This window comes from Kitasatospora phosalacinea, from assembly GCF_000717185.1.
In the GTDB taxonomy this organism is placed as follows: Bacteria; Actinomycetota; Actinomycetes; order Streptomycetales; family Streptomycetaceae; genus Kitasatospora; species Kitasatospora phosalacinea_A.
Window position 1 is genome coordinate 1 of the sequence record NZ_JNYE01000047.1, and the last position, 57,671, is coordinate 57,671.

Below are 57,671 nucleotides of genomic sequence, written 5' to 3' on the forward strand. Positions count from 1 at the left end.
ACTACCCGGTGGAGCGGATGATGCGCGACGCGAAGATCACCCAGATCTACGAGGGCACCAACCAGGTCCAGCGCATCGTCATGGCCCGCAACCTCCCCTGACGGACGGACAGTACGGACGACGGGGGCGGCAGCGGGGGCGCGGGGAGTGGCCCGCGCCCCCGGCGGCGTTCGGGAGCGAGTGGTTCCGGTCACACGCGGGGCGGGTGTGGCTGCGGGGGTGGCGGTGAACTCCTGGGCTGCTCCCGGGAGTTGGCTTGAAATGGCGGGTGCCGGGCACCCGGCGGGGCAGGTTCCCGCGGCGCGGGGTGTCGACCCGGCGTGGCGGGGGACCTAAGGTATGCCTTAGCTTACTGGGCGGCCTCGGGGGGAGCACTCCGCGCGGCCGCCGCATCGGTTCAGACCCCGCGTCCCCCTCGTCCCTGGAGTGAGCATGCCCGCCCGCCGTACGTCCGCCGCCGCGTTCCTCGTCCTCGCCGTGGCGGGTGCCGCGCTGGTGGGGTGCTCCAAGAAGGACGACGGCGCCCCGGCCTCGGCGGACGGCGCGTCCGGGCCGGTGCAGGTCACCGCGACGGACGACAAGTGCGAGCTGTCGAAGACCTCCTTCCCGGCCGGGCACGTCGAGCTGGCGGTGTCGAACAAGGGCGGCAAGGTCACCGAGGTGTACGTCTACGGCGACGGCGACAAGATCGTCACCGAGCGGGAGAACATCGGCCCCGGCACCAAGGTCACCATCAACGCCGAGATCAAGGCCGGCACCTACGAGGTGGCCTGCAAGCCGGGCATGACCGGCGACGGCATCCGGCAGAAGATCACCGTCACGGCGGGCGCCTCGGCCTCCGCCAAGGCGGACGACCGGCTGACCCAGGCGGTCACCGACTACCGCACCTACGCCCAGGAGCAGGCCGACGCGACCATCCCGGTGGTCGAGCAGTTCGCGGCCGCCGTCACCGCGGGCGACGTGGAGAAGGCCAAGTCGCTGTTCGCCGCCTCCCGGATCGGCTGGGAGCGCACCGAGCCGGTGGCCGAGAGCTTCGGCGACATCGACCCGAAGACCGACACCCGCGAGGACGCGCTGGAGGAGGGCCAGGCCTGGACCGGCTGGCACCGGATCGAGAAGTCGCTCTGGGTGGACGGCAGGATCGGCGACGAGGAGAAGGCCCTCGCCACCCAGCTGGTCGCCGACCTGAAGGACTGGCAGCAGCGCATCCCCGCCGCCGAGATCACCCCCACCGGCATGGCCAACGGCGCCAAGGAACTGCTGGACGAGGTCTCCAAGAACAAGATCACCGGCGAGGAGGACCGCTACAGCCACACCGACCTGTCGGACTTCGCCGCCAACGTCGAGGGCGCCCGCCAGGCCTACGAGCTGCTCAAGCCGGTCGCCTCCGAGAACGAGCCGGAGCTGTCCAAGACCCTGGACGCCGAGTTCGAGAAGATCACCGAGCTGCTCGGCAAGTACCGCGCCGCGGACGGCACCTACACCTCGTACGACAAGGTCACCGAGGACGAGCGCAAGGCCTTCTCGGACGCGGTGAACTCGCTGGGCGAGCCGCTGTCCAAGCTGGCCGCCGCGGTCGTCGTCAAGTAGCGGGCACCGCCGGCGGGCCCCGCGGAGGGGCCCCGCCGGCGGGCTCCGCGAGCGCACGGGCGCGGCCGGGCACGGTCAAGCCCAGGTCAAGGGGGACGGGCCGCGCGAACGCCCTGGTAAGGGCAGCGTAAGCTAAGTCTCCGTCAGGGTGCTGCTGCAGCCGCGGCAGCACCCGTACCCGGTTTCACGTCCGAGAGGGAACGCCAGAGATGGACGCCGAGAACGAGCAGCAGGCGGCCCCCGCCGAGGACGGCGGGCAGGCGCAGCGCGCCGGGCTCAGCCGACGGGCCGTCATAGGCTGGGCGGGGGCCGGCGTCGCGCTCGGTGCGGCCGCGGTGGGCACGGTCGCCGCCGCGACCATGTCGGCCGAGGACGGCGGCGGCACCGCGCCGCAGACCCCCGACGTCCCGTTCTACGGCGAGCACCAGTCGGGCATCTCCACCCCCGTCCAGGACCGGCTGCACTTCGCCGCCTTCGACGTGATCACCGACGACCGGGACGCCCTGGTCAAGATGCTCAAGGACTGGACCAAGGCCGCCGCCTCCCTCACCGGCGGCCGCGAGGTCGGCGGCGGCGCCGTCGGCGTCGTCCCCGAGTCGCCGCCGGACGACACCGGCGAGGCGCTCGGCCTGCCCGCCTCCCGGCTGACGCTGACCATCGGGTTCGGACGCACCCTGTTCGACAAGGACGGCGCGGACCGGTTCGGGCTGAAGGCGAAGCTGCCGGAGGCGCTGGTCGACCTGCCCAAGTTCAAGGGCGACCGGCTGGAGGACGGCCGCAGCGGCGGCGACCTGTGCATCCAGGCCTGCGCCGACGACCCGCAGGTCGCCGTGCACGCCATCCGCAACCTGGCGAGGATCGGCATGGGCGTGGTCAACGTCCGCTGGTCGCAGCTCGGCTTCGGCAAGACCTCCTCCACCACGCCGGACAGCCAGACCCCGCGCAACCTGATGGGCTTCAAGGACGGCACCCACAACATCGCCGGGACCGACGCCGACGCCCTCGCCCAGCACGTCTGGGTCGCCCCCGGCGACGGCGCCGACTGGATGACCGGCGGCTCCTACCTGGTCGCCCGCCGGATCCGGATGACCATCGAGACCTGGGACCGCTCCTCGCTCAAGGAGCAGGAGGACACCTTCGGCCGCACCAAGATCGAGGGCGCCCCCTACGGCAAGCAGAAGGAGCGCGACGCCCCCGACCTGTCGGCGATGCCCGTCGACTCGCACGTGCGCCTGTCGCACCCCGACAGCAACGGCGGGCTGACGATCCTGCGCCGAGGCTACTCCTTCACCGACGGCACCGACGGCCTCGGCCGCCTGGACGCCGGACTGTTCTTCCTGGCGTACCAGCGCGACACCCGCAAGGCGTTCGTCCCGCTGCAGACCAAGCTCGCGGCCAACGACAAGCTGAACGAGTACATCACCCACGTCGGATCCGCCCACTTCGCCTGCCCGCCCGGTGTCCGCAAGCCCGGCGAGTGGTGGGGCCAGACCCTCTTCGGCTGACCCCCCGCCCCCACTCTTCTGAAGTCCCGAAGGAGGAGAACCGCCGTGTTCGCCAACTACCTGATCGGCCTGCGCGAGGGCCTCGAAGCCAGCCTGGTGGTCTGCATCCTGATCGCCTACCTGGTCAAGACCGGGCGCAAGGACCGCCTCGGCCCGGTGTGGACCGGCGTCGGATCCGCCGTCGCCCTGGCCATGGCCTTCGGCGCGGTGCTGCAGTTCGGCTCCAACGAGCTCTCCTTCAAGGCCCAGGAGGCCCTCGGCGGCAGCCTGTCGATCATCGCCGTCGGCCTGGTCACCTGGATGGTCTTCTGGATGCGCCGCACCGCGCGCCACCTGAGGAGCGAGCTCCAGGGCAAGCTCGACGCCGCGCTCGCCATGGGCACCGGCGCCCTCGTCCTCACCGCCTTCCTGGCGGTCGGCCGCGAGGGCCTGGAGACGTCCCTGTTCATCTGGACCGCCGTCCAGGCCACCGGCGACGGCTGGAACCCGCTGGTCGGCGCCACCCTCGGCCTGCTCACCTCGGTCGTGCTCGGCTGGCTGTTCTACCGCGGCGCCCTGAAGATCAACCTCGCCAAGTTCTTCACCTGGACCGGCGGCATGCTGGTCGTCGTCGCCGCGGGCGTCCTCGCCTACGGCGTGCACGACCTCCAGGAGGCCGACTGGATCCCCGGCGTGCACGCCCACGCGTTCGACATCTCCAGCACCGTCCCCGCCGACAGCTGGTACGGGACGCTGCTGAAGGGCGTGTTCAACTTCCAGCCCGACCCGACCAAGGTCCAGGTCTGGGTCTGGGCGCTCTACCTGGTGCCGACGCTGTACTTCTTCTTCCGCAAGCCCGTCGGCTCCCCGTCCGAGCCCGCCAAGGCCGCCGCCCCGGAGGCCAAGGCCGTCTGAGTCCCCGGACGCACCGACCGCCCGGCAGCCGCGCACCACGCGGCCGCCGGGCGGTTCGCCGTTCCCGGCCCTTTCCGGCTGCTTCCGGCTGTTCCGGGCCGGGCCGGGTCGGGCCGTTCCGGGCCGTTTCCGGCCGGGTCAGTGCGGCCAGTGCTGCAGGGCGTGGGCGGCGATCCGGTGCAGGCGGGCGGCGGGGAGGCCCTCGGTGGCCTGGACGGCCAGGCCGTGGGTGAGGGCGGTCAGGTGGTCGGCGAGCAGGGCGGGGTCGGTGCCCGGGGGGAACTCCCCGGCCCGGGCGGCCCGTTCGAGGCGGGCGCACAGGGCCGCGCGGTGGGCCGCGCGGCGGGCGGCGCTCTCGGCGCGGACCGCCTCCGAGCCGGGGCCGGTGGCGAGGGCGCCGTGCACCAGGAGGCAGCCGGGGCCCTCCTCGCGGGTCACCACCGCGACGGTGCCGTGCAGCAGGCGCTCGGCGACGGCGCGGGCGGTGGGTTCGGCCAGGGACTCCCCGACGTGCCGGGCCGGGCCCTGGTGGTAGCGGTCCAGGCACTGGCGGAACAGCGCCTCCTTGTTGCCGTACGCCGCGTACAGGCTGGGTCGGTTGATGCCCATCGCGGCGGTGAGGTCGGAGAGCGCGGTGCCTTCGTAGCCGTGCCGCCAGAAGACCCGCACGGCGCGGTCGAGCGCCTCGTCGCGGTCGAACGCGCGCGGACGGCCCGTCATGTCGTCCTGCCTTCCGGGGGGTCGGGGAGTCGGCCGGTGATTCTGTACCGATCGATATGGTAGCGTCCCCGATGTGTACCGAGCGGTACACATCTCGGAGGGGAACCCGACATGACGCACCCGACCACCACCGCCGTCTTCGCACCCGACGCCCTGGCCGGCCGTACCGCCCTGGTCACCGGCGGCTCCCGCGGCATCGGCGCCGCCACCGCCCTCGCCCTGGCCGCCGCCGGGGCGGACGTCGCCCTCAGCCACAGCGGCTCCGCCCCGCGCGCCGCGGAGGTCGTGCGGCGGATCGAGGCGCTCGGGCGGCGGGCCGCCGCGTACCGGGCCGACCAGGGCGACGCCGACCAGGTCGCGGCCCTGGTCGCCGCCGTCGCGGCGGACTTCGGACGGCTCGACATCCTGGTCAACAACGCGGGCGTCATCGCCCCCGGCCCGATCACCGGCGAGGTGGACGCGCAGGCCCTGGCCCGCCAGCACGCGGTCAACGTGGGCGGGGTGGGCGCCGCGATCCGGGCCGCCGCCGGCCTGCTCCCCGACGGCGGACGCATCGTCACCATCGGCTCCAACCTCGCCGCCCGCCCCGGCCGCCCCGGCCTCGCCGACTACGCCGCCACCAAGGCCGCCGTCGTCGCCTACAGCCGCGCCGCCGCCCAGGAACTCGCCGACCGCGGCATCACCGTCAACGTGGTGCAGCCCGGCTCCACCCACACCGAGATGAACCCCGAGGACGGCCCGCACGCCGACTTCCAGCGCGCCGCCAACGCGCTCGGCCGCTACGGCCGCCCCGAGGAGGTCGCCGCCGCCGTGGTCTTCCTCGCCACACCCGCCGCCGCGTTCGTCACCGGCAGCGTGCTGGCCGTCGACGGCGGCTACTTCGTCTGAGCAGGGGGCGCGGGGCGCCACCCGCGAGGCCGTCGGTGGCGGCGTCGAGGTCCGCGGCCCGGCAGTCGTCCCCCGTGGGGCTCAGGCAGCGGGGTCGGCGGGCAGGCGCGGGGGGAGGTTCCAGAGGGGGAAGAGGCGGTCGACGTCCATGTGGTTGGTCATGGTGGCGATCCGGCCGTCGACGATCTCCAGGGTGGTGATGCCCCAGGGCGTCCAGCCGTTGCCGTCCTCGGCGGGGCGGTACTGGGCGAAGGCGGGGCTGCCGTTGGCGGCGACGGGCAGCAGGCGGGAGCCCGCGCAGCCGCAGCCCGCGCCCTGCCACCACTCGCCGAGTTCGACGACGCCCCGCACCCACATCTGGAACGGCGGCATGTTCAGCACCGCGTCCTCGTGCAGGAGGCGCTGGAGGCCCGCGATGTCGAAGGACTCGAAGGCCCGGACGTAGCGGGCGAGCAGCGCGCGCTGGGTCTCGTCCAGCGGGTCGAGGACGTCTCCGGCGGGGCCCTGGGCGGACATGGTGGCCCGGGCGCGCTGCAGGGCGCTGTTCACCGAGGCGACCGTGCTCTCCAGCAGTTCCGCCGTCTCGGCGGCGGACCAGGCCAGCACCTCGCGCAGGATCAGGACGGCGCGCTGCCGGGCCGGGAGCTTCTGCAGGGCGGAGACGAACGCCAGCCGGATCGACTCCCGGCCGACCGCGACCTCCGCCGGGTCCCCGGAGAGGACCCGCTCGTCCGGCACCGGGCCGACCCAGACGTTCTCCTGGAGCTGGGCCAGGTCCGGCGCGTTCGCCGGGCAGGGGGAGGTGAGGTCCATCGGGCGGGCCCGGCGCTGGGCGGCCGGGGCCATGTCCAGGCAGACGTTGGTGGCGATCCGGTACAGCCACGTCCGCAGGGCGGAGCGGCCCTGGAAGCCGTCGAACTTCGCCCAGGCGCGCAGCAGGGTCTCCTGCACCGCGTCCTCCGCCTCGAAGGCGGAGCCCAGCATCCGGTAGCAGTACGCCGTCAACTCCCGCCGGAACGGCTCCAGTCGATCGGTGACCCCGTCGTGATCCATGATCATTGGCACGGGGTCAGCCTAGTACGCAGGTCCGACACGGGCGGGGCGACGGATCCCGGACCGGGATCCGTCGCCCCGCGGTCAGGCGCTGCTCGCCGCGGCCGGCTCCGGCTGCGGGTCGGCGCTGTGCAGCGCCGGCCGCTTCTCGGCGGCCCTGGCGAGCGGGCCGACCAGCGCCCCGGCGAGCAGGAAGACGACGCCGAGCACCCCCCAGCCCGCGGTGCCGCTGCCGATCACCCCGACGGTGACGATGGTGGGGCCGAGCACGAACTGGGCGCTCGTCCCCAGGTTGAAGGTGGCCAGGTACTCGGCCCGGGAGTGGTCCGGAGCCAGGGCGTACGACAGCCCCCAGCCGCCCGCGGACTGGTAGAGCTCGCCCGCGGTCAGCAGGACCAGCCCGAGCAGCAGGACGGCGACGACCGCGGCGACCGGCAGGTCGGAGCCCGCGAGGGCGAACAGCGCGCAGGCGCCGACCAGGGCCGCCGCCGCCCGGTGCATCGCCCGGACGCCGCCCGCGACGTTCTCGGTGCCGGCCGAGGCCCGGACCTGGAAGAGGACGGCGAGCACGGTGTTGACCACCAGCAGCAGTCCGACCAGGGCCTTGGGCGCGTCGGTGTGCTCGCTGACCCACAGCGGCACGCCGATGCCGAGCAGGGCGATGTGCAGGACCAGCACGCCGTTGACCGCGGCGACGGCCAGGTAGCGCAGGTCGCGCAGGGCGACCAGGCGCAGCGGCGACTTCTTGGCCTTCTGCCCGGCCTGCTGCCCGGCCGGGGCGGCCGGGTTGCGCAGCCGGAGCCGGCTCAGCAGCAGGGCGGCGGCGACGAACGACGCCGCGTTGCCCAGCACGATCGCGCTGAACGCCTCGCGGGTGCCCACCGCGATGGCGATGCTGGCGAGCAGGCCGCCGAGGGTGAAGCCCACGTTGAACACGACGCGCATGCGCGCCATCATCGCGACGCGCCCGTCCGCGCCCGCCAACTGCTCGGCGAGGGCCTGGTAGATCGGGAACACCGCCTGCTCGCCGACGCCCAGGAAGGCCGCGATGAGCAGGAAGCTGAGGAAGTCGTCGGCGAACACGTAGGCGATGAAGCCGCAGGCCCGGTAGAGGTTGAGCAGCAGCAGGAGCTTGCGCGGCGTCCAGCGGTCCGCCAGCCAGCCGATCACCGGCTGGGCGGCGAGCCCGAGCACACCGGCGACCGAGAGGCCGATGCCCACCTGGGACGCCGTCAGCCCCACCACCTTGGTGAAGAACAGGGCCGAGCCCGCCAGGTACATGCCCGTGCCGATGGCGTCGATCAGCCCGATCGCGAGGAAGGCGACGCCCCCGCCGGTGACGGCCGGGCCCAGCAGCTTCTCCCGCAGGCGGGCCGTACGACCACCGGCCTGCGCCTGCCCGCCGTCCTCCGGCTGCGCGCCGTCCTCCGGCTGCCCGGCGCTCACGGCGCGACCTCGGCGTCCACCGCGATGCGGACGGCGGCGGCCGCGTCCTCGGCGGCGGCGCGGGCCTGGGCCGGGCCCGCGGCGAGCACCATGACCTCGCCGATCCGGTCCCACGAGGAGCGCAGTTCCGCGACCCGGTCGCCGGGGGCCACCGTGACGGCGGCGCGCAGCACGCCGGTCCGCTGCTGCACCTCCTCGACGCCCGTCACCTCCCGCACCGTGCCCGCGGGCGCGGTCAGGAAGCGGATCGCGGCGCCCATCGGTGCGCCGCCGGGCAGCTTCGGGCTGCCGCCGGCCAGCAGCTCGACGAGGGTGCGGATGACGTTGCCGCCGTACGCCGCGTCGAGCAGGAAGGTGATCGAGTCGCCGGGCACCCGGCCCGCGCACTCGATGAGGACCGGGCCCTGCTCGTCGAGCATCCACTCGGCGTGCAGGATGCCGGTGTCGTACCCGATGGCCCGGACGAAGCGCGCCATGGCCTCCTCGAAGCCCCGCCGCACGTCGTCCGGGAGGTCGGCCGGGACGACGTGGCCCAGCTCGACCGGGTAGCGGCCGCCCGCGGTGAGCTTGTCCGTGACGTTCAGGAACAGGACCTCCCCGCCGCGGACCAGGGCCTCGACGCTGTACTCGTGGCCGTACAGGCGGCGCTCGGCCATGTAGCGCCAGGCGAGCTCCCGGTCGGGCAGCATCAGGTCGTCCTGGGCGGCCACCGTCAGCTCCCAGGCCGCGGCGATGTCGTCGCCCGGCTCCAGCAGCTGGACGCCCAGCGAGGCGTGCCGGTTCGCGGGCTTGAGGACGACGGGGCCGCCGGCGGCGAACGCCTCGGCGTCCGCGGGCCCGTAGACCTCGGTCCACTCGGGGTTGCGCAGCCCCCCGGCCTGCGCGGCCGCCCGGAGCCGCAGCTTGTCGGTGAGGGCGGCGGCGGCCCCGGCGCCGGCACCGGGCCGCCCGAACCGCTCGGCCAGGACGGCCGCGCCGTGGACGCCGTACTCCAGGCCGGCGATGACGAGCGCGACGGGCCCTCCCGCCAGGTGCTCCTCGACGGCCGCCACCAGGGCGAGGTCCTGGTGGTAGGGGGCGGCGACGACGGAGCCGACGCAGCGCAGGTCGGCCGCGGCGTCGTGCACCGCCCGCTTGCGGATGATGTCGGGGTCCTCGACCACCACCACGCTGTTCTCCGGCAGGAACTGCTCCATCTGGTTCAGCAGCAGTTTGCCGAAGCCGACCATGACCACCCGGCCGGCGGGGAGTTCCATCTGCATTGGCTCTTTTCTTTCGTCGGAGGGCGCGGCGGTCCCGGAGCGACGGCTCCGGGACCACCGGGATCGGACGGGATCGGGCGGGCGGGGATCAGGCCGGGCGCAGGGCGATGTCGAACCGGTCGATCCCGGCGATGAAGTTCGACGGCCTGCGGACCAGACCGGACCGGGCCTCCACCGACTCCACCCGCGTGAGCAGTTCGGTGAAGAGCGAGCGCATCTCCAGCCGGGCCAGGACGGCGCCCAGGCAGAAGTGCGGTCCGATGGTGAAGGACAGGTGGTCGTTGGGCGTGCGGCCGGGTCGGAACTCGTCGGGCGCCTCGAAGACCAGCGGGTCGCGGTTGGCCGCCGAGAGCCAGACGCAGACCGTGTCGCCCTCCTTCAGCTCCGTCCCGCCGAGCACGGCCGGGCGGGTCACCGTGCGGATGAGGTGCATGGCCGGGGTGTCGAAGCGGAGCATCTCCTCGATCATCGCGGGGATCCGCCCGTGGTCCTCGCGCAGCCACTGCCAGGCGCCCGGCGCAGTGGCGAGCCGGAACAGGCCCGCCGCCACGGCGTTCTTCGTGGTCTCGTAGCCGCCGATGGCCAGGTTGAGGCAGTTGAGCAGCACCTCGTCCGTGCTCAGGCGCTCGCCGTCCAGCTCGATGTCCATCAGGCGGCGGACCATGCCGTTCGGGTCCAGCCGGTGCGGTTCGCCCTCGATGATCTCCACGAAGTACATCAGGAGGTCGTTGTTGGCGGCTTCGCTGCAGCGGCGGCGCTCGGCCAGGGTCGGGGCCGCCGCGCCCGCCGCCTCGGTGCCGGTGATGGCGCTGCTGGCCATCGCGGCGACGCCCTCGCGGTCCTCCTCGGGGATGCCGAGGATGGAGCCGATGGCCAGCCGCGGCATCGGGGCGGTCAGCGTGCTCACCGCGTCGACCTCGCCCTGCCGCACGGCGGCCTCGGCCAGCCGCCGGGCGTGCTGCTCGATGACCGGGGTGAGCGAGTGGACGAACTGCGGGGTGAGCGCCCCGGTGACCAGCTTGCGCAGCCGGGCGTGCCGCGGCTTGTCGGTCAGCTCGATCATCAGGCCCGCCGCGGGGTCGCGGACGCCGAGCGTGCTGTCCAGCGTCATGCCCCACTCGGAGCTGTACGTGGCGACGTCGCGCAGGACGGTCCGGGTGTGGTCGTGCCGGGTCACCGAGTAGAAGCCGGGGGCGTCCGGCCGGTCCTGCCAGGGCAGTTCCGGCAGGTCCCGCATGGCGGCCCAGGCCCGGTAGGGCGGCTCCGGGACGAACTGCGCGGGGGAGGCGAGGTCCGGGAAGCCGGTGTGCTGCGCGTCGGCGGTGGTCATCGCTCCGCTCCGTTCGAGGCGGCGGACGGGGACTGCCCGGCGGTGCCGGCGAGCGTCTCCAGGACGATCTCGACGACCTTGGCCGGTCGGGTGCGGGTGAAGTAGTGGCCGCCGCCGGGCACCTCCAGCATCCGCGGGACGCCGGTGAAGGGCTCCCACTCCCGGTAGCTGTCCGCGAAGCCCTTGGTGACCGGGTCGTCGGCCGCGTACACGGCCGTGGTCGGCACCGCCAGCGGCGCGCCGGGGGCCTCCCCGTAGGCGGTCAGGTAGTACGCGTTGGCACTGGTCGAGTCGTGCCGGAAGGTGCGCACCAGCAGGTCCGCGTAGGAGGCGCCGAGCTCGTCGAACCCGGTGAAGCCGGTCTCGACGGTCAGCCAGTGCTTGATCTCCTCGTACGTCATCGAGGAGACGTAGTCGATGGACTCCCGCAGGGCCGCGGCGTCGTACAGCAGCTTGGCGCCGATGAACAGGTGCGCCACGTCGACGCCGCGGGCCCGCAGCAGCCGGGCCACCTCGATGGCCAGCGCGGAGCCCACGCAGTGGCCCCACAGGACGATCCGGCCGCGCTCCTGGGCCAGCAGCTCCTCGACCACCAGGGCCGCGATGTCGGTGACCGGCCGCAGCTCGTCGGCCCCGGACTTGGGGTCGTGGCCGGGCAGTTCGACGCCCAGCACGGCGAAGGAGGCGTCCTTGCGCCGCATCGCGTCGGCGACCGGGCGGAAGTGCACCGCGTGGCCGGCGCCGTAGGGGAAGCAGACCAGGGTCGCCGAGGGCCGGTCGTCGGCGGGCGTGAGCCGCACCAGGACGCCGGAGCCCTCGTCCTGGGTGAGCTTCTCGGCCAGGTCGGCCTGCTCGCCCAGCCGGGAGTTGCGCATCACGTCCTTGATCGTCAGCAGGCCGTTGAGCATCATCACCGCGCGCATCGCCGCCAGCGAGTTGCCGCCGAGCTCGAAGAAGTCGTCGGTGAGCCTGATCGTGGTGGGGTCGATGCCGAGCACCTCGCCCCAGACCGCCGCCACCCGCAGGGCGGCCGAGGACAGCTCGCCGTCGGCCTCCCCGTCGGCCCCGGCCTCCGCCTCCGCGGGCGCCGCCGGCTCGGCCGCGTCCTCGACGGCCTGCTCCAGCACGCCGCCGGGCAGCCAGCGCCCCCGGCCGACGACGGAACGGGTGCCGTCCGCGCCGACCAGGACGACGTCGCCGGTGGCGCCGATCGCCGCGGGCAGGCCCGCCGGGTCGAGGACCAGGACGGACGCGGGGGCCCCGCTGCCGGGCACGCCGGGCAGCGCGCGTGAGCCGAACTCCGCCAGCGCGGCGAGCTCCTCGTCGCCCAGCAGCGGCCCGGACACGTGCGACTGCGCGGGGTCGGCGGTCATCCGGTCGAGCGCGGCGAGGAAGTAGCCGCCGATGCGCACGATGTGGTCGTTGTCGAACGCGTCGGTGTGGTAGTGCAGGCTCAGCTGCACCTCGTCGGTGTAGAAGTGCCGGGAGAACTCCGAACGGAACGGGAACTCCGTGATGGCCACGGCGCGGACGTCCAGCAGCGAGAACTCGGGCAGCTCGCGCAGCTTCTTCAGCGAGTAGAAGTGCGTGAAGTTGAAGACGGTCTCGAACAGCGGCACCTGGGTCTGCAGGTCCTGCTTCATCTTCGCCATCGGGTAGCGGCGGTGCGGCAGGAAGGAGGTCTCGGTGTCGTAGACCTGCCGGACGAGCTCCTCCCAGCTGCCGTCGGCGAGCTCCACCCGCATCGGCACCGAGTTGAGGAACAGGCCGCACGCCTTCTCGGCGTCCGCGGCCTCGGGGCGGCCGCTGTGCTCGTAGCCGGTCATGACGTCGCGCTCGCCGGTCACCACGGCGTGCACCTTCATGTGGGCGGCCAGCAGGACGGTCTTCACCGGCACGCCGAGGCGCCCGGCCAGCGCGACGATCCGGTCGGAGAGCCCGCGCGGCAGCGGCACGTCCTGCAGGACGACGTCGAAGGCCGCCTCCTCGTCCCGCGGCCGCAGCCGCGGGATCACCGTCTGCGGGCGGTCCGCCAGCCGGTCGAGCCAGTACCGGCGGTCCTCCGCCGAGTTGATCGACTGCTGCTCCAGGCCGATGAAGTTGCGCAGGTGGTTGGGGACCGGCTCGCCGGTGTAGACGCCGTCGGTGCACAGGGCGTGGTAGATCTCGAACAGCTTGGTGTGCACCAGGTTGATGCTCCAGCCGTCCAGCGCCGAGTTGTGCTGGCTGATGCTGTAGCGGTACAGGTCGTCGCGCAGGACGTGGACGTGCAGCCGGATCAGGCCCGGGTACTCCCAGTCGAAGGCGTGGGCCTTCTCCTCGCGCTCCCACTGCTCGTACCAGGCGTCCTGGGCCGCGTCGTCCAGGTGGCGGATGTCGGCGATGAACACCGGCGGCGGGTCCACCGACTTGTGGACGAGCTGCAGGTAGTCGCGGAAGCCGCTGAGCCGGTAGCTGGTGCGGAAGATCGGGTTGTGGTCGACCAGGATCCGCACCGCCTCGGTGAAGGCCGCCGCGTCGAAGGAACTGCTGATCAGGTAGCCGATGATGTCGTGGTACTGGGAGCTGCCCCGGGTCATCTCGCTCTGGAAGATGGTGCCCGCGGACAGCATCGACATCGGGTAGGCGTCCTCGACGTCCTCCGGCAGGCGGCCGCGCTCCTCCTCGCTGATCAGCTCGAACGGGGCGAACTCGTGCCGCAGCTCCTCCCGGGTGCCGCCCGCGTCCAGCACGGCCGCCAGGGCGGCGACGGTGGGGTTCGCGAAGAGCTGCTGGAAGGTGAAGGCCAGGCCGAGCTTGCGCGCCTTGGCCAGCACGGTGACGAAATGGATCGAGGTGCCGCCGAGCGTGAAGAAGCTGTCGTGCACGCCGATCCGGTCGAGGCCGAGCACCTCGGCGATCAGGGCCGCCAGCGCCCGCTCGCTGTCGGTGCGGGGCTCCACGTGGCCGACGGCCTCCGTGACGGGCTCCGGCAGGGCGCCCCGGTCGAGCTTGCCGTTCGGCGAGAGCGGGAAGGCGTCCAGCACGACCACGCGGGTCGGGACCATGTACTCGGGCAGCGCCCCGGCGAGGTGCTCGCGCAGCTGCTGCTCCGCGGGCCGCTCACCGGCGCCCCCGGCCGCCACGGCGTAGCCGACCAGGCGCTGGTGCCCGTCCGCGCCGGTGCGCACCACGACCGCGGCGTCGCCCACGCCCGGGTGGTCGAGCAGGCGGCGCTCGACCTCCCCGAGCTCGATGCGGTAGCCGCGGAGCTTGACCTGGGAGTCGTTGCGGCCCAGGTACTCCAGCGAGCCGTCCGGGAGCCGCCGGACGAGGTCGCCGGTGCGGTAGGCGCGGGACTCGCCCGGGAAGGGGTCCGCCACGAACCGCTCGGCGGTCAGCTCCGCCCGGTGCAGGTAGCCGCGGGCCAGGCCGTCACCGGCGATGTACAGCTCGCCCGGCAGGCCCACCGGCCGCTCCCGGCGCCGCTCGTCGAGCACGTACAGCCGGGTGTTGTCGATCGGCAGCCCGATCGGGACCACGGTGTCGTCGGCGCCCGTGCGGTGGTGGCTGACGTCCACGGTCGCCTCGGTGGGACCGTAGAGGTTCACCAGCTCGGCGTGGCCCAGGAGTTCGGCGAAGCGGCGCACGTGGTGCGCGCCCAGCGCCTCGCCGCTGGCGAAGACCCGGCGCAGCGAGGCCAGGCGCCCCTGCGAGCCGGTGGCCGCCACGTAGTCGAGGAACGCGCCGAGCATCGTCGGCACGAAGTGCAGGGTGGTGACCCCGTGCCGCTCCACGGCGGCCACGATGGCCTCCGGCTCGCGCTCGCCGCCCGGCGCCAGCAGGGCGACGCGCGCGCCCTCGATGTGCCACCAGAACAGCTCCCACACCGAGACGTCGAAGGAGACCGGCGTCTTCTGCAGGACCGTGTCGGTGCCGCCGATGGCGTACGCCCGCTGCATCCAGTGCAGCCGGTTGACGACGCTGCGGTGCTCCACCACCACGCCCTTGGGGGCGCCCGTGGACCCGGAGGTGTAGATGACGTACGCGGCGTCGGTCGCCGACCCCGCCTCCAGCGGCTCCCCGGCGTCCCCGGCGTCCGCGGACAGCTCCAGCACGGTCACGGACGGCGGCACCAGGGCGGCCCGGTCGGCCTGCGCCAGGACGACCGCCGCCTTGCTGTCCTCCAGCATGTACGTCATGCGGGCGGGCGGCAGCGAGACGTCCAGCGGCAGGTAGGCGCCCCCGGCCTTCAGGACGGCGACGATCGCGACCAGCATCTCCACCGACCGCTCGGCCAGGACGCCGACCACGGCCTCGCGGCCGACGCCCCGCTCCCGCAGGGTGCGGGCCAGCCGGGTGGTGGCCCGGTCGAGCTCCGCGAAGGTGAGGGAGACGTCGCCGGAGACGACGGCCACCGCGTCGGGGGCGGCCGCCACCGTGCGGGCGAACAGCTCCGGCAGGGTCACGTCGTCGGGGAACGGCGCGGCGGTGTCGTTGGCCGCGGCGACCACGGCCTCGTCCGCCGCGGTGCGCAGGTCCAGCTCGGCGAGCGGGGCGTCCGGGGCCGCCAGGGCCGCGGTGAGCAACTGTGCGTAGTGGGCGGCGAGCCGGGCGGCGCTCTGCGCCGAGAAGCGCTCCGGCTCCGTCCGCACGTCCAGGGTGAAACCGGCCCCGGCGCGCCGGACGTGGAACAGCACGTCGGCGGCGACCGCCTCGACGGCCTCCGCGGCGTGCAGGCCCTCCAGCGCCACGACCACCTCGACCTCGGCACCGGCCAGCTCGACCGGGTAGTCCTGGTGGGCGAGCACGTCCAGGGTGGCCCGGCCCAGGCGGCCCAGCAGGGACTTCAGGGTGTCGTCGGCGAGCAGTTCGAGCCGGGTCGGCAGGATCCGGGCCAGCGGCTGGGGCAGGGTCGGCGGCTGCCCGACGACCAGGTCGCGCTCCCCGGTGTACGCGTTCAGCAGCGCGAGCGCGCCCGCGCCGAGCAGCGTGTGCAGGGCGGTCGCGTCGCCGCGGCTGACGGCGGTCAGCCGCTCGGCCAGCGCGGGGTCGAGGTCGAGCACCGCCGCGGAGGCGGTGCGCCCGGTGCGGGCGGCCGCGGGGCGGTCGGCCGGGAACCCGGTGCCGCGGGACCCGTCGAGGGAGCGGGCCCAGAACGCGGCCGAGGCGGGCCGCTGCGAGGCGGCGATCTTCCGCTGCCCGACGGTCAGGTGAGAACTCATGGAAGGAGGTGCTCCTCGGCGTGTGGATCAGAAGTCGAAGGCGATGCCGGGAAGTTCCGGCGCGGCCGCGGGGCCGGCGTCACCGGCCGGTCGTCCCAGCGCGGCGACCGTCGTGTCCGGGTGCGCGAGCGCCCGGTCGAGGACGCCGAGGAAGGTGTCGCGGAACGCGGCGACCGTGGCCCGGTCGAAGAGCTCCGTCGCGTACTCCCACTCGATGTGCAGGTCGTCCTGCTCCTCGAAGACCTGCATGTTCAGGTCGGCCATGCCCTGCCCGGTGTGACGGGGCCGCAGCAGGACCCGCTCCCCGAGGAGGTCGACGGCCTGCAGCGCGCCCGCCTGCAGGGCGAGCAGGGTGTCGAACAGCGGGTTGCGGCCGGGCACCGGCTCCCCGGCCTCGCGGACCAGCTCGGCGTACGGGAAGTCCTGGTGCGCGAACGCCTCCCGGGCGGTGGCGGCCGCCTCCGCGACGAGCGCGCCGAACGGCTTGTCCCCCGCGGGCCGCAGCCGCAGCGGCACCGTGTTGACGAACATCCCCACCGCCGAGTCGAGGCCCGGCGCGGTGCGGCCGGACGCCGGGATGCCGACGGTGACGTCCTCCTGCCCCGTGACGAGGCCCAGGAAGACCGCGTACGCGGCCGCCAGCGGCGCGAAGGGCGTCACGGAGCGCTGCACCGCGAAGGCCCGCAGCGCGGCGGTCCGGTCGGTGCCCAGCCCGAACGGCAGCAGGTCGCCGCCGTGGTCGCGCAGCGCCGGACGGGGCCGGTCGGTGGGCAGCTCGGCCGCGGCCGGGCGGTCGCGCAGCGCGGCCGTCCAGTACGCCCGCTGCTGCTCCGCGGCCGCCTTGCCCGCCCCCGCGGCCGCCCAGTGGGCGTAGTCCCGGTAGCGGGGCGCCACCGGCGGCAGCTCCAGGCCCCGGTACAGCGCGTCGAGGTCGCCGAAGAGCTGCCGGAGGGAGAGCCCGTCGACCACCAGGTGGTGCAGGTCGACGAAGAGCACGCACCGGTCGCCGGAGCGGTGCAGGGACGCCCGGGCCAGCGGCGCGGCCGCCAGGTCGAAGGGCCGCACGAGCTCCGCGAGCCGCGGCTCCCCGTCGACGGGGCGCAGCTCCGAATCGACGGCGGCGTGCACGACCTGCACCGGCTCGTCCTTCAGCAGGAACGAGGTGCGCAGCACCTCGTGGCGGGCGACCAGGGCCCGCCAGGCGTCCGCCAGCCGCGCCGCGTCCGCGTCGCCCGGCAGCTCCAGCAGCAGCGGCACGTTGTACTGCACCGAGTTCTCGTCCCGGCGCTGCGCCACGAACAGCGGGTACTGCTGGGGCGCGAGCGGGTAGTGGTCGGCGGGCGGCGCGGCGGGCAGCGCCGCGGGCCCCGCGGGCTCGGGCACCCGCTCGCCGAGCAGGACGGCGAGGTCCTCGACGGTCGGGTTGCGGAAGACGTCCGCGACGGTCACCGGGACGCCGAACTCCGCCCCGATGGCGGTCGCGAGACCGGCCGCCACCAGGGAGTCGACGCCGTGGTCGAACGCCGAGTCGAGCACGCCGACGGTCGCGCCGGGCAGCGCGGCCTCCCAGATCGCCACTAGCCGCTCCTCGACGGCGTCCCGCGGCGGCACGTGCTCCACCGGCAGGTCGTACAGGTCGGCCGGGTCGGGCAGCGCCGACCGGTCGACCTTGCCGTGGGCGGTCAGCGGGAGGGCGTCGAGCACGACGAGGTACCCGGGGACGAGGTGGCGGGGGAGTCGCTCCGCCAGGTACTCGCGCACCTCGCGGACGTCGAGCGGCTCGGCCTCGGTGAAGTAGGCGGCCAGGTAGCGGTCCGTGGCGTCCCCGCCCTCGCGCGTGCGCGGCACGACGACGGCCTCCGCGACGCAGGGGTGGCCGCGCAGCGCGGACTCGACCTCGCCCGGCTCGATCCGGTAGCCCCGGATCTTCACCTGGCCGTCGGCGCGGCCGAGGAACTCGACCACCCCGTCCGGCCGCTGCCGCGCCAGGTCGCCCGTGCGGTACATCCGGCCGCCGGGCAGGAACGGGTCGGGCAGGAAGACCTGCGCGGTGAGCTCGGGCCGGCCCAGGTAGCCGAGCGCCACGCCGTCGCCGCCGACGTACAGCTCGCCCTCGGTGCCCGGGGGGACCGGCGCGCCCGCCGGGTCGAGGACGTAGGCGGTGGAGTGGGCGATGGGCCGTCCGATGGGCAGCGGCCCCCCGGTCTCCTCCGGGGCGATCCGGTGGGTGGTGGAGAAGGTGGTGTTCTCGGTGGGGCCGTAGCCGTTGACGACCCGCACCCCGGGGCAGGCGGCCAGCACGGCCGCCACGTGCTCGCCGGCCACCACGTCGCCGCCGACCACCAGGTCGCTCAGCGGGGCGAACGCGGCGGGGTCCTGCCGGGCGAGCCGGTTGAACAGCGGCGAGGTGAGCCACAGCGTGGTGACCCCGTGCTCGCGCAGCGCGGCCCCGAGCCGGCCCGCGTCCAGGACGGCGTCCTCCTCGGGCAGCACGAGCGCGCCGCCGTTCAGGAGGGGCCCCCACAGCTCGAAGGTGCTCGCGTCGAAGGACACCGCACCGGTCTGCAGGACCCGCATCCGGTCGGAGAACGCCACGAAGTCCGTCCCGCGGACCAGCCGGACCACGTTGCGGTGGCACACCATGACGCCCTTGGGCCTGCCGGTGCTGCCCGAGGTGTACATCACGTAGGCGAGGTCCTCGGGCCCGACCGGCTCCCCGTCCTCGCCGCTCCCGGCGGCCGGGCCGCCCAGGATCGCCATCTGTGTCCCGCGGCCGCCGGGCAGCTCGCCCTCGCGGTCGCCCAGCAGCAGGCGCACCCCGCCGTCGTCGAGCAGGTACTCGACCCGGCGCTCCGGCTCGGCGGGGCTGACCGGCAGGTACGCGGCCCCGGCCCGCAGCACGGCCAGGTTGGCGACCACCCATTCGGGGCTGCGCTCGGCCCGGACGGCCACCAGCTCCCCGGGGCGCACCCCGTGGGCGCGGATCCGGGCGGCGAGGGCGGCCGAGCGCTCCGCGAGCTCGCGGTAGGTCAGCGTGCCGTGCGCGCCCACCACCGCGGGGGCGTCGGGCGTGGCCCCGGCCTGCTGGAGGAACAGCCCGTGGATCGTCGCTTCGCGCGGGTAGCCCTGCGTGGCTTGCATCGTTCGTTCCATCTCTCCGTGCTCCTGCCTCAGGCGCCCGCGCTCGCGCCCGCACCGGCGGACGGCGCGAGGACGGGGCGGAAGGTGGCGGTGATCGACTCGGCGACCTTCCGCAGGTCGTCGTGGTCCGGGGCGGAGCCGAAGACCACGCCCAGGTGGCTCTGGGTGCCCTCGCGCCAGTCCACGAACCGCCCCGGCTCCGCGTGCGTCTCGACGTTGCGCACGCCGGGCAGCCCGGCGAGCTCCGCCACCCCGTCGACCGAGGTGAGGGTGCCCGCCACGGCCGGCGGTGTGAGGAAGTACTGGTAGGTGACGCCCCGGTGGCGGGGCGCCGGGATGCGGGGCTCCCCGCCGAGGGCGACCTCCAGCGCGGTCCGCACCAGGTTGATCCCGGTGGCCCGGCGGAGGATCTCCGGGACGTACCCGCCCAGCCGGCCGTTCACCTCGATGATCCGGGGGCCGTCCGCGGTCAGCTTGACCTCGGTGTGGGTGATGCCGTGCCGGATCCCCAGGGCCCGCACCGCGGCGGCCTCCAGGGCCAGCACCTCGGCGGCGGCCTCCTCGCCGAGGGTGGCGGGCAGCAGCATCCCGGTCTCGCGGAAGGGCTCGGCGAGGGCGAACTTCCCGGTGACGCAGACCTGCCGGGAGGCGGTGCCGGTGTGGACGGACTCCACGGAGACGTAGTCCCCCCAGAACTCGCCGGCCACCGACGGGTCGCCCTCCAGCATCTGCTCGGCGACGAACTCGACGCCCGCCGGGCGGGCGGCCGCCACGGCGAGGAACTCCTCCGCCGAGTCCACCCGGCTGGTGTGCAGGCTGCCCGCACCCGTCCGCGGCTTGATCACGGCGGGCACGCCGACGAGGTCGAGCGCCCGCGCCGGGTCGTCGCCGACCACCGCGCAGCGGGTGGCCTGGACCCCGGCCTCGGCCAGGATCCTGCGCTGCACCAGCTTGTCGACCAGCGCCGGGATCAGCTCGGGGGAGTGGTAGGGCAGGCCGAGCGCCTGCGCCAGCCGGGCCGTCCCGGCGAGCTGGTACTCGCTGTAGGTGACGATGCCGTCGACCGCGGCCTCCCGCAGCAGCCGGACCCGCTCCTGCTCGTCCCGCCCGGTGACGTCGAGCACCTCGCCGAGGGCGAGCATGGACTGCCGGTGGGCGGCGGCGCCGGGCCGGTCGAAGTCCGCGACGAAGAGCACCTCGCAGAGCCGGTGGGCGGCGGCCAGGACGTCGTTCGGGGTGGCGGAGCCGAGGTCGTAGACGACCGCGACCCGGGGCACCTTCCGTGCGTGGGCGGTCACGGGCGCTCCGCCCCCGCCCCGGCCGCCTGCCGCGCCGCGAGGTGCTCGGCGAGGCGCGCCGCCGTCGGCTGCAGGTACAGGTCGCGCAGCGGCACGGACTGCAGGCCCGCCCGGCGCAGGGCGGCGGAGAGCCGCACCGCGAGCAGCGAGTTGCCGCCGAGGTCGAAGAAGTCGTCGTCGGGCCCGACCTCCGGCCCGAGGGTGGCCCGCCAGGCCCGCAGGACCACGTCGGCGAGGCTCTCCTCGGCGGGGGCCTGCGCCTGGGCGGGAGCCGCGGCCTCGGCCGCGGGGGCGGCTGCGGGGGCGGCCTCCGCCGCGGGGGGCTGGTCGGGCTTCGGCAGCCTGGCCGCGTCCACCTTGCCGTTGACGGTGAGCGGGATCTCGGACACCGCGGTGACGGTGCCCGGCACCATGTGCTCGGGGAGGACCTCGCGCAGTCGGCGCCTGACCTCGGCCACCGAGCCGGAGGGCCGCAGCACCACGTAGGCGTCCAGGCGGACCCCGGCCGCGTCGCCGTCGCCCTGGTTCAGCACGACGGCGCCCGCCGAGACGGTGGGGTCGTCGAGCAGGACGGACCGGACCTCGCCGAGCTCGATGCGGAAGCCCCGCACCTTGACCTGGTCGTCGATCCGGCCCAGGTGGTCCAGTTGCCCGCCGGGGCGGAGCCGGCCCAGGTCGCCGCTGCGGTAGGCGCGTTCGCCGGTCAGCGGGTCGTCGACGAAGCGCTCGGCGGTGAGCTCCGGGCGGTTCAGGTAGCGGTCGGCCACGCCCGCGCCGCCCACGTAGATCTCGCCGGGGACGCCCAGGGGCTGGACGCGGCCCCGGGCGTCGCGCACGGACAGCGACCAGCCGGGCAGCGCCGTCCCCACCGAGCGGGAGCCGGCGGCCACCTCGACGGGCGTGACCGTCGCGGTGGTGACGTGCACGGTGGTCTCGGTGATGCCGAACATGTTCACCAGCCGGCACCGGTCGTGCGGCTCGCGCCGGAACCACAGCTCCAGGGAGCGCACGTCCAGCGGCTCGCCGCCGAAGACCACCAGCCGCAGGGCGAGCGGGCGCTCCTGGCCCAGGTGGACGTCGCGCAGCGACGCGAAGGCGGAGGGGGTCTGGCTCAGCACGGTGACCCGGCGCCGGACGAGCAGCGCGTGGAACTCCTCGGGCGAGCGCGAGACCCAGTACGGGACCACGACGAGGTGGCCGCCGGTGAGCAGGCAGCCCCAGATCTCCCAGACGGAGAAGTCGAAGGAGCTGGAGTGGAACAGCGTCCAGACGTCGTCCGGGCCCAGCCGCATGTCCTCGGCGGTGGCCGCCAGCAGCGCGCCGACGTTGCGGTGCGGGACGACCACGCCCTTGGGCCTGCCGGTGGAGCCGGAGGTGTAGATGACGTAGGCGGGCGCGTCGGGGTCGTCGGCGGGCTCGGGGGCCGCGGCCGCGGACCCGGCCAGCGCGTCCGGGTGCACCACGGTGACGCCGTCGAGGGCGGGGAACCCGTCGAGGGCGGTGACCACCAGGCGCAGCCCCGCGTCCTCGGTGGTGTACCGCAGCCGCTCGACGGGGTAGCGCGGGTCCATCGGGACGTAGGCGGCGCCGGTCTTGAGCACCGCCAGCAGGGTGGTGACCAGGTCGGCGTCGCGCTCCAGGCAGACGCCCACGAAGGTGCCCGGCCCGGCCCCGCGCTCCGCCAGGGCGGCGGACATCCGGGTCGCCGCCTCGTCGAGCTGCGCGTACGTCAGCTCGCGCGCGGCGTCGGACAGCGCGGTGGCGCCGGGCCGCTCGGCGGCGAGCCGGGCGAAGGCGGCGTGGACGGTGGTGGCGGGCCGGGCGGGGGCGGGCTGCGGCCGCCCGAGGGCCAGGAGGGCCGCGCGCTCCTCGTCCGCGAGCAGCTCGACGTCCGCGCCGACCGGGGCCCGGTCGCCGAAGGAGTCGGCGGGCTTGGCGCCGAGCAGGGCCGTCAGGCGGCCCACGTGCCGGGCCAGCTGCTCGGCGACCTCGGGGTGCAGCGCGGCCCCGTCGTAGTCGAGGCGGCCGACGAAGGCGCCGTCCGGCCGCGGACCCCAGGTGAAGGTCACCGGGAACGGCAGCTCCAGGAAGGGCCGGTACGCCTCGTCCTGCCCGGACAGCGCCACGACGCCCACGGCGGGCACGGGCCGGTCGGCGCCGACGGGCGCGGCGGCGGCGAGGGCGGCCTCGGCCTGCCGGACCAGGTCGGTGACGGGGGTGCCGTCGTCGACCGGCAGGTGCACCGCGGCGAACCGGTCGCGGTCCGCGCGGTCGACGGTGAGCAGGCCGACGGCCCGCTCCCGGTCGGCGTAGCGGGACAGCAGCAGGGCGGTGGCGGCGAGCAGGACGGGCGCGGGCTCCGAGGCGATCTCGACGGGGCCGATCCGCACCGTGCCGGTGGTGCCGGCGCGCCGGGCGTCGCCCAGGCCCCAGGCGGGCGGCGCGGCCTCCGCCGCGGTGTGCCGCGGCAGGTCGCCGGGGACGGCCAGCCGCTCCGCGCCGTCCGCGGCACCGGCCAGGACCCGGGCGACGAGGTCGAGCCCCGCGCTGTCCACGGCCCGGCGGTGGGCCACCAGGACCAGGTCGGCCGCGCCGTCGGCGTAGCGCAGCAGGACGGCGCGCAGGCGGCCGCCGTGGCCGGTCGCCCGGGCGGCCTCCCGGGCGCGCAGCGCCTCGGCGGCGGGGTCGGCGGCGGCCGCGGCCACGTCCTCGACCCACAGGCGGAGGTCCGCGGGGAGCGCGCCGGAGCGCTGGGCGGCGGTCAGCCGCTCGGCGATCCGCTCCGCGGCGAGCCCTTCGGGCATCCGGCGGACGAGGCCGTGGCAGGCGCGGGCGGGCCGCGCGTCGAAGGCCGTCCCCGTGAAGAGGTCGGCAGCGCTGCCGGGTCCGGCCGGCGGGGGCGGGCTGATCCGGGGGGACATGCTGGTCTCCTGGCTGGTGCGGGCGGTGGGCGCGGTCGGGCGGTCGGGTGCGCTCATCGCGTGCTGAACCCGCCGTCGACGGTGACGACGCTCCCGGTCACCTGGCGGGCGTCGTCGCTGGCGAGCCACAGCGCGGCCGACGAGACGTCCTCGGGGTTGACCAGCGCGTTCATCGGCTGGGACTCCAGGAAGGCGGTCTCCTGGTCCTCCGGCGCGACGCCGAGCGAGCGGGCGACCTCCGAGAGCATCCGGCCCTCGAGGGTCGGCTCCTCGCGGACCTGCCCGGGGCACAGGGCGTTGACCCGGATCTGCAGGGCCGCGTAGTCGAGCGCCGCCGCCCTGGTCAGCCCGATCAGGCCGTGCTTCGCGGCGACGTAGCCGGCGAAGTAGCGGTAGCCCACCAGGCCCGCCGTGGAGGAGATGTTCACGATGCTGCCGGAGCGCTGCTTCGCCATGGACGGCACCACGGCCTTGATCGTCCGCCAGGCGCCCGAGAGGTCGACGTCCAGCATGACGCCCCACTCGTCCTCGGTGATCTCGTGGACGGCCTTGCCCGAAGGGGCCGCGATCCCGGCGTTGTTGACCAGGACGTCGATCCGGCCGAACCGGTCGAGGGCGTCGGCCACGACGTCGTCGACCTCCTTCTGCTGCCGCACGTCGGCGCGGGCGGTCAGCACGGAGGCGCCGCGCTCGCGGCACAGCCGGGCGGTGGCCTCCAACTGGTCGGGCGTGCCGAGCGGGTAGGGCACGTCGGCGATGTCCGCGGCCACGTCTAGCAGCACGAGGTCGGCGCCCTCCTCGGCGAACCGCAGGGCGCAGGCGCGGCCGAGGCCGCGGGCCGCTCCGGTGACGAGGGCGGTCTTCTGGGAAAGTCGCACGTCAGCTCTCCGTACGCGCGGACCGGAGCCGCGAGGCGATCAGTTCGAGCAGGGACTTGCCGTCCGCGTCGAGGTACATGTGGTCGCCGGGCACGTCCACGGCGGTGAAGGCCCCGGTGGTCGCGTCGCGCCAGTGGTCGGCCGCCTCGGCCGAGACCAGGTGGTCGTCGACACCGCGGATCGAGGTGACGGGCGCGGCGAGCTTGCGGTCGGAGGTGGGCACGTAGGCCTCGTGCATCTCCACGTCGGCGCGGAGGGTGGGCAGCAGCAGCTCCCGCATCTCCGGAATCTCGAAGGCCGGGTGGGTGTAGCCGGCGAACTCCTGGACGCGGGCCAGGAACGCGTCGTCGTCCAGCCCGGTCGCGCGCTCCGTCCGGCCGTTCCACGGGCCCTGCGATCCGCTCACGAACAGGTGGACCAGCTCGGCGGTGCCGTGATCGGCTATCCGGTGGGCCAGTTCGTATGCGAGGATCCCGCCGAGGCTGTGGCCGAAGACGGCCACCGGGCCCCCGTCGGCCGCTTCGAGGGCGGCGGCGAGCAGGCCGTCGGCCGCGTCCTGGACGTTGGTGTACGGGTCCTGGTCGACCAGGCGCTCGCGGCCGGGCAGTTGCAGGGGCCGTACGTCGACGCCCTCGACGCCGAAGGAACGCCAGGGCATGTAGAAGCTGGCGCCCGCTCCGGCGAAGGGCAGGCACAGCAGAGGCGTGGCAGGAAGCATCGGGCTCTCGGCTCCGTGGAGGAAGTTCGAAGATTGACGGGATCGGTCCGGCACGAGGATCGCGCGGGCTGCCGACGGAGCGGCCGAGACCGGTCAATGTCCCCATTGGACGAAATTCGGCCCGAACCACACGGGCCGGAAATCGGCAGAGTTCCGATTCCGCCTCGCACAACAAAGAAGACAGCAATGCCGTCAGCCAGCCCCCGCGCCGCTCGACAAACGGATCATGCAACAGGTCGCAGCGGCTGTCGAGAGGCGATTTCGGCGAATCGGGCGAATCAAAGGCGCGGCGACCCCTAGCGCACATCGGAAGCGAGGGAAAGCCGCGGTCCGGCCGAATCGGCGGGACGGGAGGAATGCGGCGGGCCGACCCACCGCCCGAAGTGTCCGGAAACAGGACACAGCGGTGCATTCTCCGGACTGCCGGTCGTCGGAGGTGGCCGGAAGCGGCCACCGGGACCGCCGGGAACACCAGTCCGATTCCGGCTGGCGGGCGGGTTCGGGTGTCCCGCCGGCGGGACACCCGAACCCTTGCCGAGGAAATCAAGCTTCCGCTCTGCTTCGGGTGGCATTCACCCCCGACGTGGCCGCCTCCTGCCGAGTCGAGCGGAATCCGGTCGTCCGATCTGGACCGTGGCCCGAATCCCGTGCCAGACTTCTCCTTGACCAGCGCAATTGCTCGCCGTCCGGGAAGCGGTAGATCGATGGGGGAATCAGATATCCGCCGGTTGTGCAGCCGGATTCGTGCGGCCCTCGGCCGCCGCACGAGGAGTTGACGGCACTCTCACGCCGACTCGCCCTGCAGAGCACGTTCCGCCGACTGCTCCCGGGCCAGTGGCCGGGTACGGCGATCGGACCGGTGGCACTCGACGGCCCCCGAGGATACTGCATGCCCTCCGGCGGATCGCCCACGACCCACCCGTCGGTGGCGCGACCGCTCCCCGCTCCCCGGACCGCGGCGCCGAACCGCGCACGACGCTGCGTCACGGGGCGGCCCGTCGGCAACACCGACGGCCCGCCTCCCGCCCGCACCGGCCTTCCGTCCGTCGACCGACCTTGACCAGAGAAGCGATCAGCATGGAGACGTCCGTCAGCACGACTGCCCTGCGCACCGCGCCCAGATCCTCTCCGGGCACAGCGGCCCTCACCCGCCGCACCACCCTGTCCCTGCCACCGGACTACCCCCTGACCGAGTGGAAGCGCCTGGGGAAGCACCTGTACCTGATAACGGATTCTTCGAGCTGGTGGCTCGGCGACTGGCTCGTCTTCGGCCAGGACGCCTACCCCGGACGCTACCGGCAGGCCATGGAAGAGACCCGCCTGGACTACAAGACCTTACGGAACTACGCGTGGATCGCGCGGCGCTTCCCCGTCGCCGAACGGCACCCCGAGGTCAGCTTCCAGCACCACGCCGAAGTCGCCTCGCTGGAGCCCGAGAAGCGCGCCATGTGGCTGGACCGCGCCGCCCAGGAGGGCTGGTCCCGCAACACCCTGCGGCAGCACCTGCGGCAGGCCGCGCTCGCCGGGCCGTCCGAGGACGTCCGGGGCAAGCAGGTCAGGCTCCACGTGTCCACGACCGCGGAACGCGAGAGCCTCTGGGCGGACGCGGCCCAGCGCGACGGCCGGGAACTGGCCGACTGGATCGTCATCAGCCTCGACCGGGCCGCCAAGCTGGCGGGCGGCCAGCGCGAACGGCCGCGCGGCGGGGCCCAGGGACACGACGAACAAGGCTGCACGGGCCCGTCGGCATGAGCCCGGCCCGGGCCCGGACCGGCCCCCGCGCACGAGCGAACGAGCAGGGCGTCGGAGGAGAAGCAGCCGGTGAGGGGCGGGGGCGTCACGCCCCCGCCCGTTCGCGTTGCCTGTTTCAGCGGGGCGGGCCGTCGGGGCGCAGGGCGATGTGGTCGGTGGCGAGGTCCGCGGTGATGCGGTGCTGCATGCCGAGGGCGGTGAGGAAGGCGGCGGGGAGTTGGACGCGGCCGGTGCGGTCGAGCATGACGTACTCGCGCTGGTGGACGGTCCGGGTGCCGTGTTCGTCGGTTTCGGTGTGGCGGAGGACCTCGGTGCTGGTGCGGCCGTCGCGGACGGCGACGGTGCGGCGGACCTCCGCCGCGACCATGGGGTCGTGGGTGACGATGACGACGGTGGTGCCGAGTTCGCGGTTGACGGTGCGGAGGGCGTCGAAGATGCCGGTGGCGGTCTCGGTGTCGAGTTCGCCGGTGGGTTCGTCGGCGAGCAGGAGGGTGGGGTCGTTGGCGAGGGCGACGGCGATGGCGGCGCGTTGCTGTTGGCCGCCGGAGAGTTGGGCGGGGCGGCGGTGGGCGAGGTCGGCGATGCCGAGGGCTTCGAGCAGCTCGGTGACGCGGTGGCGTCGGCGTCCGGCGGCGCGGTGGCCGGAGCGCAGTTGCATGGGCAGGGCGGTGTTCTGGGCGGTGGTGAGGAAGGGCAGGAGGTTGCGGGCGGTCTGCTGCCAGACGAAGCCGACGGTTTCGCGGCGGTAGCGCAGGCGTTGTTTGGCGGTCATGGTGAGGAGGTTGTGGCCGTCGACGGTGGCGTTGCCCGCGGTGGGGGTGTCCAGGCCGGCGAGGATGTTGAGGAGGGTGGACTTGCCGCTGCCGGAGGCGCCGACGAGGGCGACCAGGTCGCCGCGGTCCACGGTGAGGTCGAGGCCTTGCAGGGCCTGGACCTCGATGCCGTCGGTGGTGAAGATCCGGACCAGCCGTTCGCAGGCGATCGCCAGGTCGGCCCGGGCGGGCGGGGGCGCGGCCGCGGCCAGCGCCCTGGCCCGCAGCTCGTCCAGGCTCGGGGGAGGAGTGCTCATCGGGTCGTCCCTTCCGGTGGACGCAGTGGTGGTCATTCGGTGTCGCCCGCACGCAGCTCGGTGGCGATCTGCCGCCGGGCGGTGACGGCGGCCTCGGCCAGCACCGCCAGGGACGCCAGCAGGGCCAGCGCCAGCGCCTGCCGGGCGATCGGCCCGGCCAGCAGGTGCAGCCCGGTCGGGACGCCCGCCCCGACCAGCGGGGAGAGGTCCACGGCCGGGCCGAGCAGGCGCACGCAGCACACCGCCGCCAGCGCCCCGCCGAGGGCCGCGACCAGCGCCTGCGGCAGCACCTCGGCCAGCACCAGGGCCAGCCCCTGCCGGGGCCGCAGCCCCATCGTGCGCAGCCGGGCCAGCACCGCCGCCCGCTCCGGGCCCGCCCGCAGCAGCGTCAGCAGCACCGCCAGCACCGCGAACAGCGCCGTCGCGCCGACCGACACCCAGAACAGCCGCACCGCCGAGGCCTGCAGCGGGTCGCTGCCCAGCGCCGCGGCCTCCCCGGCCGCCGTCCGCACCAGGTGGCCCGGCCGGGCACCGGAGGCCGGCGGGCCGAGGAACCGCTCGGCCAGCGCCCGCAGTTGCGCGTCGTCCGGGTGCCCGGCGGCCAGCCACTTGTCCGGGCCGCCGAAGCGCGGCAGCAGGTCGGCGGCGGCGACCGAGGACATCACCACGGTCGGGCCGTTCGACCCGCTCACCGCGGGCGTCCCGTCGGCCGTCCCCACCGTGCGGACCTCGACCGCGTCACCGCCCGCCAGCCGCAGGCTGAACCCGCCCGACGGCAGGTCGCTGCTGACCAGCACCGGCAGCGGCCCGCCACCGGGCCCGCCCGGTCCGCCCGGTCCTTCGGGTCCGCCCGCCAGCAGTGCCGGATCGAACCGGCCCCGCCCCGCCACCTCGGCCAGCCGCGCGTACCGGACCGGATCGGCCGCCACCACGTTCACCCGCACCGAGGAACCGCCGCCCACCGACATCGTGACGTCGTCCTCGACCCACACCGGCAGCGAGGTCTCCACCCCCGGCAGCCGGTCCGCGGCCGCCAGGAAGGACTCCGGCAGCGTGCGGTTCAACCCCGCGCCGACCGCCGCGTCCCCGCCCAGACCGTACCGGGCCACCCGCGTCCGGTCCGCGGCCACCGAACCCAGCACGTCCGCGCCCACCGCACCGCACGCCACCGCCAGCACCAGCGCCAGCAGCGGCAGCACCGACGGCCGCGCCCGCCCCCGGCCGCCGCCCCGGGCCGCCCGGGCCAGGCCCAGGAAACCCACCGCACCCGGCCGCCGACCCGCCCACCGGGCCAGCAGGCCGACCAGCACCGGCTGCACCCGGGCCAGCAGCAGCGCACCCGTCAACGACAGCAGCAACGGCGCCGCCACCAGCAGCGGATCCACCCCCGCCCCCGCCGGAGCCACCCCGCGCCGCACCACCTGCGCAACCGCCGCCGCGGTCACCGCCAGCACCGCCGCCTCGGCCACCAGCCGCCGCCGCCCCGACCGGGCCCCGCCCGCCGGGCCGCGCAGCACCAGCACCACCCGCACCGGGAAGGCCAGCAGCGCCAGCAGCGCCACCGACCCCGCCGCCACCGCCGACGGCAGCCAGCGCGGCGTCGGCAGCAGCACGCACGCCAGCCCCGCGCCCAGCGCCGCCGCGGGCAGCACCGTCGCCGCCCCCTCGCCCAGCAGCCGCCGGAACACCCCGCCCAGCCCCGCCCCGCGGGCCCGCAGCAGCCGCAGCTCCGCCGCCCGCCGCTCCGTCCCCAGCGCCGCCGCCAACCCCAGCACCACCACGGCCACCCCCGCCGCCCCCGCCGGGCCGATCGCCGTCACCGAGCCGATCGCGGCCTGCCGCTGCCGCGCGGTGTCGATCGCCCCGCGCAGCGCCGAACCGATCCGCACGTCCGGCCGCCCGCTGCCGGTGGTCACCCGGACCGCGACCGGCCCCGAGGTGACCGCCGCCAGCGCGGCGGACGTCTCCGCCAGCCGGTCCGCCCGCAGCGCGTCCACCCGCACCGGCAGCCGCCAGAAGTCCTCGGCCCCGTTGCCCCAGCGGCTCAGCCGGGACACCCCCTCCGGGCCGGTCAGCGCCACCGCGTACCAGTACGCCATCGGAGGCGCGCCCGGGCCGGGCGGCGGCGTCAGGTTCCGGCACGCCTTCAGCGCGCAGCCCGCATCTGCCCAGAACGGGTCCGACGGGTCGTCGACCGCGTACAGGCCCACCACCCGCACCCGGGCCGGACCGAACGGGGCGCCCACGGGCAGCACCGAGGCGCCGCCGTCGAACACCCCGCCCAGCGCGACCTTCAACGTGGCCGCCGCGGACTCCGACAGCGCCACCGGCACCGGCTCCCCGTCCGCCGCCCCGCCTGCCGCACCGTCCGGCCACTGACCCGCCGTCAGCCGGACGTGCTCGCGCGCGCCGTGCCGGTACAGCAGCGACAGCTCCGGCGCGACGCCCTCCGGACGGTCCAGCGCCGGATCGGGCAGCGAACGCGGCTGGAGGGCCCGCCGCCCGTACACCGGACCGCCCGGGTCCAGCGGCAGCCGCGCGCCGACGAGAGCGGCGAGCTGCCCCGCGGTCGCGTCCAGGAGCTGCGCCGGGTCACCGCCGGACGGCAGGCCGGAGGTCACCACCACGCTGGTGGGGACCGGGCCGTAGCCGCGCAGGAAACCGCGCAGCGCACCGTCGGCCCCCCGGTCCAGCGCCCGGGGCAGCGCGGCCGCCAGGAAGACCAGGACCAGCACCAGGACCGCGGTCAGCAGCGCGGCCAGCGGCGCGGTGCGCAGCCGGGTGCGGACCCAGGGGGCGGGGGCGTTCAACGCTCCTCCAGGGGACGGAGGCGGACGGGGCTCGTGCGGTCTCCGCGGGGCGGCCGGGAGTTGTCGGGCAGGGGGTGGGGGCGACGGGTGAGCACCACCAGCGGCACCACCAGGTGCACCAGCACGGCGCCCAGCAGCAGCCCCACACCCGTGCCCAGGCCGACCAGCACCACCTGCTCGGCGGCGGCGCTCCGGCGCAGCAGCCGCCGGGGCGCGCCCAGCGCCAGCAGCACCGCCGCCTCACCGGCCCGCTCCGCCGCCGCGGCCGCCGAGGCCGCGGCGAAGCCGATCGCGGCCAGCACCGCCGCGGCCACCGCCAGCGCGGCCAGCGCGCTCTGCGGGGCGGCGCTCAGCGGGTCGCCGAGCCGGGCGGCGGCGTCCTCGCCGAGCAGGTCCAGCCGTTGCGCGGTGGGCCCCGCGCGCAGCTCCGCCGCGGCCGCCGCCGGGGTGCCGTCGCCGGGCCCGGCCGCGGGCAGCCACCACTCGGAGACCGCCGGGGCGTCCAGGCCGCGCTCGGCCAGCCACCGGTCGGTGCCGGCCAGGTCCAGCAGCAGGCCGGTGGTGCCGTACACCGGCAGCGCCTCGACCCGGCCGGTGACCCGCACCGGCACGCTGGCGCTGCCGACCTGCACCTTCACCAGGTCGCCGACCGCGGCTCCGACCGCGGTCAGGTACCCGCCGGTCGCCACGCCCGGGACCTCCGCCGCGGGCGCGCTCCCGCCCGGCGCCAGCGCCACCACCCGCGCCCCCTCGTGCTGCTCCTCGCCCGGGCGGTAGCGCACCGTCACCAGCCCGTCCGGCCCGCTCTCCACCCGCGCCGGGACACCCGGCTCGGCCTGCCCGCGCCAGGCGCCCGCGGGTACCGCGACCGGCACCGCGGGCCCGTCCGCCCGGTCGGCGACGGCCACCTGGCGGACCGTCAGGTCACTGGCGCTCTCGGACCAGCCCGACGGGTACGCCAGCCCGAAGCCGGTCAGGGTCAGCGGCGCGGCCGCCGAACCCAGCGGCGCCGCCGTGAACGCCTCCAGGCCCACCGGGACGGTCAGCTCCCCCCGGGCCGGCAGCTGCGGCACCAGCACCCGGTGCGCCGCCCCGAAGCCGTCGCGCAACTGCAGCCACAGGTCGGGCGCCTGCAGCGGCGCCGGGTCCGGGTACGGGCGGTCGGCGGTGGCCACCGACAGGGTCAGGTCGATCCGGGCCGGGTGCCCGGGCAGCGGCACGCCCGGCGGCTGCGGCGCGGCCAGCGGAGCGAGCAGCTCCCCGACCGGACGGCCGTCGAACAGGTCGGGCCGCACCCGCAGCCCGACCGCCGCCCGGGCGGTGTCGGTCAGCAGCACCCGGCCCTGCCGCCCGCCCGGCAGCGACTGGTCGACCCGCGCCACCGGCAGCAGCCGCTCCCCGCCCGGCAGCGCGGCGTACCGGCCGCCCTGGCCCAGCGCGGGCAGCGCCGAACCGGTGATCCGCAGGCCGCCCGCGGTCGCGAAGTCCGCCTGGTCGCGCTGCGAGTCGCGCCACGCGGTGTGCTGGCCGATCGCCAGCACCCCCGTCGCCACCGCCAGCACCAGCAGCAGCACCGGCCCGTTCGCCCGCCCCGGACGCCGGGCCAGCTGCCAGCCGCCCAGCGCCACTCCGAGCCCGCGCCCGCGCGCCGCCAGCCGGGCCCCGAGCCGGGCCGCGAACGGCAGCAGCCGCAGCACCAGCAGCGTCCCCGCGCACAGCGCCAGGGTCGGCGCCGCGACCAGCACCGGGTCGGTGCCCAGCGTCCCGTCCGCGGCCACCGACAGGCCGCCGGTGCGGGCGTCCAACTGCCGGTAGGCGACCACCGCCAGCACCAGCAGCGTCAGGTCCGCCCCCGAACGGGCCACCGCGCCCACCACCGCCTGACGCCGCGACACCACCCGCGCCCGGTCGCGCCGCCCCACCGCGGGCAGCACCGCCAGCAGCACGCACGCCAGCGCGCACAGCGCCGCCGCGGGCCAGCGCACCGCGGTGTCGGCGCGGTCCAGCGGCAGCCCCGCCAGCGGCCCGAACCCCGTCAGCAGCCGCAGCAGCGGGCCGGTCAGCAGCGGCGCCAGCAGCGCCGCGGGCAGCGCCAGCAGCAGCGCCTCGACGGCCGTCCAGGCGGCCAGCCGCCCCCGGGTCGCGCCCCGGGCGGCCAGCAGCGCGTCCTCCGGGGCCTGCCGCCCCGCGACCAGCCGCACCACCAGCAGCAGCGCCGCGCCCGCCAGCACCGCCAACTGCAGCGCGCCGATCAGCAGGCTCGACTCGGTCACCAGCGTCGCCGAGCGCAACTCGGCCAGCAGCAGCGGGAGTTCGGTCTGCGACTGGAAGCCGGGGGCGTCCTGCGCGAGCAGCTCCGGCAGCCGGGCCGCCCGCTCCCCGACCCGCGCGATCCGGGCCCGGTCGGCGCCCGCGAAGTCCGCGGTCAGCAGCAGGCCGCGGCCGCCCTGCGGCAGCCGGCCGGAGGTGAAGACGCCGTCGTCCACCAGCATCGGCCCGTACGTGGTGAAGCCCTGGACCCGGACCTCCCGGCCGCCCAGCGGGTCCAGCCGCCAGTAGGGCGCGTCCCGGTCCAGGGCCCGGTAGACGCCGGTGACCCGGACGGTCAGCGGCGCCCCGCCGTACCGGTCGGAGAGCACCAGCTGCGCGGGCAGCGCGCCCGGGTCCAGGCCGAGCCGGGACAGCGCGCCGCCCGGCACCGCGACCTGCACCGCCCCGTCGGCGCCCGGGGCGGCGGGCCACCGGCCGGCGGTCAGGTGCAGCCGGTCGCGGTCCAGCGCCGCCAGCACGGTCAGGTCCACCTCGCGGGCGGGAGGTGCGGACGCGGGAGGTGCGGCGGCGGTCGTCGCGGTCGCGGGAGGTGCGGCGGCGGTCGTCGCGGTCGCGGCGGGCAGGCCGTAGGCGAGGCTGCGGGCGAGGGTCTGCACCGTCACCGGCAGCCCGTCGAACAGGTCGGCGCCGAACCCCGCCGCGGCCGCGTCGTCCGCGGCCCGCCCGTCCAGCCCGTGGTCGGCGCTCAGCAGCACCGGGGCCCGGCCGCCGTCCGCCAGGTCGCGGCGGACGCCCGCCCCGGCGACCGCCCGGTCGAAGGAGACCAGGGTGGTCAGCACGGTCGTCGCGGTCAGTACGGTGCACAGCACCGCGGCCGCCAGCAGCAGCCGCCCGCGCAGCCGCAGCAGCACGAAGCCCAGCATCCGTACCCGTCCCCCCTGTTCCGGCCCCGGTGCACCGGATAGCGGACGACTCTGTCAGAACCCGACCGGAATCGGAAGAGCCCTGCACGAACCGTCCCCGCTCCGACCGCCGCGCCCCCGTGCGGCAGGATGGGGCCCGTGGAACTCGACGCGCACCGGGCCGAACTGACCGCCCACTGCTACCGGATGACCGGCTCCTTCCACGACGCCGAGGACCTCGTCCAGGAGACCCTGCTGCGCGCCTGGAACGCCCGCGACCGCTACGACCCGGCCCGCGCCTCGGTCCGCACCTGGCTCTACCGGATCGCCACCAACGCCTGCCTCACCGCCCTGGAGGGCCGCGCCCGCCGCCCGCTGCCCGCCGGACTCGGCGCCCCCGACCGGGACCCCGGCGCCCCGCTCGCCCCCGCCCCGGACGTGTCCTGGCTGGAGCCCTTCCCCGACGCCCGGCTCGACGCCGCCGCCCGCACCGACCTGCGCCTCGCCTGGGTCGCCGCCCTGCAACTGCTGCCCGCCCGGCAGCGGGCCGTCCTGGTGCTGCGCGAGGTGCTGGCGTTCAGCGCCGCCGAGGTCGCCGAACAGCTCGGCACCACCGTCGCCGCCGTCAACAGCGCCCTGCAGCGCGCCCGGGCCGTCCTCGGGGCGGCCGAGGCCGAACAGCTCCGGGAACCGGACGGGCCCGAGCAGAAGGCCGTGCTGGAGCGCTACCTCGCCGCCTTCGAGGCCGCCGACGTCCCCGCGCTGGTCGGCCTGCTCGCCCACGACGCCGTCCTGGAGATGCCGCCGCTCGCCCTCTGGTACCGCGGCCCGCAGCACTACGGGCAGTTCATGGACCGGGTCTACGCCATGCGCGGCACCGGCTGGCTCACCCGCCCCGTCGGCGCCAACGGCCAGAGCGCCTTCGCCGCCTACGCCCCCGCCCCGGACGGCCCCGGCCACCTGCTGCACAGCGTCCAACTGCTGGACGTCGCGGCCGGATCCGTCACCCGCACCACCGTCTACACCGACCCCCGGGTGCTCGACGCCTTCGCCCTGCCCGGACGCCTGTAGCGGCGGCCCGGACAGGGCGAAGGAGGGGAAGCGGGAGGAGGGGAGGGCTCAGGTGGACCGGCGCACCACCAGCTCGGTCGGCAGGATCACCGTCGGCGCCTCCTCGCCGGCGATCCGGTCCAGCAGCAGCCGGACCATCTCGGCGGAGATCCGGTCCCACGGCTGCCTTATCGTGGTCAGCGGCGGACGGGTGGTCAGCGCCACCGGCGAGTCGTCGAACCCGCCCACCGCGACGTCCTCCGGGACGCTGCGCCCGGCGTGCTCCAGGGCGGACAGCGCGCCGTCCGCCATCAGGTCGGAGGCCACGAACACGGCGTCCAACCCCGGCTCGCGCTCCAGGAGTCCGCGCATCGCGGCCTCGCCGCCGACCCGGCTGTAGTCGCCGTGCGCGATCAGCCGCTCCTCCACCGGCAGCCCGTACTCGGCCAGCACCTCGCGGTAGCCGGACAGCCGCTCCACGCCGCCCGGGGTGTCCTGCGGGCCCGCGATGGTGGCGATCCGGGTGCGGCCCGACTCCAGCAGGTGGCGCACCAGGTCCTTGGCGCCCTCGCGGTCGTCCGCCGCCACGTACGGCACCCGGCCGCGCTGGCCCAGCGGGCGGCCGCAGCACACCATCGGGATGTCGGCCTCGCGCAGGTGCTCGATCATCGGGTTGCCCCGGTGCGAGGAGACCAGCAGCACGCCGTCCACGTGGCCCGCCGCCAGGTAGCGGGTGACCCGGCGGCGCTCCGCGTCGTCGCCCGCCGTCATCAGCAGCAGCGGGATGTCGTGCTCGGCCAGCGCCGCCGTGCAACCGCGCAGCAGGGTGGTGAAGTTCGGGTCCTCGAAGAACCGCTCCTGCGGTTCGGTCAGCAGGAACGCCACCGAGCCGGAGCGCTGGGTCACCAGGCTGCGGGCCGCCCGGTTCACCACGTACCCGAGCTTGGCGATCGCCGCCTCCACCGCCTGCTGCGAGGCCGGGCTGACGTTGTGCCCGCCCTGCAGCACCCGGGACACCGTGCCCCGCGAGACGCCCGCCACCGCGGCGACGTCGTGGATGGTCGGCGGGCGCTTCGGCCGTCCGGCCGGCCGGCCGCGGGGCGCTGGTTCCGTCATCGGGATGCAGGTCCTTGCAGATCGAGGTGTCGGGGTCACTGTACTGGCGGCCCGTCAGGACTTCACGGCGCCGGACAGCAGATCCACCCGCCAGTACCGCTGCATGCCGAGGAAGAGCGCGATCAGCGGCAGGACCGACAGCAGCGCGCCGGTGATCACCAGGGTGTACAGGGCCGGTTCGTTCGCGCCCTGCTGCAGCAGCGAGTACAGGCCCACCGTCACCGGGAACTTGTGGTCGTCGCCGAGCATGATGTACGGCAGCAGGAAGTTGTTCCAGATCGCCACGAACTGGAACAGGAACACCGTCACCAGCCCCGGCACCATCATCGGCAGCGCCACGCTCCGGAACAGCCGCCACTCCCGCGCCCCGTCGACCCGGGCCGCCTCCACCACCTCGTCCGGGATCGCCGCCTCCGCGTAGATCCGCGACAGGTAGATGCCGTACGGGGACAGGACGCTCGGCAGCAGCACCGACCAGTAGCTGTCCGCCAGGCCCGCCTTCGACATCAGCAGGTACTGCGGCACCGCCAGCGTGATCGGCGGCATCAGCACGCCCGCCAGCAGCACGTTGAACACCGTGGAGCGGCCCCGGAAGCGGTACTTGGCCAGCGCGTAGCCCGTCACGCCGGACACCGCCGCCGACAGCAGCGCGCCCGCGCCCGCGTACAGCGCCGAGTTCGCCATCCACTGCCAGTACACGCCGCCGCGGTACGAGGACAGCTCGGCCAGGTTGTCCCAGAAGCCGGAGCCCGGGGCGTAGGTGAAGGTGGTGAACAGCTCCTGGCGGCTCTTGGTCGCCGCCGTCACCACCCAGACCACCGGCACCAGGCAGTACACCGCGCCCAGCAGCAGGAGCAGGGTCGGCGTCCAGGCGGTGCGGCGCGGGGCGGCGGCGGAGCCCTTGCGGGGCAGCGCGGGGGCGGTCCGGCGGGGGGCCGGGGCGGTCGTGGTGCTCATCTCAACTGCCTCCGTTGGTGCGCTTGTTGACCAGCTTCAGGAACCCGAAGGAGAGCAGCAGGGTCGCTGCTGCGATCACCACGGAGGTGGCGGCGGCGGAGTAGACGTTGCCCTGCACGAACGCGTCCCGGTACACCTTCATCAGCGGCGACCAGGTCGAACTCATCGAGTTGGTCAGCGGCTTGAGCGTCATCGGCTCCGCGAACACCTGGAGCGTGGCGATCATCGAGAAGAAGAAGGTCAGCACCAGCGACGGCGCCACCAGCGGGATCTTGACCCGCAGCGCGATCTGCAGCTCCGAGCAGCCGTCCAGCCGGGCCGCCTCGTACAGCTCGGCCGGCAGCGCCCGCAGCGAGGTGTAGATCACGATCATGTTGAAGCCGGTGCCGCCCCACACCGCGATGTTCGCCATCGCCAGGTACAGCCCGCCGCCGTGCAGCAGGTCCGGGCCGCTCATCCCGGCCTGGGTCAGCAGGTAGTAGCCCGGGCTGACCTGCGGCAGGTACAGGAACCCCCACAGGGTGGACGCCACGATGCCCGGCACCGCGTACGGCAGGAAGATCACCAGCCGGGAGAACGCCCCGAACCGCACCCGCGGCACGTCCAGCAGCAGGGCGAAGAACAGCGCCGCGCCCAGCATCGTCGGCACCAGCAGCGCCCCGTACAGCAGCACCCGGCCCGAGCCCGACAGCAGTTCGGAGTCCGACAGCGCCGAGGTGTAGTTCGACAGCCCCGCCCACACCTCGGTGCGGGCGTGCGAGCCCAGGCCCAGGCCCTTCACCTTCACGGCGCGCAGGCTCAGGTACACCGCGAAGCCGATCGGCAGCGCGAAGAACAGCGTGAACAGCAGGGCGGCCGGGCCGAGGAAGCCGTACGGCGCGAGCGAGCCGCGGCGCCGGAGGGCGCGGGCAGCGGGGGGAGGGGAGGCCATGGCGGCTCCTAGGGCCTTGGAGGGTTTCGCGGAAGGGGAGGGGGTGGGAACCCGGTCCGCCGCTGGGCGGGGCGGCGGACCGGGGGCTCGGCGGGGCCGGTCAGCCGACCTGGAAGCCGTTCTTCTTCAGGTCCTCGACGGTGGACCGCTGCATCGCCGACAGCGCCGCGCCGAAGTCGCCCTTGTCCTGGGCGGCCTTGCCGAAGGCGTCCTTGAACGCCGAGTACGCCACGTTGACGTTCGGGCCCCAGGCGGCGGGGGCGGTGCCCTTGGCGATCTCCGCGGCCCTGGCGTAGAAGTCGGGCTGGTCGGCGAAGAACTCGGGGGCCGCCGACAGCAGGCTGCCGGTCTGCGCCGAGGTGGCCGCCGGGTAGACGTTGACCTGCTGGACGAGGGCGGCCAGCGCCTCCGGGTCGGTGTTCAGCCAGGTGGCGAACTTCGCCGCGGCCTCCGCGTGGCCGGACTTCACGGCGCCGGTGGTCACGCCGGTCGCCGAGCCGCCCCAGCTGCCGGTCACCGAGGCGCCGGACTCCCACTGCGGCAGCGGCGCCATCGCCCACTTGCCCTTGGTGTCCGGGGCCGAGCTGGTCAGCACGCCGGGCGCCCACACCGCCGAGACCCAGCCGACCTGGGTGCCGTCGTTGAGGGCCTTGCTCCAGGCCGGGGTGTACATCGGCTGGTTGTCGACCGCGCCGTCCTTGACCAGGCCGGACCAGAAGTCGGCGACCTTCTTCGTCGCCGGGTCGTCGATCGCGACCTTCCAGCTCTCGCCCGAGGTGGTCCACCACGCGGCGCCCGCCTGCTGGGCCAGGCCCGCGAACAGGCCCGGGTCGTTGGCGGAGAAGGTGGTCAGCGACTTGTCCGGGGCCTGCTGCTTGAGCGCGCGGGCGGTGGCGGCGAACTCGTCCCAGGTGGTGGGCACCTTGAGGCCGTACTGCTCGAACAGGTCCTGCCGGTAGTAGAAGGCCAGCGGCGCGGTGTCCTCGGGGATCGCGTAGACCGCGTCCGAGCCGAGCGTGACCTGCTTCCACACCCCGTCCGCGAACTGCGACTTCGCGTCGCCCGCCTGCTTCGCGATGTCGGCCAGCACGTCGTTGGAGACCAGCGTCGGCAGCGCCTGGTACTCGGCCTGGATCAGGTCCGGCGCGTTGCCCGCCTTCGCGGCGGTGATGGTCTTGGTGACCAGGTCGTCGCCGCCGGCCTGCTTCAGCACGCTGACCTGGACGTCCGGGTGCGCCTTGTTCCACACCTCGGCGACCTTGTCCATGTTCGGCGCCCAGGACCAGAACGTCAGCTTCACCGGGCCGGAGGCCGCCTTGGCGGCGTCGCCGGAGCCGCCGTCGGACGAGCACGCGGACAGCACGAGCGTGCCGCACAGGGCGGCGGCCGCGGCGAGGGCGAGGCGACGGTGCATGGATCCTCCCGGGATCACGGAATTCGAGTGAGGGGGGCCGGGCGGCCGGCCGCCGCGCGAGGGGGTGCGCGGCGGCCCGCCCGGGGGAGTGGTGCGGGGGAGTTCTCGGCGTCGCGACGGCGGCGCTGGGGCCCGGTCCGTCGCTGTGCACGTTCACAGTACGGAAACCTGGGAGACACTTGTCAATCCCTGAGCTCGTACGGTTATCTGGGCGAGACACAGCGGCACCCGGATGTGACTAGGGTGTGCACGTTCACAGTTCTTCTCGATGGAGCGCACCATGGACCACCCGAGGTACCCCCGCCCGCTCGGCCTCGACCCGCTCGCCTACGGCGGCGACTACAACCCCGAGCAGTGGCCCGAGGAGGTCTGGGCCGAGGACGTCCGCCTGATGCGCGAGGCCGGGGTCACCATGGTGAGCGTCGGGATCTTCTCCTGGGCCCTGCTCGAACCCGAGCGCGGCCAGTACGAGTTCGGCTGGCTCGACCGCCTGCTCGACCTGCTGCACGCCCACGGCATCCGCGCCGACCTGGCCACCCCCACCGTCGTCCCGCCCGCCTGGTTCTACCGCGACCACCCCGAGGCGCTGCCCGTCACCCGCGAGGGCACCCGCTACGCCTTCGGCTCCCGCGGCGCGATCTGCCACAGCTCCCCCGCCTACCAGCACGCCGCCGCCGCGATCACCGAACAGCTCGCCCGCCGCTACGGCACCCACCCCGCCGTCGCCCTCTGGCACGTCCACAACGAGTACGGCGTCCCGGTCAGCGACTGCTACTGCGACGAGTCCGCCGCCCACTTCCGGCGCTGGCTGGGCGACCGCTACGGCACCCTCAAGGAACTCAACTCCGCCTGGGGAACCGCCTTCTGGGGCCAGCGCTACACCCGCTGGGACGACATCCAGCCGCCCCGCCTCACCCCCACCGCGGGCAACCCCGCCCAGCAGCTCGACTACGCCCGCTTCACCAACGACGCGGTCCTCGCCAACTTCAAGCGCGAACGCGACCTGCTGCACCGCCTCGCCCCCGGCATCCCCGTCACCACCAACTTCATGACCGCCCTCAGCCAGTGCCAGTCCATGGACTACTGGGCCTGGGGCCGCGAGGTCGACCTGGTCGCCAACGACCACTACCTCGTCGCCGAGGACCCGCGCAGCCAGATCAACCTCGCCATGGCCGCCGACCTCACCCGCTCCGTCGCCGCGGGCCGCCCCTGGCTGCTGCTCGAACACTCCACCGGCGCCGTCAACTGGCAGCCCCGCAACCTCGCCAAGCGCCCCGGCGAACTCGCCCGCAACAGCCTTGCGCACGTCGCCCGCGGCTCCGAGGGCGCGATGTTCTTCCAGTGGCGGGCCTCCCGCCACGGCTCCGAGAAGTTCCACTCCGCGATGCTCCCGCACGCCGGGACGAGCAGCCGGATCTGGCGCGAAGTCGTCGCACTGGGGCAGGAGCTGGGGTCGCTCGCGGAGATCCGCGACAGCCTGGTGCGGGCCGACGCCGCGATGCTCTGGGACTGGGAGTCCTGGTGGGCCCAGCGCCTGGAGTGGCGCCCCAGCATCGACCTGGACGCCCGCGAACGCGCCGAGGCCTGGTACACCGCGAGCTGGGACGCCCACCTCACCGTCGACTTCGCCCACCCCGAGGCCGACCTGAGCCGCTACCCGCTGGTCGTCGCCCCCGCCCTCTACCTCACCACCGAGGCCGCCGCCCGCAACCTCCGCCAGTACGTCGAGAACGGCGGCACCCTGCTGGTCTCCTGCTTCTCCGGCATCGTCGACGAGCACGACAGCGTCCACCCCGGCCCGCACCCCGGCGCCCTGCGCGAGGTCCTCGGACTCACCGTCGAGGAGTTCGCCCCGCTGCGGGCCGGCGCGGACGCCCGACTGGAGGGCCCCTCCGAACTGCGGGCCGCGGGCTGGACCGAGTACGTGGTGACCGAGGGCGCCGAGACGGTGTGGCGCTACGCCGACGGCCCCGACGGCGGCCCCGCCGCCGGAGGGCCCGCCGTCACCCGGCACGCCCTCGGCAACGGCCACGCCTGGTACGTCTCCGCCCGCCTCGACGACGCGGCCCTCGCCCGGGTGCTGCGCGCGGCCTCCGCCGACGCGGGCCTGCCCGAGCGCGGGCTCCCGCACGACGTCGAGGTGGTGGAACGGGTCGGCGAGCACGGCCGCTACCTCTTCGCGATCAACCACGGCGCCACCGACGCCGACCTGCCCGCCCCCGGCCCGGGCACCGAACTCCTCACCGGCGCCGAGGTCTCCGACACCCTCACCGTCCCCGCCGGACGGACCAGGGTGCTCCGCCACGGCGCCGGACGGGACTGACGGCGGGGACCGAGCCTCCGGTGCTCCGGTGCCCCGGCGGCTCCGTCCCCCGGCGGCTCCGTCAGGGTCGGCGGGCGGCCAGCACCCGCCGCAGGCCGCTGCGCAGCCGGGCCGAGGCACCGGGCAGCCGGCCGAGGGCGCGCAGCTCCTCCGGGTGCAGCTCGGGGCGCCCCGCCAGGGCCAGCACGGCCGCGTACGGGCGGGCCCCGGCGGTGAGGCGCGCGGCGGCGGCGTCCAGGACGACCAGCAGGGCGGGGCGGTCCGCTGCCGGGTGCCCGGCCAGCAGGAGCAGCAGGGCGTTGTCGTTCCACGGGCCGTGCTCGGCCGGGACGTCGCGGCAGCGGGCGGCGAGGGCGAACAGCGCGTCGGCCCGCGCGTGCGGATTGGCCGCCACCGCCTGCCGGACGAACGGGTACTCCGATCCGGCCAGTTCGTGCAGGACCGCTGGGTCCTGCGAAGCCCCGGCCAGGTCCAGGTAGTAGGAGGGGGTGCGCACGGAGCCTCCCGTCCCGGTGCCGGAAACCGCCATCCTGCCGGACGGCCCGGGCCGGGGCGAGCGGATTGTGCGGGCGCCCGAAAACCGCTTGCCCCGACGCCCGCGCCCGCCAATGATCCGTCCATGGACCACGTGATACGAGCCGTGACCGGCGAGGACTGGCAGCAGGCCAGACAACTGCGGCTGGACGCCCTGCGGGACCCGGTCGCGGGCATCGCCTTCCTGGACACGTACGACAACGCCGCCGCCAAGCCGGACGAGCACTGGCGGGCGCGGGCGGCCGGCTCCCGCGGGGAGACGGTCACGCAGCAGTTCGTCGCCGAGCGGGCGGACGGCGGCTGGGACGGGTCGGTGACGGTGCTGATCGAGCGGGCCGGCCACGAGGACGTCATGGGCGTGCCGGTCGAGGTGGACCAGGCCCACCTGGTGGGCGTGTTCGTCCGCCCCGAACAGCGCGGCACCGGTCTGGCCGGGGCCCTGTTCGACGCGGCGATCGCGTTCGCCCGCGGGCTCGACGAGCCGGTGGTCTCCCGCATCCGCCTCTACGTGCACCAGGACAACCAGCGGGCCGAAGCCTTCTACCGGAAGGTCGGCTTCACTCGTAGCGGCCGTTCCGTCCCCGTCCCGGGCGACGAGTCGTCCGTCGAGCACGAACTCGTCCTTGGCTAGTCCTGGGCGGCGGGCCAGCGGCGGCGGGGCGGCGTCGGCGGGGCGGCGTCGGGCCGGGTCAGTCCTTGCGGCCCGTCGCGGCGACGGTGACGCCCAGCCCGATCATGGCGAGCCCGCCGACCCCGCCGACCAGGGAGAGCCGCTGCGGCGAGCGCGCGAACCACTCCCGGGCGGTGGCCGCGACCAGGCCCCACGCCATGTCGGAGGCCACGGCGATGAGGTTGAAGACCAGGCCCAGCAGCAGCATCTGCGCCGGGACGTGCCCCCGGCCGCGGTCGACGAACTGCGGCAGCACGGCGGCGAAGAACACGATGGTCTTGGGGTTGGTCACGCCGACGGCGAACCCCTCCCCGAACGTCCGCAGCCCGCCCCGGGCGGCTCCCGCTCCCGCCCCGCCGATCGCCGCCCGCAGCGACCCGCGCTCGCGCCACGCCTTGACGCCGAGGAACACCAGGTAGGCGGCCCCGGCCAGCTTGAGGAGCGTGAAGAGGAGGATCGAGCGCTCCACCACCGCGCCCACCCCGAACGCCACGGCCACGACCAGGGCGTACGCGCCGAGGGTGTTCCCCACGACCGTGATCAGCGCGGCCCGGCGCCCCTGCGCCAGGGCCCGCCCGACCACGAACAGCACGCTCGGACCGGGGACCACGATCAGCAGGAAGGACACGGCGGCGAAGGCGAGCAAGCGGTCGGCAGGCACCATGCGGGCCATGCAAGCACGGGGAGGGCCCGCCCCTCCAGCGGTTTTCCCGTTCGGGGCTTTGCCGGAGCTTTGCTGGCGGCCCGTCAACTCCCGCCCGCCGCACCACCCGCGCTCCTGCCCGCCGTTCGGGACGACTGGCCGGGACGGCCGACTGCGCAGTAATTTAGTTCACATCAGCTAACTATCATCACGGCTTCCCAGGGGGCGGCAGGAGATGGCGGACGTGGACATCGAGCAGGACACCAAGAAACGGTGGATCGGCGCGGAGCACCCGCGCTACAAGTGGGTGGCGCTGTCCAACACCACCCTCGGCATGCTGATCGCGACGATCAACTCCTCGATCGTGCTGATCTCGCTGCCGGCGATCTTCAACGGCATCTACCTCAACCCGCTGGAGCCGGGCAACGTCAGCTACCTGCTGTGGATGCTGATGGGCTACATGCTGGTCACGGCGGTGCTGGTGGTGACGCTGGGGCGGCTCGGCGACATCTGGGGCCGGGTCCGGATCTACAACGCGGGCTTCCTGATCTTCACCGTCACCTCGGTGGTCCTCTCGCTCGACCCGATGGGCGGGGGCGGCGGCGCGCTCTGGCTGATCGGCTGGCGGGTGGTGCAGGCCGTCGGCGGCGCGATGCTGATGGCGAACTCCGCGGCCATCATCACCGACGCCTTCCCGGCCAGGCAGCGCGGCATGGCGCTCGGCGTCAACATGGTCGCCGCGATCGCCGGGTCCTTCATCGGCCTGGTCCTCGGCGGCGTCCTCGCCGAGTGGAACTGGCGGTCGATCTTCTGGGTCAACGTCCCGATCGGCATCATCGGCACCGTCTGGGCCTACCGCTCCCTGCACGAGACCGGCGTCCGCCGCCCCGGGAGGATCGACTGGTGGGGCAACGTCACCTTCGCCGTCGGCCTCACCGCGCTGCTCGCGGGCATCACCTACGGCATCCAGCCCTACGGCGGCCACACCATGGGATGGACCAACCCCTGGGTGCTGACCGGCCTGATCGGCGGGGCGGCCGTCCTGGTCGCGTTCTGCGTGATCGAGACCAGGGTCGCCGAACCGATGTTCCCGCTGCGCCTGTTCCGCGACCCGGTGTTCGCGGGCGGCAACCTGGCGACGCTGCTGGGCTCGATCGCCCGCGGCGGCCTGCAGTTCATGCTGATCGTCTGGCTGCAGGGCATCTGGCTGCCGCTGCACGGCTACGAGTACGAGCAGACCCCGCTCTGGGCGGGCATCTACCTGGTACCGCTGACCGTCGGCTTCCTCGCCGCCGGACCGATCGCCGGACACCTCTCGGACCGCTTCGGCGCCCGGATGTTCGCGGCCGGCGGCCTGGTCGTGATGGCCGCCTCGTTCGCCGGACTGCTGGCCCTGCCCACCGACTTCGGGTACGTGTGGTTCGCCCTGCTGGTGTTCCTCAACGGCCTCGGTGGCGGCCTGTTCGCCGCGCCCAACACCGCCCTGGTGATGTCCAGCGTCCCGGCCGCCGACCGCGGCGCCGCCTCCGGCATGCGGGCCACCTTCCAGAACGCGGGCATGGTGCTCTCCATCGGCGTGTTCTTCTCGCTGATGGTGGCCGGCCTGGCCGGATCGCTCCCGCAGACCCTCAACGACGGCCTCACCGGCCAGGGCGTCTCGGCCGCCGACGCCCACGCGGTGGCCCAACTCCCGCCCGTCGGGACGCTGTTCGCGGCCTTCCTGGGCTACAACCCGATCCACGAACTGCTCGGCCCGCAGGTGCTCTCCGGCCTGCCCGCCTCCAACGCCCAGACCCTCACCGGGCGCGAGTTCTTCCCGCACCTGATCTCCGGACCGTTCCACGACGGCCTGATGGTGGTCTTCTCGCTCGCCATCGCGATGTCACTGGTCGCCGCCCTGGCCTCGCTGCTGCGCGGCCGCCGAACCGGTACGGTCGACGACGGCCCCGACAGCGCCGCGATCACCGTCCCGGACGGGGGCACCGCGGTCTCCCGGGGCGCGGCGTGACGTGAACGAGACGGCGGAGCAGGGGAGTTCGACGGTGGGACAGCAGCACGAGGGCGGGCTCGACCCGGCGGAGGTGGCGCGCCTGCGCCTGGTCATCGCCCGCCTGAACCGGCACCTGATGCAGGCCTCCGACCGGCAGGAGTTCACCTTCGCCCAGCAGTCCGCCCTGGCCCGGATCGAGGAGCACGGCCCGGTCCGGCTCGGCGAACTCGCCGCGCTGGAACGGGTCGCCGCCCCCTCGCTGACCCGCACCGTCGCCTCACTGGTCGAGTCCCGGCTGGTCCACCGCGTCCCCGACCCCAACGACGGACGCTCCGCCCTGGTCGAACTCTCCCCGGAGGGCGTCGACCTGCTCGCCCACATCCGCCGCCGCCGCTCCGAACTCCTGGCCCGCCGCACCGCCGAACTCACCGACGAGGAACGGCGCACCCTGATGGCGGCCCTGCCCGTCCTGGAACGCCTGGTCTCCATCGAGGGCTGAACGCCCCCGCAGGCCCGCCGCCCCGCAGCCCGCGCCGCGGCGGCGAGGGCCGGGGCGGCGAGGGCCGGTGCGGCCGGGGGCGGCCGGTGCGGCCGCCGACGGCGGGGGCGGGGTCGGTCAGAGGATGGTCAGGACGGTGGCGAAGTTCAGCACGGTCGCGCCGCCGGGGCTGTCGCAGGCCAGCAGGTCCAGGTTCGGCGCGGTGAAGGTCTCCACCACCGTGCCGCCGAGGAACTCGCCCGAGGTGACGGTGCCGGTCTCGGTGATCACCGTGGTGGCCAGACCGCGCACCACCGTCGCGGTGAACGGGAAGCTGCTGGCGGTCCCGTTGTTCCAGCGGACGGTCTCCACGCCCGTCTCGGTGAGCAGTTGGTCGCAGCTCAGCTCCAGCAGCGCGGTGACGTCCCGCTCCCCGGCACTGGCCGTCGAACCGACGGCCAGACAGCTGCCGGTGGGGCTGTGCGGACCGGGCACGTTCAGGTTGCCGTCCACCGTCACGGTGATCGGCCGCACGGTGTGGGTCAGGCCCGGGCTGTACGTGGTGTACGTCCAGCCGGTGCAGTTGATCGTGGCGAGCACGGCCGGTGCGGCCCGTGCGGGAGCGGCGGCCGGCAGCGTCGCGCTGCCGAGCAGCAGGGCCAGCAGGCCGGTGAGAGTGGTGGCACGTCCGGTACGGAGCACGACAGCCCTCCAGGGGGTGGCGGCGGTGGCGGGACGGGACGACGGGACGACGGGACAGTACGCACCAGGGTCGCGGCGGGCCCGGCGCCCGGCAAGCCTGAGTGCGCGAACTACCTTGCCGCACAAGGGGAATGGCCGGACGACGACAGCCCGGGGCCGACCCTGGCCGAGGACGTTCGCGCAGGCGCTCGAACCCGGCCCCGGATCGGAACGTCCGTCCGGATCGCGGGTGCCCGGACGGGGCAGGCGGCCCGGACGGATCGCGGGGGCCGGACGGGTCAGGGGGCCTGGGCGGCGATCCCGTCCAGCACCATCTCCAGCCCCGCCGCGAACGACTCGCCCGGTGTCAGGTGGTCGGCCGAACGCATCACCTCCGCGATCGTCGGGTGCCGCCCCGCCTCCAGCACCCGCACCATGTACGGCCCCATCGCCACCTGCCACTCGTGGTTCGAGCGCCCCTCCGACCGCTCCGCCCGACGCTGCGCCACCTCCACCCGGAGCCGACCCGCCAGGTAGGCGTGGAACGCCCCCGCCGCCTGCTGTACCAGGGTCGGCCGTCCGGCGAAGCCCGGCACGCCCCACAGCACGGCCAGTGCGGCCTCCCGAGCGGCCAGCGCGTTCGGGCCCAAGTGCGGCCGCCCGCCCAGCAGTTCGATGAACCACTCGTGCCGCAGCGCGGCCGCCCGGTGCCGCCCGGCGATCGCCCGCAACTCCTCCCGCCACCCCTCCTGCTGCCGCTCCTCCTGCCGCCGCTCCTCCTGCCGTCCCCCGGGCCGGGCGTCCGGCGGGCCGGGGGCGATCTCGGCGTACACCGCGTCCACCATCAGCTCCAGCAGCTCGGCCTTGGTCTCCACGTACCCGTACAGCCGCATGGGGCCGACCTCCAGCACCGCCGCGACCCGCCGGATCGACACCCCCTCCAGCCCGTCCGCGTCGGCCAGTTCGACCGCCGCGCCGACGATCAGCGCCCGGCTCAGCGGCCCCGGCGTCCGCCGCTCCGGCGGCTCCGGCCGCTCCCAGACCAGGCCGGAACCGGTGTCGGAATCGTGACGGGGCGTCATGGGGAGCGGTCTCCGTTCGGTGGTGCAGGGCAGTGCAGGGCGGCGCAGGAACACGATACGGGGGTCTTGTCGATACAGTGTATCGACACGATACGGTGTATCGGACGGACCGGTGAAGGTGAAGGGGAGGACGGACCATGACGCGCACCACGGACGTGGCGATCGTCGGAGGCGGCCCGGGCGGGCTGACCCTGGCGCGACTGCTCACCGCGGGCGGCAGCGCCCGGGTCACGGTGTACGAACGCGACGGCGGGCGGGCGGCCCGCACCCAGGGCGGCACGCTCGACCTGCACGCCGACACCGGGCAGCGCGCCTTGCGCGCCGCCGGGCTGACGCAGGCGTTCCGCCGCCACGCCCGGCCCGAAGGGGAGGACATGCTGCTGCTCGACCCCACCGGCACCGTGCTGCACCGCGACGACACCCCGGACGACTCGCCCGCGCTCCGCCCCGAGATCGACCGCACCGACCTGCGCGACCTGCTGCTGGACTCCCTCCCGCCCGGCACCGTCGCCTGGGGCCGCACCTTGCGCACCGCCACCCCGGCCCCGGACGGCGAAGGCACCGGCTGGCAACTGGAGTTCACCGACGGCACCCGGGCCGCGCACCACCTCCTGATCGGCGCCGACGGCGCCAACTCCCGGGTGCGGCCGCTGCTCACCCCCGCCGCGCCGCAGCACCTCGGCGTCAACGCGATCGAGGGCACCGTCCCCGACATCGACCGCACCCACCCCGACCTCGCCGCCGCCGTCGGCCGCGGCAGCTACTGGGTGGTCGGCGACGGCCGCTCACTGGTCGCCCAGCGCTGCAGCGACGGCTCCGTCCGGGTCGGCCTGACCTTCTACGGCCCCACCGGCCGCGCCGCCGACTGGCTCACCACCTGCGGCATCCCGTACGACCGCCCCGACGAGGCCCGGGCCGCGCTGCTCCCGCTGTTCGCCGACTGGACGCCCGACTGCCGCGCCCTGATCGCCGCCGCCTGCACCGGCCCGCTCACCCCGCGCGCCCTGACCGCCCTCCCGGTCGGCCTCCGCTGGCCCCACCGCCCCGGCCTCACCCTGCTCGGCGACGCCGCCCACCTGATGCCCCCGGTCGGCCACGGCGCCAACGCCGCGATGCGCGACGCCCTGGAGCTGGCCACCGCCCTCGCCGCCACCCCCGCGGACCCCGACGCCGCCCTGCGGGCCTACGAGGAGGAGATGTTCACCCGCACCGCCGAGGTCGCCGACGAGTCGGCCCGCATCCTGGCCATGATCACCTCCCCGGCGGGCGCCCCCGGCATCGCCGCCTTCTTCCGCGGCGAGACCCGTCCCGGGGCGTGAGCGCCGCGCCCGCAGCGCGTACAACGCCTGCAACGCCTGCCGCGCGTACGGCCGGCGGTCAGCCGGTGATCTCCGGGCTGATCCGGTGCAGCCCCCACTGCTCGATGCTGCCGTCCACCAGCCCCATGAGGAACTGGACGACCCCGCCCTCGTAGTGCCACCAGCCGCCCCCGCGGGTGGCGACGGTGACCGTCCAGTCGGCGGGGGAGCCGTGGGTGCTCCACAGCAGGAAGTCGCCCCAGTCCGTCGTCCCCCAGCGGAGGAGGCCACCGGGGGCCGGGAAGGCCCGCAGCGGCGGGTCGAGCCGCGCCTCCTCGCACCACTCCTCGACGATCTGCTGGTCCTCCAGGACGCCCTCCACCCAGGCGCGTTCGTGTCCGGCCAGCGGGGTCGAGACGAGGAGGGTGCGGCCCAGGATCAAGCGGGAGTAGCGCTCGGTGAGGAGCACGAAGTCGGGCGGCAGCTCGGTCTCCAGGCCCTCCGCGACGGTCGCCCAGTCGAGCGCGGCCGGCTCCGGGCGCCGGAGCGCGGCGAACTCCGGGGAGGAGCCCTCGAACGCGGCCAGGGCCTCGTCCGGGTCGGTGAGTCTGCGGGCCGGGGACTGGGTGCCGATCAGGTCGTCCATGCGGGGGAGGGTATCGCCCCAGGTGGTGGCGGGGCGGGGGAGGTGGCGCGCAGGGCGATCTCCAGTTCGAGGCGGGCGTCGGGGGAGGCCAGGGCGGGGCCGAAGAGGCGGTGGACGCGGTGCAGGCGCTGGCGGGCGGTCTGCGGGTGGATGCCGAGGCGGGCGGCGACCTCGGGGGCGGTGCCGCGGCCGGTCTGCAGCCAGGCGAGCAGGGTCGCGGCGAGGCGGTCGCGCTGCTTGGGCGTGAGCGGGGCCAGCGGGGCGAGTCGGCGTTCGGCGATCAGCCGGACCAGGGCCGGGTCGGTGAGCAGCAGCAGGTCCGCGTAGCGCTCGCGGCAGTCGACCGGGCGCTGCGGCGGCTCGGGCAGCGAGGCCCGGACCAGGCGGGCCCAGCGCAGCGACTGCGCGGCGAGGGCGGGCGGCACCGCCGGGCCGATCACGGCGCCGCGCCCGTGCAGGGCGGCCGCGAGCTGAGGGTCGGCGAGCGCGGTGGCGGGGTCCGGCAGCAGCAGGTGCGGCTGCGGGACGTCCAGCCCCGCCAGGACGCGGTCGGGCAGCCGGGCCGGGGGCGGGCCGGGCACCCCCGACGGCCCGGGCACCCCCTGCGGCCCGGACGGCCCCGACGGGCGGGGCGCGGCGGCCGGGCGCGGGTCGAGCGAGACGGCGGCGACCTGCGCGGGCAGCGGCCAGTCCGCGAGGCGGGCGGCGGTGGCGAGGTCGGCCGGGTCGGCGCCCGCGAGCAGCAGGTCGTGCAGCCGGTGCCGGGCCCGGCCGAGCGCCCCGGCCCGGTCGGTGCGGGCGTCCACGTAGCCCTGGACGCTGGCCGCGGCGACCTCGTCGATGTGCGCGAACACCGCCTCGGCGAGGGTGACCAGCTGCTCCGCGACCAGCCCGCGGCGGCGGGCCACCCGGGCGTACCGGCGCCAGGCGATCCGGGCGCCGAGCCGGAACGCGGCCTGCAGGGCGTCCAGGCTGCGGCCCTCGGAGAGCTCGCCGCGGCCGAGCGAGCGGTACACCCGCAGCTGGCGCGGGCCGGGCGAGGGCAGCCCGGCGACCCGGTCGGTGAACTCGGCGAGCGCGGTCTCCACGCCCTGCTGGATTCCGGCACCGAATTGCCCGGAGAGCGGCCGGGAGAATTCCGGGACGGCGGATCTGATCTCACGGATGATCTCGGTCGCGAGGGATTGCTGCTCGGCTCTGAGTTCGGTGGATAAATCGCGTGGAAGGCCTTCCCACGGTCCGACCAATTCCGCTCCTCGGGGTAGCGATAATCCGTTCCGCCGGTGCCCGGCGCGGGCCGGGCCGCACCGGGGCGTGCCAGGAGGGGCAAGGGGAGTATGCGTCCGGGTTACCCGCCGGTCAATAGGTCCGGCGCAAGCTTGCGGCCCCGTGCGGCACCCGCCGCGGGCGGAAACGCTGACGCGGGTGACAGTTCCGCCGGAGGGGGGACGGAATTCCTGGCACCTTCGGATGGATTTTCCGGAACCGGCCGCGCTGCGTGTTGACGGCCCGTCGGGCCGCTCCTAGCTTCGTGGCGACCCGGAGAAAGCCGGGGGACGCCCGGGGGAATTCCGGGTGCGGAACGGGCGGCGGCGTGGACGGCGGCGCGGACGACGATGCGGAAGGTGTGCGGAATGCGGAGGAACGGCGTACGGACGGCGGCACTCGCGGCACTCGCGGTCACGGGACTGCTGGCCGCCGGGACGGAACCCGCGGCGGCGGCCGGGAGCCGACCGGTGGAGACCCACTTCTCCCTCGGCTTCGTGAAGGGCTTCTTCTTCCCCGGCTCCAGCCCGGACGGCGCCAACGACTGGTCCTGCCGACCGTCCGCGGCGCACCCGAACCCGGTGGTGCTGGTGCACGGCACGCTGGAGAACCAGAACGACAACTGGGGCGGCGCGGCCCCGCTGCTGGCCAACCAGGGGTACTGCGTCTACTCCTTCAACTACGGCGGCCCGTCCGCCGGTTCGCCGGTCCAGGGCACCGGGCCGATCGCCGACGGGGCGAAGACGCTGGCCGCCTTCGTCGACCGGGTGCTGGGCGCGACCGGCGCCGCGGAGGCCGACCTGGTCGGGCACTCGCAGGGCGGCATGCTGCCGCGCTACTACCTGAAGAACCTCGGCGGCGCCGCCAAGGTCGGCAAGCTGGTCGCCCTCGCCCCCAGCAACTACGGCACCACCCTGGACGGCATCACCGAACTCGGCCGCCAGCTGCGCATCCTGGAGCCCGCCAACGACTTCCTGGCCGGCCCGTGCCAGGCCTGCGTGGAGCAGGAGGTCGGCTCGCCGTTCCTCACCGAGCTGAACGCCGGGGGCGGCACCGTCCCCGGCGTCGAGTACACCGTGATCGCCACCAGGTACGACGAGGTGGTCACCCCGTACACCAACTCCTTCCTCCCCGCGGGCCCGCACGTCACCAACATCCTGGTGCAGGACCAGTGCCCGCTGGACGCCACCGACCACCTGGAGATCGGCTACGACCCGGTCGCGCTGACGGACGTGCTGAACGCGCTGGACCCGGCGCACCCGCGGGCGGTGCCGTGCCAGGTGGTGCTGCCGGTGACGGGGCCGCTGCTGTAACGCGGCGGCCCGGCGGCGGCCCGGCGGCACGGCGGTGGGGTCCGGCGGCTCGGAGGCCGGACCCCACCGCCGCGCCGGCCCCCGCTCAGGCCGGGTCGAGGTCCTCGGTGCGGCGGTGCCGGCGGGAGGGGGAGGCGGCCGGGCCCGCGGTGTCGGCGATCCAGGCGTCGAGCTGCTCCCAGCGTCCGTACAGCCAGTCGGCGAACTCCTCCGGATCGGTGGGCAGTTGGTCGGCGCGGTAGCTCCACCAGCGCAGCCGGACCAGGTCGCCGGGGTCGGGGGCGTAGCCCGGGCCGAGCATCCAGGGCAGCAGCCGCTCGGGGCCGGTGTGCCCGCACACCAGCACCAGGGCGGACGGGTCGACGGCGGCCAGCACCGCCCGTGCCCCCGGCAGGTGCGGCGGGAGCAGGTGCGGCATGGCCTCGGCCCGCTCGGCCAGCGCGTGCTGCCCGCGGGCCCGCAGCCTGGCGATCGACCCGGCGCGCCGGGCCGCGCTGTAGTTGGTGCCCTCCGGGTACAGCCAGAACGCCTGCCCTGGCCCCAACTCCCTTCCCTGCTTGGTGAGTTCGGCGAGGGCGGCGGCCCGTCCGGCCTGGTTCCAGCGGAACAGGACGAGCGGCACGCCGCGCAGCAGCGCCCGCAGGCCGGGCTCCAGGGCGACGCAGCGCTTGGCGATGCCGCGCGGGCTGCGGCCGAGCACGGCGGCGACCGCGACGACGGCGAGCTGGGTGTTGAGGATGCCCGCGTGCCGGGCCAGCACGACCACCGGCCGCCCGGGGTCGGGCGGCGGGTCGGGCAGCTCGATCCGGAAGCGCAGGCCGGTCCAGCACTCGGTGAGCCGCCGGAAGCGGCGTCCGGCCCGGGCGGCGAGCAGCCGCCAGTCGTCCGGCCCGGCCCGGCGGGCCCGCAGCCGCAGCGAACCGGCCAGCGCGGTCAGCGAGAACCCGGCCAGGTACGCCGCCCACACCAGCGGCAGGCGGGCGGCGGCCGCGGCGCGGCCGGGCAGCAGCGGCCGGAGCAGGCCGAGCAGGAGCAGCAGCGGGGCGAGGAGGAGCAGAAACACCGTCAGGGCGCCGAGGGCGAGGGCGTCCCGGGCCGCGGCGAGCGCGCCGGCACGCAGCCGGGCAGCCCGGGGGAGCCCCGGTGAGGGCGGAGTCCTGTGCATGGATCAAGACCTCTCACGCCGCCGGATCCCCGGCCAGTCGAAGATCCACTCCGCTGGACCGATCGGGGAGCAGGTGCCGCGGACGGGCGAAGGCGCAGGTGGGAGCGGTTGCGGAGGTCGGAACCCGGATCGGACGATGGCCTCTGCGGGCCCGTCGGGCGCGCGCGGGGGGACGGACCCCGGGGCGGCCCCGGAGACAGGTGGCGAATCGATGGACGGTCTGCTGGACGGCCAGGGCAAGGTCGCGTTCGTGCTCGGCGGCGGCGGCGAGCGGGGCGGCAACCAGGTCGGCATGATCCGGGCGCTGCTGGAGGCCGGGATCACCCCCGACATCGTGGTCGGCACCTCGATCGGCTCGGTGCAGGGCGCCATCCTGGCGAAGAACCCCACGATCTCGGTGGTCGCCGAACTGACCGAGCTGTGGATGGAGTTCATCAGCATGAAGGTGATGAAGCCCTCCCTGCGGGCGTTCGTCTCCAACGTCCGGCACGTGCGGGCCGGGCTCACCTCGGTGGACGCCGCGCACCGGATGCTGCTCAACCACTTCGCCCCGCACAGCCGGATCGAGGACCTCAAGCTCCCGTTCGTCTGCCCGGCCTCCTCGATCGAGCGGGCCGAGGCGCACTACTTCGACCAGGGGCCGCTGATCCCGGCGCTGCTGGCGTCCTGCTGCGTGCCCGGCCTGTTCCCGCCGGTGCAGATCGACGGCGAGCACTACCTGGACGGCGGGCTGATCGACTCGCTGCCGGTCGGCGTCGCGGCCTCGCTCGGGGCGACCACCGTGTACGCGCTGCGGATCCGGCAGACCGGCGTGGGGCTGACGCCGCCCCGGCTGCCCTGGCAGCTCGCGCACGTCGCGTTCGAGGTGACCCGGCGGGCGGCCGTGGAGTCCGAGATCGCCCGGCACCGGCCCGGCGTCACCGTGCACGTGCTGCCCAGCGGCGAGGACGAGCTGGTGCGGGCCGGACGCGGACCGGTGGCCTCCACCCGTGCCGAACTGGAGACCGTCCGGCGGCGGATCGCGCTCGGCTACGACGCCGCCTCCGCATTCCTGGAGGGCCTGCAGCGCACCCGGCAGGACGCCGTGGGCTGACCGCCGCACCACCCCCGCGCACCCGGCGGACGGCGACGGAGGCCTCCGCCGACACGCGCTCCTCCCGGGCCCCCGAACGCCCCCGCCCGCCGGGGGCGTTCGCACGTCCGGCCCCCGCGGCGGCAGCGGCGCTGGCCACGGTCGGTCCGGGGGCGGCAGCGGCGCCCGACACGGCTTCGGCGCCGCCAATCCTCCACCGGCCAAGGTTCACCTAATCGGGTGCACGCGGGGCTGCACGGGCGATCTCGCGGCCGGAACGATCTAGTGTTCCGGGGTGGCGGGCGAGCGCAGTGACAGCACGCTTCCGAACCCCCGCCGACACTTTCCCCTTCCTTTGCCCATTCCCCCAGCAGCACCCCGTCAAAGCCCCAACACGTTCACGGATCTGACGCACCGTCAGTTTCCGTGCGAGACGAAGGAGAGCCCGGCCCGATGTCCGTGGACAGCAGCCCGGAGACTCAGCAGGCGCAGCGCCAGCAGACCAGCCTCACCACCGCCGCGGCCCGCAACCTGGCGACCACGACCAAGTCCGCGCCGCAGATGCAGGAGATCACCTCCCGCTGGCTGCTGCGGATGCTCCCGTGGACGCAGACCTCCGGTGGCACCTACCGGGTCAACCGCCGACTGACCTACACCGTCGGCGACGGTCGGGTCGAGTTCATCCAGACCGGCGGCGACGTCCGGGTCATCCCCCGGGAGCTCGGCGAACTCGCCCTGCTGCGCGGCTACGAGGACGACGAGGTGCTCGGCGCCCTGGCCGCCCGCTGCCAGCAGCGCGACTTCCGGGCCGGCGAGGTGCTGGTCGAGCGCGGCACCCCGTCCGACAAGATCCACCTGGTCGCGCACGGCAAGATCAACCAGGTCTCCACCGGCAAGTACGGCGACGACGCCGTGGTCGGCGTCCTCGGCGACGGCGACCGCTTCGGCGAGAACGCCCTGCTCGACGCCGACGCCACCTGGGACTACACCGCCACCGCCAAGACCGCGGGCACCCTGCTGACCCTCAGCCGGGCCGACTTCGAGGCCGTGCTCGCCCAGTCCGAGAGCCTCCAGGCCCACATCCGCGACTTCGCCAGCCTCCCGCTGCAGCGGCAGAACGAGCTCGGCGAGGCCGAGATCGCCATGTCGGCCGGCCACGAGGGCGAGCACCTGCTGCCCACCGCGTTCGTCGACTACGAGCTCAAGCCGCGTGAGTACGAGCTCTCCATCGCGCAGACCGTGCTCCGCGTCCACTCCCGGGTCGCGGACCTGTACAACCAGCCGATGAACCAGATCGAGCAGCAGCTCAAGCTCACCGTGGAGGCGCTGCGCGAGCGCCAGGAGTACGAGCTGATCAACAACCGCGAGTTCGGCCTGCTCGCCAACTGCGCCTTCAACCAGCGCATCCAGACCCACTCCGGGCCGGCCACCCCCGACGACCTCGACGAGCTGCTCAGCCGCCGCCGCGACTCCGAGTTCTTCCTCGCCCACCCGAAGGCCATCGCCGCCCTCGGCCGCGAGTTCAACTCCCGCGGCCTGTACCCCGACACCGTCGACCTCCAGGGCCACAAGGTCCCGGCCTGGCGCGGCGTCCCGATCCTGCCCTGCAGCAAGATCCCGATCACCCCCGAGAACACCAGCTCCATCCTGGTGCTGCGCACCGGCGAGGACAACCAGGGCGTCATCGGCCTGCACCAGACCGGCATCCCGGACGAGTACCAGCCCAGCCTGTCGGTCCGCTTCATGGGCATCGACGACAAGGCCGTGATCAACTACCTGGTCACCGCGTACTACTCGGCCGCCATCCTCGTCCCCGACGCGCTCGGCGTGCTGGAGAACGTGGAGATCGCGCACCGCTGACCGGCGCCGCGCGACGACGGCCGCCGCCGGCCGTAACCAAACGGCGGCGCACCACGTTGAGGGTGCGTCGGATTGATCATGCCGATCCGTTTCTGCAGTTCGCCCGCACGGCACTGCGAACAGAACGGCCCGATCCTCCGACGCGCCCTCGACTGCGCTCCGGCCGGTTCGGCCGTGTCCGAAGCGGGGCGCGCAGCACGGCACCGATCACCCACGCCCACCGGAAGGTTGGACCACGCCCATGCAGCGCAACGACCGCCCGTCGGCGGACGGCAGAACGGGGGCCCCGGCCTTACCCACCCGTGCCGGGGGCCGCGCCCGCGTCCGCGCCCGCGGTCGCGCCCTCGTCCGGGCCCGGGTCGGCACCCGGGGCCCGCAGGTACGGCGCGGCGCCCGCGCCGCCACCGCGCTGGCGGGCGTCGCCGTGGTCTGCGCGGTGCTCACCGGCGCCACCCAGGCCGCTTCCGCCGCGCGCGGCGGCGGCGACGGCCACCGGCTCGACATCTGCGTCAAGGTGCACACCTCGGTCGACGCCCCCGGCGTGCACATCGAGGTGAACGCGGGCGGCGGGGCCGACGTCCCGCTGCGCCCGCAGGGCGGCGGCAAGGGGCACGACAGCCACGGGAACGGCAACGGGTACGGGCACGAGCACCACTGCCACCCCACGCCGACGCCGACGCCGACGCCCAAGCCGACGCCCACCCCGAGCCCGACGCCGACGCCGACGCCGACACCTGAGCCGACGCCGACCCCCACGCCGAAGCCGACGCCCACACCGACGCCCACGTTGAAGCCGGCGCCCACCCCGAGCCCCACGCCGAAGCCCACCCCGGCGCGGCCCACCCCCAGCGCGGTGCCACCGCCCGCCCCGGCCACCAGCCCCGCACCGACGACGCCCGCGCCGAGCCCCGCACCCGCCCGGCCCGCGCCCACGGCGACCGTCCACCTGCCGCCGCCCCCGGTGCACGTCGCGGCACCCAAGCGCCGCTCCACCCCGACCACCACCCGGATGCTGGTGGTCACCGTCCCCGCCGTGCTGGCAGCCGCCGCGCTGCGCCCGCGCGGGAGGTCCGGCAGCGCCGGACGGCGCGGCCGCTCCTGACCCCGTGCCTGGCCGCAGAGGCCGCTGCCGGGCCCGCGGAACGCCGCGAAACCCCTTCACCCACTGGACAAGTTCAGGAGAGGATCCGTCATGTCCGAATGGCTGGCACTAGCCCTCGCGATGGCCGGGGCGTGCCTGGTCGTCGTCGCGGTCGTGCTGCTGAGGAACCGCAGGGTCGCCGACGACGAGGACACCTCGGAGACACCCGACGTCATCGAGTACATCACCATGATGATCGGCGTGGTCTACGCGATCGTGCTGGGCCTGGCCATCGCGGGCGTCTGGGAGTCCCGCTCCGCCGCGCAGGACGACGTGCAGCGCGAGGCCCAGGCGCTGCACGAGGTCAGCGCCCGCGCCGAGGTGTTCCCCGCCGACCACCGCGCCGTGGTCGACAAGGACGTCGACGCCTACGTCTCGTTCGTGGTCAA

General features: G+C 75.0%; 42 protein-coding genes (1 of these 42 running past the window's edge). 17 read left to right on the plus strand and 25 right to left on the minus strand.

All coding sequences use genetic code 11. From position 1 onward, the window contains the following. The 4 genes from OO57_RS41280 to efeU all read left to right on the plus strand — a co-directional run. Positions 1–101, plus strand: a 101-nt coding sequence (locus tag OO57_RS41280) for an acyl-CoA dehydrogenase family protein (RefSeq protein ID WP_155525297.1), incomplete at its 5' end; no start/stop codon positions are given. Positions 102–432: 331 nt separating this feature from the next. Next, positions 433–1,590, plus strand: coding sequence for an iron uptake system protein EfeO (gene efeO, locus OO57_RS20295; RefSeq protein WP_033253985.1), 1,158 nt, complete (start codon positions 433–435; stop codon positions 1,588–1,590). A 209-nt stretch (positions 1,591–1,799) separates the two neighbouring features. After that, positions 1,800–3,095, plus strand: a complete 1,296-nt coding sequence (efeB, locus tag OO57_RS20300; RefSeq protein WP_033253986.1) for an iron uptake transporter deferrochelatase/peroxidase subunit — start codon at positions 1,800–1,802, stop codon at positions 3,093–3,095. Between the two features lie 45 nt (positions 3,096–3,140). Continuing rightward, a complete protein-coding gene (efeU, locus tag OO57_RS20305) occupies positions 3,141–3,989 on the plus strand; it encodes an iron uptake transporter permease EfeU (RefSeq protein ID WP_033253987.1) in 849 nt (282 codons plus the stop codon). Between the two features lie 138 nt (positions 3,990–4,127). On the opposite strand, the gene OO57_RS20310 is transcribed toward efeU, so the two are convergent. Continuing rightward, a complete protein-coding gene (locus OO57_RS20310) occupies positions 4,128–4,709 on the minus strand; it encodes a TetR/AcrR family transcriptional regulator (RefSeq protein WP_033253988.1) in 582 nt (193 codons plus the stop codon). A 111-nt stretch (positions 4,710–4,820) separates the two neighbouring features. On the opposite strand from OO57_RS20310, the gene OO57_RS20315 reads away from it, so the two are divergent. Further along, on the plus strand, positions 4,821–5,597 hold the full coding sequence (locus OO57_RS20315; protein ID WP_051777998.1) for an SDR family NAD(P)-dependent oxidoreductase: 777 nt from the start codon (positions 4,821–4,823) through the stop codon (positions 5,595–5,597). A gap of 81 nt (positions 5,598–5,678) precedes the next feature. Here the strand turns inward: OO57_RS20315 and OO57_RS20320 are convergent, their stop codons facing one another. From OO57_RS20320 to OO57_RS20365, 10 genes are all read right to left on the minus strand, one after another. Next, entirely contained in the window at positions 5,679–6,656 is a 978-nt protein-coding gene (locus tag OO57_RS20320; protein ID WP_051777999.1) for a sigma-70 family RNA polymerase sigma factor, read from the minus strand. 78 nt (positions 6,657–6,734) lie between these two features. Further along, on the minus strand, positions 6,735–8,096 hold the full coding sequence (locus OO57_RS20325; protein ID WP_051778000.1) for an MFS transporter: 1,362 nt from the start codon (positions 8,094–8,096) through the stop codon (positions 6,735–6,737). Beyond that, complete coding sequence (locus tag OO57_RS20330; RefSeq protein WP_158715178.1) at positions 8,093–9,352, minus strand: ATP-grasp domain-containing protein; 1,260 nt, start codon at positions 9,350–9,352, stop codon at positions 8,093–8,095. The genes OO57_RS20325 and OO57_RS20330 overlap by 4 nt, the downstream gene beginning before the upstream one ends. Before the next feature lie 94 nt (positions 9,353–9,446). Then, entirely contained in the window at positions 9,447–10,688 is a 1,242-nt protein-coding gene (locus tag OO57_RS20335; RefSeq protein ID WP_051778001.1) for a cytochrome P450, read from the minus strand. After that, the gene (locus OO57_RS39610; RefSeq protein ID WP_051778002.1) at positions 10,685–15,892 is read right to left on the minus strand and encodes a non-ribosomal peptide synthetase; all 5,208 of its coding nucleotides are present in this window, start codon (positions 15,890–15,892) and stop codon (positions 10,685–10,687) included. Before OO57_RS39610 ends, OO57_RS20335 begins: the two co-directional genes overlap by 4 nt. Before the next feature lie 27 nt (positions 15,893–15,919). Further along, on the minus strand, positions 15,920–19,033 hold the full coding sequence (locus tag OO57_RS20345; protein WP_051778003.1) for a non-ribosomal peptide synthetase: 3,114 nt from the start codon (positions 19,031–19,033) through the stop codon (positions 15,920–15,922). 29 nt (positions 19,034–19,062) lie between these two features. Continuing rightward, the gene (locus tag OO57_RS20350; RefSeq protein ID WP_051778004.1) at positions 19,063–20,331 is read right to left on the minus strand and encodes an ATP-grasp domain-containing protein; all 1,269 of its coding nucleotides are present in this window, start codon (positions 20,329–20,331) and stop codon (positions 19,063–19,065) included. Beyond that, on the minus strand, positions 20,328–23,309 hold the full coding sequence (locus tag OO57_RS20355; protein ID WP_234337424.1) for a non-ribosomal peptide synthetase: 2,982 nt from the start codon (positions 23,307–23,309) through the stop codon (positions 20,328–20,330). The genes OO57_RS20350 and OO57_RS20355 overlap by 4 nt, the downstream gene beginning before the upstream one ends. Continuing rightward, positions 23,306–24,130 carry a mycofactocin-coupled SDR family oxidoreductase gene (locus OO57_RS20360; protein WP_033253991.1) on the minus strand — a complete coding sequence of 275 codons (825 nt, stop codon included), beginning with the start codon at positions 24,128–24,130 and terminating at the stop codon, positions 23,306–23,308. Before OO57_RS20360 ends, OO57_RS20355 begins: the two co-directional genes overlap by 4 nt. Position 24,131: 1 nt before the next feature. Then, complete coding sequence (locus tag OO57_RS20365) at positions 24,132–24,902, minus strand: thioesterase II family protein (protein WP_267884971.1); 771 nt, start codon at positions 24,900–24,902, stop codon at positions 24,132–24,134. A gap of 1,023 nt (positions 24,903–25,925) precedes the next feature. Between OO57_RS20365 and OO57_RS20370 the strand changes: the two genes are divergently transcribed. After that, positions 25,926–26,600 (plus strand): LmbU family transcriptional regulator, encoded by a 675-nt coding sequence (locus tag OO57_RS20370; protein WP_063737602.1) that lies wholly within the window; start codon positions 25,926–25,928, stop codon positions 26,598–26,600. Positions 26,601–26,715: 115 nt separating this feature from the next. On the opposite strand, the gene OO57_RS20375 is transcribed toward OO57_RS20370, so the two are convergent. Genes OO57_RS20375 through OO57_RS20385 form a run of 3 tightly spaced genes read right to left on the minus strand, consistent with a single transcriptional unit; the run spans position 26,716 to position 33,673 of the window. Continuing rightward, a complete protein-coding gene (locus OO57_RS20375) occupies positions 26,716–27,669 on the minus strand; it encodes an ABC transporter ATP-binding protein (RefSeq protein ID WP_033253993.1) in 954 nt (317 codons plus the stop codon). Positions 27,670–27,701: 32 nt separating this feature from the next. Then, on the minus strand, positions 27,702–30,479 hold the full coding sequence (locus OO57_RS43975; RefSeq protein WP_033253994.1) for a hypothetical protein: 2,778 nt from the start codon (positions 30,477–30,479) through the stop codon (positions 27,702–27,704). Next, the gene (locus tag OO57_RS20385; RefSeq protein WP_051778005.1) at positions 30,476–33,673 is read right to left on the minus strand and encodes an FtsX-like permease family protein; all 3,198 of its coding nucleotides are present in this window, start codon (positions 33,671–33,673) and stop codon (positions 30,476–30,478) included. The genes OO57_RS43975 and OO57_RS20385 overlap by 4 nt, the downstream gene beginning before the upstream one ends. A gap of 129 nt (positions 33,674–33,802) precedes the next feature. On the opposite strand from OO57_RS20385, the gene OO57_RS20390 reads away from it, so the two are divergent. Beyond that, positions 33,803–34,723: a sigma-70 family RNA polymerase sigma factor gene (locus OO57_RS20390; RefSeq protein WP_033253995.1), complete on the plus strand. Its 921-nt coding sequence runs from the start codon at positions 33,803–33,805 to the stop codon at positions 34,721–34,723. Between the two features lie 48 nt (positions 34,724–34,771). On the opposite strand, the gene OO57_RS20395 is transcribed toward OO57_RS20390, so the two are convergent. From OO57_RS20395 to OO57_RS20410, 4 genes are all read right to left on the minus strand, one after another. Beyond that, a complete protein-coding gene (locus OO57_RS20395) occupies positions 34,772–35,818 on the minus strand; it encodes a LacI family DNA-binding transcriptional regulator (RefSeq protein ID WP_033253996.1) in 1,047 nt (348 codons plus the stop codon). A gap of 54 nt (positions 35,819–35,872) precedes the next feature. Next, positions 35,873–36,775 (minus strand): carbohydrate ABC transporter permease, encoded by a 903-nt coding sequence (locus tag OO57_RS20400; RefSeq protein WP_033253997.1) that lies wholly within the window; start codon positions 36,773–36,775, stop codon positions 35,873–35,875. A 1-nt stretch (position 36,776) separates the two neighbouring features. Next, complete coding sequence (locus OO57_RS20405; protein ID WP_033253998.1) at positions 36,777–37,706, minus strand: carbohydrate ABC transporter permease; 930 nt, start codon at positions 37,704–37,706, stop codon at positions 36,777–36,779. A 100-nt stretch (positions 37,707–37,806) separates the two neighbouring features. Then, entirely contained in the window at positions 37,807–39,120 is a 1,314-nt protein-coding gene (locus OO57_RS20410; RefSeq protein WP_081973829.1) for an ABC transporter substrate-binding protein, read from the minus strand. A gap of 280 nt (positions 39,121–39,400) precedes the next feature. On the opposite strand from OO57_RS20410, the gene OO57_RS20415 reads away from it, so the two are divergent. Then, positions 39,401–41,443, plus strand: coding sequence for a beta-galactosidase (locus tag OO57_RS20415; RefSeq protein ID WP_033253999.1), 2,043 nt, complete (start codon positions 39,401–39,403; stop codon positions 41,441–41,443). 61 nt (positions 41,444–41,504) lie between these two features. Here OO57_RS20415 and OO57_RS20420 read toward each other — a convergent pair whose 3' ends face one another. After that, the gene (locus OO57_RS20420; RefSeq protein WP_033254000.1) at positions 41,505–41,939 is read right to left on the minus strand and encodes a hypothetical protein; all 435 of its coding nucleotides are present in this window, start codon (positions 41,937–41,939) and stop codon (positions 41,505–41,507) included. Between the two features lie 123 nt (positions 41,940–42,062). Between OO57_RS20420 and OO57_RS20425 the strand changes: the two genes are divergently transcribed. Beyond that, positions 42,063–42,608 carry a GNAT family N-acetyltransferase gene (locus OO57_RS20425; protein WP_033254001.1) on the plus strand — a complete coding sequence of 182 codons (546 nt, stop codon included), beginning with the start codon at positions 42,063–42,065 and terminating at the stop codon, positions 42,606–42,608. A 58-nt stretch (positions 42,609–42,666) separates the two neighbouring features. On the opposite strand, the gene OO57_RS20430 is transcribed toward OO57_RS20425, so the two are convergent. Then, a complete protein-coding gene (locus OO57_RS20430; RefSeq protein ID WP_033254036.1) occupies positions 42,667–43,311 on the minus strand; it encodes a LysE family translocator in 645 nt (214 codons plus the stop codon). A gap of 214 nt (positions 43,312–43,525) precedes the next feature. Between OO57_RS20430 and OO57_RS20435 the strand changes: the two genes are divergently transcribed. Continuing rightward, complete coding sequence (locus OO57_RS20435; RefSeq protein ID WP_033254002.1) at positions 43,526–45,298, plus strand: MFS transporter; 1,773 nt, start codon at positions 43,526–43,528, stop codon at positions 45,296–45,298. Between the two features lie 34 nt (positions 45,299–45,332). Continuing rightward, a complete protein-coding gene (locus tag OO57_RS20440; protein ID WP_063737604.1) occupies positions 45,333–45,779 on the plus strand; it encodes a MarR family winged helix-turn-helix transcriptional regulator in 447 nt (148 codons plus the stop codon). 117 nt (positions 45,780–45,896) lie between these two features. Here the strand turns inward: OO57_RS20440 and OO57_RS20445 are convergent, their stop codons facing one another. Further along, entirely contained in the window at positions 45,897–46,460 is a 564-nt protein-coding gene (locus OO57_RS20445) for a hypothetical protein (RefSeq protein WP_033254003.1), read from the minus strand. A gap of 278 nt (positions 46,461–46,738) precedes the next feature. After that, positions 46,739–47,521, minus strand: coding sequence for a TetR/AcrR family transcriptional regulator (locus OO57_RS20450; protein WP_051778006.1), 783 nt, complete (start codon positions 47,519–47,521; stop codon positions 46,739–46,741). Positions 47,522–47,658: 137 nt separating this feature from the next. Here OO57_RS20450 and OO57_RS20455 point away from each other — a divergent pair, with 137 nt between their 5' ends. Continuing rightward, the gene (locus tag OO57_RS20455; RefSeq protein ID WP_033254004.1) at positions 47,659–48,840 is read left to right on the plus strand and encodes an FAD-dependent oxidoreductase; all 1,182 of its coding nucleotides are present in this window, start codon (positions 47,659–47,661) and stop codon (positions 48,838–48,840) included. A 58-nt stretch (positions 48,841–48,898) separates the two neighbouring features. On the opposite strand, the gene OO57_RS20460 is transcribed toward OO57_RS20455, so the two are convergent. Together OO57_RS20460 and OO57_RS46850 are read right to left on the minus strand one after the other, a co-directional pair. Then, positions 48,899–49,465, minus strand: a complete 567-nt coding sequence (locus OO57_RS20460; protein WP_033254005.1) for a hypothetical protein — start codon at positions 49,463–49,465, stop codon at positions 48,899–48,901. Further along, entirely contained in the window at positions 49,453–50,553 is a 1,101-nt protein-coding gene (locus OO57_RS46850) for a helix-turn-helix domain-containing protein (protein WP_267884973.1), read from the minus strand. The genes OO57_RS20460 and OO57_RS46850 overlap by 13 nt, the downstream gene beginning before the upstream one ends. A 546-nt stretch (positions 50,554–51,099) precedes the next feature. Here OO57_RS46850 and OO57_RS20470 point away from each other — a divergent pair. Then, positions 51,100–52,044: an esterase/lipase family protein gene (locus OO57_RS20470; RefSeq protein WP_033254006.1), complete on the plus strand. Its 945-nt coding sequence runs from the start codon at positions 51,100–51,102 to the stop codon at positions 52,042–52,044. An 85-nt stretch (positions 52,045–52,129) separates the two neighbouring features. Here the strand turns inward: OO57_RS20470 and OO57_RS20475 are convergent, their stop codons facing one another. Next, a complete protein-coding gene (locus tag OO57_RS20475) occupies positions 52,130–53,209 on the minus strand; it encodes a hypothetical protein (protein ID WP_033254007.1) in 1,080 nt (359 codons plus the stop codon). 211 nt (positions 53,210–53,420) lie between these two features. On the opposite strand from OO57_RS20475, the gene OO57_RS20480 reads away from it, so the two are divergent. From OO57_RS20480 to OO57_RS20495, 4 genes are all read left to right on the plus strand, one after another. Then, entirely contained in the window at positions 53,421–54,302 is an 882-nt protein-coding gene (locus OO57_RS20480) for a patatin-like phospholipase family protein (RefSeq protein ID WP_051778008.1), read from the plus strand. Between the two features lie 432 nt (positions 54,303–54,734). Beyond that, complete coding sequence (locus OO57_RS20485; RefSeq protein WP_033254008.1) at positions 54,735–56,141, plus strand: family 2B encapsulin nanocompartment shell protein; 1,407 nt, start codon at positions 54,735–54,737, stop codon at positions 56,139–56,141. Positions 56,142–56,382: 241 nt separating this feature from the next. Further along, a complete protein-coding gene (locus tag OO57_RS44810; RefSeq protein ID WP_051778009.1) occupies positions 56,383–57,243 on the plus strand; it encodes a hypothetical protein in 861 nt (286 codons plus the stop codon). 90 nt (positions 57,244–57,333) lie between these two features. Then, positions 57,334–57,671, plus strand: partial view of a DUF4239 domain-containing protein gene (locus OO57_RS20495; protein WP_033254009.1) — the 5' portion only. 427 nt of this gene lie beyond the right edge of the window; the window shows 338 of its 765 coding nt (coding positions 1–338); it begins with the start codon at positions 57,334–57,336; its stop codon lies off the right edge, out of view.

Bases quoted from the DNA above. Each gene is read 5' to 3' on its own strand.
- efeO (WP_033253985.1), top strand. From the start codon at position 433: ATGCCCGCCCGCCGTACGTCCGCCGCCGCGTTCCTCGTCCTCGCCGTG.
- efeB (WP_033253986.1), top strand. From the start codon at position 1,800: ATGGACGCCGAGAACGAGCAGCAGGCGGCCCCCGCCGAGGACGGCGGG.
- OO57_RS20310 (WP_033253988.1), bottom strand. From the start codon at position 4,709: ATGACGGGCCGTCCGCGCGCGTTCGACCGCGACGAGGCGCTCGACCGC.
- OO57_RS20315 (WP_051777998.1), top strand. From the start codon at position 4,821: ATGACGCACCCGACCACCACCGCCGTCTTCGCACCCGACGCCCTGGCC.
- OO57_RS20320 (WP_051777999.1), bottom strand. From the start codon at position 6,656: ATGATCATGGATCACGACGGGGTCACCGATCGACTGGAGCCGTTCCGG.
- OO57_RS20330 (WP_158715178.1), bottom strand. From the start codon at position 9,352: ATGGAACTCCCCGCCGGCCGGGTGGTCATGGTCGGCTTCGGCAAACTG.
- OO57_RS20335 (WP_051778001.1), bottom strand. From the start codon at position 10,688: ATGACCACCGCCGACGCGCAGCACACCGGCTTCCCGGACCTCGCCTCC.
- OO57_RS39610 (WP_051778002.1), bottom strand. From the start codon at position 15,892: ATGAGTTCTCACCTGACCGTCGGGCAGCGGAAGATCGCCGCCTCGCAG.
- OO57_RS20345 (WP_051778003.1), bottom strand. From the start codon at position 19,033: ATGCAAGCCACGCAGGGCTACCCGCGCGAAGCGACGATCCACGGGCTG.
- OO57_RS20355 (WP_234337424.1), bottom strand. From the start codon at position 23,309: ATGAGCGCACCCGACCGCCCGACCGCGCCCACCGCCCGCACCAGCCAG.
- OO57_RS20370 (WP_063737602.1), top strand. From the start codon at position 25,926: ATGGAGACGTCCGTCAGCACGACTGCCCTGCGCACCGCGCCCAGATCC.
- OO57_RS20375 (WP_033253993.1), bottom strand. From the start codon at position 27,669: ATGAGCACTCCTCCCCCGAGCCTGGACGAGCTGCGGGCCAGGGCGCTG.
- OO57_RS20385 (WP_051778005.1), bottom strand. From the start codon at position 33,673: ATGCTGGGCTTCGTGCTGCTGCGGCTGCGCGGGCGGCTGCTGCTGGCG.
- OO57_RS20390 (WP_033253995.1), top strand. From the start codon at position 33,803: ATGGGGCCCGTGGAACTCGACGCGCACCGGGCCGAACTGACCGCCCAC.
- OO57_RS20395 (WP_033253996.1), bottom strand. From the start codon at position 35,818: ATGACGGAACCAGCGCCCCGCGGCCGGCCGGCCGGACGGCCGAAGCGC.
- OO57_RS20400 (WP_033253997.1), bottom strand. From the start codon at position 36,775: ATGAGCACCACGACCGCCCCGGCCCCCCGCCGGACCGCCCCCGCGCTG.
- OO57_RS20405 (WP_033253998.1), bottom strand. From the start codon at position 37,706: ATGGCCTCCCCTCCCCCCGCTGCCCGCGCCCTCCGGCGCCGCGGCTCG.
- OO57_RS20410 (WP_081973829.1), bottom strand. From the start codon at position 39,120: ATGCACCGTCGCCTCGCCCTCGCCGCGGCCGCCGCCCTGTGCGGCACG.
- OO57_RS20415 (WP_033253999.1), top strand. From the start codon at position 39,401: ATGGACCACCCGAGGTACCCCCGCCCGCTCGGCCTCGACCCGCTCGCC.
- OO57_RS20425 (WP_033254001.1), top strand. From the start codon at position 42,063: ATGGACCACGTGATACGAGCCGTGACCGGCGAGGACTGGCAGCAGGCC.
- OO57_RS20430 (WP_033254036.1), bottom strand. From the start codon at position 43,311: ATGGTGCCTGCCGACCGCTTGCTCGCCTTCGCCGCCGTGTCCTTCCTG.
- OO57_RS20435 (WP_033254002.1), top strand. From the start codon at position 43,526: ATGGCGGACGTGGACATCGAGCAGGACACCAAGAAACGGTGGATCGGC.
- OO57_RS20450 (WP_051778006.1), bottom strand. From the start codon at position 47,521: ATGACGCCCCGTCACGATTCCGACACCGGTTCCGGCCTGGTCTGGGAG.
- OO57_RS20455 (WP_033254004.1), top strand. From the start codon at position 47,659: ATGACGCGCACCACGGACGTGGCGATCGTCGGAGGCGGCCCGGGCGGG.
- OO57_RS20460 (WP_033254005.1), bottom strand. From the start codon at position 49,465: ATGGACGACCTGATCGGCACCCAGTCCCCGGCCCGCAGACTCACCGAC.
- OO57_RS20470 (WP_033254006.1), top strand. From the start codon at position 51,100: ATGCGGAGGAACGGCGTACGGACGGCGGCACTCGCGGCACTCGCGGTC.
- OO57_RS20475 (WP_033254007.1), bottom strand. From the start codon at position 53,209: ATGCACAGGACTCCGCCCTCACCGGGGCTCCCCCGGGCTGCCCGGCTG.
- OO57_RS20480 (WP_051778008.1), top strand. From the start codon at position 53,421: ATGGACGGTCTGCTGGACGGCCAGGGCAAGGTCGCGTTCGTGCTCGGC.
- OO57_RS20485 (WP_033254008.1), top strand. From the start codon at position 54,735: ATGTCCGTGGACAGCAGCCCGGAGACTCAGCAGGCGCAGCGCCAGCAG.
- OO57_RS44810 (WP_051778009.1), top strand. From the start codon at position 56,383: ATGCAGCGCAACGACCGCCCGTCGGCGGACGGCAGAACGGGGGCCCCG.